Source organism: Erythrobacter sp. SG61-1L (assembly GCF_001305965.1).
In the GTDB taxonomy this organism is placed as follows: Bacteria; Pseudomonadota; Alphaproteobacteria; order Sphingomonadales; family Sphingomonadaceae; genus Andeanibacterium.
Map to the genome: position 1 here is coordinate 736,889 of NZ_JXQC01000003.1, position 56,548 is coordinate 793,436.

The 56,548-nt window shown below is 62.0% G+C and carries 55 protein-coding genes (1 of these 55 only partly in view); 28 read left to right on the forward strand and 27 right to left on the reverse strand.

Annotation, left to right across the window (positions count from 1 at the left end; all coding sequences use genetic code 11):
• Positions 1-79: 79 nt before the first annotated feature.
• The 8 genes from SZ64_RS03820 to SZ64_RS03855 form a co-directional block, all read right to left on the reverse strand.
• Positions 80-1,363, reverse strand: coding sequence for an APC family permease (locus SZ64_RS03820; protein ID WP_277813747.1), 1,284 nt, complete (start codon positions 1,361-1,363; stop codon positions 80-82).
• A 78-nt stretch (positions 1,364-1,441) separates the two neighbouring features.
• On the reverse strand, positions 1,442-2,086 hold the full coding sequence (locus SZ64_RS03825; protein ID WP_054529598.1) for an isoprenylcysteine carboxylmethyltransferase family protein: 645 nt from the start codon (positions 2,084-2,086) through the stop codon (positions 1,442-1,444).
• Entirely contained in the window at positions 2,083-2,322 is a 240-nt protein-coding gene (locus SZ64_RS03830) for a DUF2933 domain-containing protein (RefSeq protein WP_054529599.1), read from the reverse strand. The genes SZ64_RS03825 and SZ64_RS03830 overlap by 4 nt, the downstream gene beginning before the upstream one ends.
• Before the next feature lie 38 nt (positions 2,323-2,360).
• On the reverse strand, positions 2,361-4,730 hold the full coding sequence (locus SZ64_RS03835; protein ID WP_193391545.1) for a copper-translocating P-type ATPase: 2,370 nt from the start codon (positions 4,728-4,730) through the stop codon (positions 2,361-2,363).
• Positions 4,727-5,662 carry a ribose-phosphate diphosphokinase gene (locus tag SZ64_RS03840; protein ID WP_237233516.1) on the reverse strand — a complete coding sequence of 312 codons (936 nt, stop codon included), beginning with the start codon at positions 5,660-5,662 and terminating at the stop codon, positions 4,727-4,729. Before SZ64_RS03840 ends, SZ64_RS03835 begins: the two co-directional genes overlap by 4 nt.
• The gene (locus SZ64_RS03845; RefSeq protein ID WP_054529601.1) at positions 5,659-7,170 is read right to left on the reverse strand and encodes a thymidine phosphorylase family protein; all 1,512 of its coding nucleotides are present in this window, start codon (positions 7,168-7,170) and stop codon (positions 5,659-5,661) included. Before SZ64_RS03845 ends, SZ64_RS03840 begins: the two co-directional genes overlap by 4 nt.
• A complete protein-coding gene (locus tag SZ64_RS03850) occupies positions 7,167-8,549 on the reverse strand; it encodes an MBL fold metallo-hydrolase (RefSeq protein ID WP_054529602.1) in 1,383 nt (460 codons plus the stop codon). The genes SZ64_RS03845 and SZ64_RS03850 overlap by 4 nt, the downstream gene beginning before the upstream one ends.
• Positions 8,550-8,608: 59 nt before the next feature.
• Positions 8,609-8,875, reverse strand: a complete 267-nt coding sequence (locus tag SZ64_RS03855) for a hypothetical protein (RefSeq protein WP_054529603.1) — start codon at positions 8,873-8,875, stop codon at positions 8,609-8,611.
• Between the two features lie 121 nt (positions 8,876-8,996).
• Here SZ64_RS03855 and SZ64_RS03860 point away from each other — a divergent pair, with 121 nt between their 5' ends.
• Positions 8,997-9,269 (forward strand): metal-sensitive transcriptional regulator, encoded by a 273-nt coding sequence (locus SZ64_RS03860; RefSeq protein ID WP_039280293.1) that lies wholly within the window; start codon positions 8,997-8,999, stop codon positions 9,267-9,269.
• A gap of 45 nt (positions 9,270-9,314) precedes the next feature.
• Here the strand turns inward: SZ64_RS03860 and SZ64_RS18860 are convergent, their stop codons facing one another.
• The 3 genes from SZ64_RS18860 to SZ64_RS03880 form a co-directional block, all read right to left on the reverse strand.
• On the reverse strand, positions 9,315-9,698 hold the full coding sequence (locus SZ64_RS18860; RefSeq protein ID WP_054529604.1) for a hypothetical protein: 384 nt from the start codon (positions 9,696-9,698) through the stop codon (positions 9,315-9,317).
• 20 nt (positions 9,699-9,718) lie between these two features.
• A complete protein-coding gene (locus SZ64_RS03870; protein ID WP_054529605.1) occupies positions 9,719-10,186 on the reverse strand; it encodes a DUF411 domain-containing protein in 468 nt (155 codons plus the stop codon).
• A 397-nt stretch (positions 10,187-10,583) separates the two neighbouring features.
• On the reverse strand, positions 10,584-11,282 hold the full coding sequence (locus SZ64_RS03880; protein WP_054529607.1) for a DUF2231 domain-containing protein: 699 nt from the start codon (positions 11,280-11,282) through the stop codon (positions 10,584-10,586).
• A 99-nt stretch (positions 11,283-11,381) separates the two neighbouring features.
• On the opposite strand from SZ64_RS03880, the gene SZ64_RS03885 reads away from it, so the two are divergent.
• Genes SZ64_RS03885 through SZ64_RS18480 form a run of 5 tightly spaced genes read left to right on the forward strand, consistent with a single transcriptional unit; the run spans position 11,382 to position 15,575 of the window.
• Positions 11,382-11,666: a hypothetical protein gene (locus tag SZ64_RS03885; protein WP_054529608.1), complete on the forward strand. Its 285-nt coding sequence runs from the start codon at positions 11,382-11,384 to the stop codon at positions 11,664-11,666.
• Positions 11,663-12,103, forward strand: a complete 441-nt coding sequence (locus SZ64_RS03890) for a periplasmic heavy metal sensor (RefSeq protein ID WP_054529609.1) — start codon at positions 11,663-11,665, stop codon at positions 12,101-12,103. Before SZ64_RS03885 ends, SZ64_RS03890 begins: the two co-directional genes overlap by 4 nt.
• A gap of 6 nt (positions 12,104-12,109) precedes the next feature.
• Entirely contained in the window at positions 12,110-12,670 is a 561-nt protein-coding gene (locus tag SZ64_RS03895; RefSeq protein ID WP_054529610.1) for a sigma-70 family RNA polymerase sigma factor, read from the forward strand.
• A gap of 32 nt (positions 12,671-12,702) precedes the next feature.
• Entirely contained in the window at positions 12,703-14,520 is a 1,818-nt protein-coding gene (locus SZ64_RS03900) for a copper resistance system multicopper oxidase (RefSeq protein WP_054529611.1), read from the forward strand.
• On the forward strand, positions 14,520-15,575 hold the full coding sequence (locus SZ64_RS18480) for a copper resistance protein B (RefSeq protein ID WP_054529612.1): 1,056 nt from the start codon (positions 14,520-14,522) through the stop codon (positions 15,573-15,575). Before SZ64_RS03900 ends, SZ64_RS18480 begins: the two co-directional genes overlap by 1 nt.
• Positions 15,576-16,102: 527 nt before the next feature.
• Here the strand turns inward: SZ64_RS18480 and SZ64_RS03910 are convergent.
• Positions 16,103-17,611: a class I adenylate-forming enzyme family protein gene (locus tag SZ64_RS03910; RefSeq protein WP_054529613.1), complete on the reverse strand. Its 1,509-nt coding sequence runs from the start codon at positions 17,609-17,611 to the stop codon at positions 16,103-16,105.
• Positions 17,612-17,810: 199 nt separating this feature from the next.
• Between SZ64_RS03910 and trxB the strand changes: the two genes are divergently transcribed.
• The gene (trxB, locus tag SZ64_RS03915) at positions 17,811-18,776 is read left to right on the forward strand and encodes a thioredoxin-disulfide reductase (RefSeq protein WP_054529614.1); all 966 of its coding nucleotides are present in this window, start codon (positions 17,811-17,813) and stop codon (positions 18,774-18,776) included.
• 16 nt (positions 18,777-18,792) lie between these two features.
• Here the strand turns inward: trxB and SZ64_RS03920 are convergent, their stop codons facing one another.
• From SZ64_RS03920 to SZ64_RS03930, 3 genes are all read right to left on the reverse strand, one after another.
• Positions 18,793-19,221 carry an MAPEG family protein gene (locus SZ64_RS03920; protein ID WP_054529615.1) on the reverse strand — a complete coding sequence of 143 codons (429 nt, stop codon included), beginning with the start codon at positions 19,219-19,221 and terminating at the stop codon, positions 18,793-18,795.
• A 13-nt stretch (positions 19,222-19,234) separates the two neighbouring features.
• The gene (locus SZ64_RS03925) at positions 19,235-19,666 is read right to left on the reverse strand and encodes an MAPEG family protein (protein WP_054529616.1); all 432 of its coding nucleotides are present in this window, start codon (positions 19,664-19,666) and stop codon (positions 19,235-19,237) included.
• A gap of 67 nt (positions 19,667-19,733) precedes the next feature.
• On the reverse strand, positions 19,734-20,711 hold the full coding sequence (locus SZ64_RS03930) for a threonine/serine dehydratase (protein WP_054529617.1): 978 nt from the start codon (positions 20,709-20,711) through the stop codon (positions 19,734-19,736).
• A 47-nt stretch (positions 20,712-20,758) separates the two neighbouring features.
• Between SZ64_RS03930 and SZ64_RS03935 the strand changes: the two genes are divergently transcribed.
• The 5 genes from SZ64_RS03935 (at position 20,759) to SZ64_RS03955 (ending at position 26,602) form a co-directional block, all read left to right on the forward strand.
• On the forward strand, positions 20,759-21,970 hold the full coding sequence (locus SZ64_RS03935) for a saccharopine dehydrogenase family protein (protein WP_054529618.1): 1,212 nt from the start codon (positions 20,759-20,761) through the stop codon (positions 21,968-21,970).
• Positions 21,971-22,024: 54 nt separating this feature from the next.
• On the forward strand, positions 22,025-22,375 hold the full coding sequence (locus SZ64_RS03940; protein WP_054529619.1) for a DMT family protein: 351 nt from the start codon (positions 22,025-22,027) through the stop codon (positions 22,373-22,375).
• 9 nt (positions 22,376-22,384) lie between these two features.
• Positions 22,385-23,560, forward strand: a complete 1,176-nt coding sequence (locus SZ64_RS03945; RefSeq protein ID WP_054529620.1) for a carboxynorspermidine decarboxylase — start codon at positions 22,385-22,387, stop codon at positions 23,558-23,560.
• Between the two features lie 187 nt (positions 23,561-23,747).
• Complete coding sequence (locus tag SZ64_RS03950) at positions 23,748-24,950, forward strand: type III PLP-dependent enzyme (protein ID WP_054529621.1); 1,203 nt, start codon at positions 23,748-23,750, stop codon at positions 24,948-24,950.
• 68 nt (positions 24,951-25,018) lie between these two features.
• Positions 25,019-26,602: an EAL domain-containing protein gene (locus SZ64_RS03955; RefSeq protein WP_054529622.1), complete on the forward strand. Its 1,584-nt coding sequence runs from the start codon at positions 25,019-25,021 to the stop codon at positions 26,600-26,602.
• A gap of 75 nt (positions 26,603-26,677) precedes the next feature.
• Here the strand turns inward: SZ64_RS03955 and SZ64_RS03960 are convergent, their stop codons facing one another.
• The 4 genes from SZ64_RS03960 to murI form a co-directional block, all read right to left on the reverse strand.
• Positions 26,678-27,214, reverse strand: coding sequence for a cytochrome c (locus tag SZ64_RS03960; RefSeq protein WP_054529623.1), 537 nt, complete (start codon positions 27,212-27,214; stop codon positions 26,678-26,680).
• 130 nt (positions 27,215-27,344) lie between these two features.
• Positions 27,345-29,921 (reverse strand): cation-translocating P-type ATPase, encoded by a 2,577-nt coding sequence (locus SZ64_RS03965; protein WP_054529624.1) that lies wholly within the window; start codon positions 29,919-29,921, stop codon positions 27,345-27,347.
• A 52-nt stretch (positions 29,922-29,973) separates the two neighbouring features.
• A complete protein-coding gene (hemA, locus tag SZ64_RS03970) occupies positions 29,974-31,194 on the reverse strand; it encodes a 5-aminolevulinate synthase (RefSeq protein ID WP_054532077.1) in 1,221 nt (406 codons plus the stop codon).
• A gap of 128 nt (positions 31,195-31,322) precedes the next feature.
• Positions 31,323-32,117, reverse strand: coding sequence for a glutamate racemase (murI, locus tag SZ64_RS03975; RefSeq protein WP_054529625.1), 795 nt, complete (start codon positions 32,115-32,117; stop codon positions 31,323-31,325).
• Positions 32,118-32,270: 153 nt separating this feature from the next.
• Here murI and plsY point away from each other — a divergent pair, with 153 nt between their 5' ends.
• The 7 genes from plsY to SZ64_RS04010 all read left to right on the forward strand — a co-directional run bounded on the left by plsY (position 32,271) and on the right by SZ64_RS04010 (position 39,509).
• Complete coding sequence (gene plsY, locus SZ64_RS03980) at positions 32,271-32,864, forward strand: glycerol-3-phosphate 1-O-acyltransferase PlsY (protein WP_054529626.1); 594 nt, start codon at positions 32,271-32,273, stop codon at positions 32,862-32,864.
• Positions 32,861-33,991, forward strand: a complete 1,131-nt coding sequence (gene dprA, locus SZ64_RS03985; protein ID WP_054529627.1) for a DNA-processing protein DprA — start codon at positions 32,861-32,863, stop codon at positions 33,989-33,991. Before plsY ends, dprA begins: the two co-directional genes overlap by 4 nt.
• Before the next feature lies 1 nt (position 33,992).
• Positions 33,993-34,655 carry a hypothetical protein gene (locus SZ64_RS03990; protein WP_054529628.1) on the forward strand — a complete coding sequence of 221 codons (663 nt, stop codon included), beginning with the start codon at positions 33,993-33,995 and terminating at the stop codon, positions 34,653-34,655.
• Positions 34,656-34,724: 69 nt separating this feature from the next.
• Positions 34,725-35,411, forward strand: a complete 687-nt coding sequence (locus SZ64_RS03995; protein ID WP_156313460.1) for a hypothetical protein — start codon at positions 34,725-34,727, stop codon at positions 35,409-35,411.
• A gap of 106 nt (positions 35,412-35,517) precedes the next feature.
• Complete coding sequence (gene topA, locus SZ64_RS04000) at positions 35,518-38,112, forward strand: type I DNA topoisomerase (RefSeq protein WP_054529630.1); 2,595 nt, start codon at positions 35,518-35,520, stop codon at positions 38,110-38,112.
• A 115-nt stretch (positions 38,113-38,227) separates the two neighbouring features.
• Positions 38,228-38,818, forward strand: a complete 591-nt coding sequence (locus SZ64_RS04005) for a hypothetical protein (RefSeq protein WP_206742895.1) — start codon at positions 38,228-38,230, stop codon at positions 38,816-38,818.
• 61 nt (positions 38,819-38,879) lie between these two features.
• On the forward strand, positions 38,880-39,509 hold the full coding sequence (locus SZ64_RS04010) for a hypothetical protein (RefSeq protein WP_156313462.1): 630 nt from the start codon (positions 38,880-38,882) through the stop codon (positions 39,507-39,509).
• A gap of 3 nt (positions 39,510-39,512) precedes the next feature.
• Here the strand turns inward: SZ64_RS04010 and era are convergent, their stop codons facing one another.
• From era to lepB, 3 genes are read right to left on the reverse strand one after another with little or no spacing between them, the layout of a single operon-like run.
• The gene (gene era / locus SZ64_RS04015) at positions 39,513-40,415 is read right to left on the reverse strand and encodes a GTPase Era (RefSeq protein ID WP_054529633.1); all 903 of its coding nucleotides are present in this window, start codon (positions 40,413-40,415) and stop codon (positions 39,513-39,515) included.
• Complete coding sequence (gene rnc / locus SZ64_RS04020) at positions 40,412-41,095, reverse strand: ribonuclease III (RefSeq protein ID WP_241772977.1); 684 nt, start codon at positions 41,093-41,095, stop codon at positions 40,412-40,414. The genes era and rnc overlap by 4 nt, the downstream gene beginning before the upstream one ends.
• Positions 41,092-41,967 carry a signal peptidase I gene (gene lepB, locus SZ64_RS04025; RefSeq protein WP_054529635.1) on the reverse strand — a complete coding sequence of 292 codons (876 nt, stop codon included), beginning with the start codon at positions 41,965-41,967 and terminating at the stop codon, positions 41,092-41,094. Before lepB ends, rnc begins: the two co-directional genes overlap by 4 nt.
• Positions 41,968-42,172: 205 nt before the next feature.
• Between lepB and pgi the strand changes: the two genes are divergently transcribed.
• Together pgi and ybaK are read left to right on the forward strand one after the other, a co-directional pair.
• On the forward strand, positions 42,173-43,690 hold the full coding sequence (gene pgi / locus SZ64_RS04030) for a glucose-6-phosphate isomerase (protein ID WP_054529636.1): 1,518 nt from the start codon (positions 42,173-42,175) through the stop codon (positions 43,688-43,690).
• Positions 43,691-43,810: 120 nt separating this feature from the next.
• Positions 43,811-44,284: a Cys-tRNA(Pro) deacylase gene (gene ybaK, locus SZ64_RS04035; RefSeq protein ID WP_054529637.1), complete on the forward strand. Its 474-nt coding sequence runs from the start codon at positions 43,811-43,813 to the stop codon at positions 44,282-44,284.
• An 89-nt stretch (positions 44,285-44,373) separates the two neighbouring features.
• Here the strand turns inward: ybaK and SZ64_RS04040 are convergent, their stop codons facing one another.
• From SZ64_RS04040 to ygiD, 3 genes are all read right to left on the reverse strand, one after another.
• The gene (locus tag SZ64_RS04040) at positions 44,374-45,174 is read right to left on the reverse strand and encodes a hypothetical protein (protein ID WP_054529638.1); all 801 of its coding nucleotides are present in this window, start codon (positions 45,172-45,174) and stop codon (positions 44,374-44,376) included.
• Positions 45,175-45,288: 114 nt separating this feature from the next.
• Positions 45,289-45,711, reverse strand: coding sequence for a hypothetical protein (locus SZ64_RS04045; RefSeq protein ID WP_054529639.1), 423 nt, complete (start codon positions 45,709-45,711; stop codon positions 45,289-45,291).
• A 103-nt stretch (positions 45,712-45,814) separates the two neighbouring features.
• The gene (gene ygiD / locus SZ64_RS04050; protein WP_054532078.1) at positions 45,815-46,633 is read right to left on the reverse strand and encodes a 4,5-DOPA dioxygenase extradiol; all 819 of its coding nucleotides are present in this window, start codon (positions 46,631-46,633) and stop codon (positions 45,815-45,817) included.
• Positions 46,634-46,791: 158 nt separating this feature from the next.
• On the opposite strand from ygiD, the gene gorA reads away from it, so the two are divergent.
• The 7 genes from gorA (at position 46,792) to SZ64_RS04085 (ending at position 54,095) form a co-directional block, all read left to right on the forward strand.
• Complete coding sequence (gorA, locus tag SZ64_RS04055) at positions 46,792-48,135, forward strand: glutathione-disulfide reductase (RefSeq protein WP_054529640.1); 1,344 nt, start codon at positions 46,792-46,794, stop codon at positions 48,133-48,135.
• A 178-nt stretch (positions 48,136-48,313) separates the two neighbouring features.
• Complete coding sequence (locus SZ64_RS04060; protein WP_054529641.1) at positions 48,314-49,846, forward strand: acyl-CoA carboxylase subunit beta; 1,533 nt, start codon at positions 48,314-48,316, stop codon at positions 49,844-49,846.
• A gap of 10 nt (positions 49,847-49,856) precedes the next feature.
• The gene (locus SZ64_RS18160) at positions 49,857-50,450 is read left to right on the forward strand and encodes a DUF4274 domain-containing protein (protein ID WP_082384426.1); all 594 of its coding nucleotides are present in this window, start codon (positions 49,857-49,859) and stop codon (positions 50,448-50,450) included.
• An 8-nt stretch (positions 50,451-50,458) separates the two neighbouring features.
• A complete protein-coding gene (locus SZ64_RS04070; RefSeq protein ID WP_347230253.1) occupies positions 50,459-51,253 on the forward strand; it encodes an enoyl-CoA hydratase-related protein in 795 nt (264 codons plus the stop codon).
• Positions 51,254-51,409: 156 nt separating this feature from the next.
• A complete protein-coding gene (gene bioB, locus SZ64_RS04075; RefSeq protein WP_054529644.1) occupies positions 51,410-52,420 on the forward strand; it encodes a biotin synthase BioB in 1,011 nt (336 codons plus the stop codon).
• Positions 52,417-52,821, forward strand: a complete 405-nt coding sequence (locus SZ64_RS04080) for a lysozyme inhibitor LprI family protein (protein ID WP_054529645.1) — start codon at positions 52,417-52,419, stop codon at positions 52,819-52,821. Before bioB ends, SZ64_RS04080 begins: the two co-directional genes overlap by 4 nt.
• On the forward strand, positions 52,818-54,095 hold the full coding sequence (locus tag SZ64_RS04085; protein WP_054529646.1) for an O-acetylhomoserine aminocarboxypropyltransferase: 1,278 nt from the start codon (positions 52,818-52,820) through the stop codon (positions 54,093-54,095). Before SZ64_RS04080 ends, SZ64_RS04085 begins: the two co-directional genes overlap by 4 nt.
• 22 nt (positions 54,096-54,117) lie before the next feature.
• Here the strand turns inward: SZ64_RS04085 and SZ64_RS04090 are convergent, their stop codons facing one another.
• Together SZ64_RS04090 and aroB are read right to left on the reverse strand one after the other, a co-directional pair.
• Positions 54,118-55,518, reverse strand: coding sequence for a peptide MFS transporter (locus tag SZ64_RS04090; RefSeq protein WP_054529647.1), 1,401 nt, complete (start codon positions 55,516-55,518; stop codon positions 54,118-54,120).
• 216 nt (positions 55,519-55,734) lie between these two features.
• A protein-coding gene (gene aroB / locus SZ64_RS04095; protein WP_054529648.1) for a 3-dehydroquinate synthase crosses the window boundary here: on the reverse strand, positions 55,735-56,548 show its 3' portion. The gene runs 293 nt beyond the window's last position; 814 of the gene's 1,107 nt are visible here — the last part of the coding sequence; the start codon falls outside the window, past its right edge; its stop codon occupies positions 55,735-55,737.

The following is a 56,548-nucleotide window of genomic DNA, read 5'->3' on the forward strand; positions in this document are numbered from 1 at the left end:
ACAGAGCCGCTAGGAACAAGACAATACCTATGACTATCGCAAGCGATATAGTTCTATCTCCGGTTTGCAGGTTCCCTTTCTAACTCGGTTCGCCTTCGTTCTGTTCCCTTCGCTGCAGGAAGAGATGTTCACCTGCAAAGACCAGAACGATGCCGATCGCCGCGTAGATGACTATCATTGGATCGCTTTTCAGCTTTACCCAGGAGAAAGCGGCAAGGACGACGCCGTCAGCAGCTATGGCTGCCAACAGGATTGCCGCCTTTGCTCCCACGTCGCGGCGCAGATACCGGAAGACGCCCCAGTGCACCAGCATGTCCATGACGAGATAGAAGAACGCTCCCAGCGCCGCGATCCGCGTCAGGTCGAAGAGAACTGCGAGCGTGCCGGCCAACACGACCGTATAAACAAGCAGATGGCTTCGCAGGGGACCCGTCATGCCGAAATGACTATGCGGAATGAGCTTCATCTCGGTCAGCATCGTCAGCATACGCGAAACCGCGAAAACGCTTGCCACTACGCCTGAAGCCGTGGCCGTGATCGCGATCACCACCGTGAACCAGAACCCTGCAGGTCCGAGGGCAGGCTCTGCTGCTGCGGCCAGAGAATAGTCTCGGGCCTCAACAATTCCCTCGATACTGAGACTCGATCCTACCGCGACCGCCACCAGCAGATAGGTCACGACGCAAATGCCGATCGCGATCATGATCGTCCGACCGACATTGCGGTGTGGATCGACGATCTCCCCTCCACTGTTCGTGATGGTTGTGAACCCTTTGAATGCGAGGATCGAGAAGGCGATCGAGGCGACAAAGCCCATGCCTTCGAAGCCCGATTCCGCCTGGCCAAAGGCTCCGCCGCCGAAGCCGCTGACCCAAAGCGCAGCGATTGCGAAGATCGCGATGCCCCCGATCTTGATTCCGGACATGACGAGCGAAGCGGTGCTGACAGAACGGTTGCCCGCCGCGTTCACGACGTAGGCGAACACGATCAGGCAAAGCGCTAGTATGGACAGCAAAAGCCCGTTGGTTTCCTGCCCGAACGGTCGCAGCGCGTAGGTCGCGAAGGTCCGGGCCACCAAGCTTTCGTTGATGACCATCGAAAGCGCCATGAGCACCGAAGCTGATGCCGCGACTGTTCCCGGGCCATAGGCTTTCTGAAGGATCATCGCGATACCACCAGAGGACGGCCAGGCGTTTGACATCTTGATGTAGCTGTAGGCGGCCAGCGCCGTGACGAGCGCTCCGGCGATGAACGAGAGCGGAAAGAGTGGCCCGGCGAGTTCGGCAATCTGGCCGGTCAAAGCAAAGATACCAGCGCCGATCATGACACCGGTGCCCATCGCCACCGCACCGCTCAGGCTTATAGAGCCCTCTCGGTCGCCGCCTCCACCATCGCCATGACTGTGAATGTGCCCGTTCTGCAATTATAACTCCCGTGTGTCCTAGGCGGTCGCGGCTGAGCTCCGTGGAAAGAAAGCCGGCACCTTCGACCGGTACTCTTCAAATTCCACAGGAAATTTCTCGCGGGTTTCGGCTTCCTCTATCCGGGCCAGCCGCACATACATCGAGACCAGAACAGGGAACATCGCCAGGGTCAGGAGCGTAGGCCACTGGAACAGGAATCCCAGCATGACGAGGATGAAACCGAGATATTGCGGATGCCTGACGCGGACGTACGGACCGGTAACGGCCATTTGCCCTTCCTTCTGTGCCTTCCACAGCACGTGCCAGGACACAGAGATCAGCCAGAAGCCGCCACCGATCAATGCAAAACTGAGCAGGTGGAAAGGCCCCCAGTGTGGATTGGTTTTCCAACCGAACATCATTTCGAGAAGATGCCCGGCATCATGAGTGAACCAGTCGACGCCCGGATAATGAGACTGGAGCCAGCCGGACAGAAAATAGATCGTCAGGGGGAAACCATACATCTCCGCGAAAAGCGCAACGATGAAGGCGCTAAAAGCGCCGAAGCTGCGCCAATCCCGCTTGGTACGAGGCTTGAAGAAGCTAAATGCGAAGAAGATGAAGATCGCCGCATTAACGAAGGCGAGGAGCCACAGACCATAGCCAGACATATGCGCGCTCATTTCCCGTGCCCGCCATGGCCATGATGCATGAACAGATGCATCGCAGGGCAAAGCAGGAGCAGCACGAGCAACAGGCCATTGCCGGCAAATATGTGCGCTCGATGCTCGTAAGCCAGCAGGAAGGCAATCACGCCCAAGAAGACGAGGAACACCGCACCTGCGCGTGATTTCCAGAAACTTGTGCCGGAACGCCCGGGCGGCGTTTCACGATTTCTGTGTTCATCATGCTGATGCATCGCAGTCACCTTTCATTTGAGCGAGCGTCTTTCCTTCATCAGATCTTCGCACCTCGGAGACGCAGCGAGTTGGTAACGACCGATATCGACGATGCGCTCATGGCAAAAGCGGCAAACATCGGACTGATCAGGATGCCGAAGAACGGGAACAGCACGCCTGCTGCCACCGGCACGCCGGCAGCATTGTATATGAGGGCAAAGAACAGGTTCTGGCGGATGTTGCGCATGGTCGCGCGGGCCAGTCGGCGCGCGCGGACAATACCGTCGAGATTCCCTTTCACCAGCGTGATGCCGGCACTTTCGATGGCGACGTCCGCTCCCGTGCCCATGGCGATGCCGACATCGGCCTGCGCAAGCGCGGGGGCGTCGTTAACGCCATCACCGGCCATCGCGACCTTGCGCCCTTCGGCCTGAAGCTCCTGGATGATGCGCGCCTTGTCCTCGGGCAGCACGTCGGCGCGGATCTCGTCGATGCCGAGCCGGGCGGCCACCGCCCTGGCGGTGCGCTCATTGTCACCCGTTGCCATGATGATGCGAAAGCCCAGCTCATGGAGCGCCTTCAAGGCATCCGGCGTGGTTTCCTTCACTGGGTCAGCAACGCTGACAAGACCGGCTACGGCACCATCCAGCATCACGAACATTACCGTTTCGCCCTGGTCGCGGTAACTATTGGCCTTCTCCGTCAGTTCGGCCGCTTCGAGACCGAGGTCGGTGACGAGCTTGAGGTTGCCGAGCGCGACGCTCTTGCCATCGACTGTACCTTTGACACCTTTGCCTGTGACGGCTTCGAAGTCGGTAGCTTCACCGAGCGCCACGCCGCGTTCCTCCGCGCCCGCGACGATCGCTTCGGCGAGCGGATGTTCGGAACCCCTTTCAAGGGTTGCGGCAAGGCGCAGCACTTCGGCTTCATCGTGACCTGGTTCGGGCAAGACGGACACCAGTCGCGGCTTGCCTTCGGTCAGTGTTCCGGTTTTGTCGACCATCAGCGTGTCGATCTTCTCGAAGCGTTCGAGTGCTTCCGCGTTCTTGATCAGAACGCCTGCCTGCGCGCCGCGCCCGGTCGCCGTCATGATCGACATCGGCGTGGCGAGGCCAAGCGCACATGGGCAGGCGATGATGAGGACGGCAACGGCGGCGATCAGCGCGTAGGACAGCGCCGGAGCCGGACCCCAGAAGGCCCAGCCGATGAAGGACAGGATAGCAATGCCGATGACAACCGGCACGAACCATCCCGAAACCTTGTCGGCGTATTTCTGGATCGGCGCGCGCGAGCGCTGCGCATTGGCGACCATCTCGACGATCTGGGAGAGCATGGTGTCGGCGCCGACGCGGGTTGCTTCGATAACCAGACTGCCGGTTCCGTTGATCGTCGCGCCCGTCACGGGATCGCCCGCGACCTTTTCAACCGGGACAGGCTCGCCGGTGATCATGCTCTCATCAACCGACGAGCGCCCGTCCGTCACGACGCCATCAACCGGCACCTTGTCGCCCGGCCGCACGCGCACCCGGTCCCCGACCAGCACGTCTTCGAGCGGGATTTCCTCTTCGCTGCCATCCTCGCGGATCACTCGGGCGGTCTTGGCCGCAAGATCGAGCAGCGCGCGGATCGCCTTGCCCGTGCCTTCACGAGCACGCAGCTCCATCACCTGGCCCAGCAGCACCAGCGTGACGATGACAGCTGCCGCCTCGAAATAGACGCCGACATGGCCCTCGGCATCGCGGAAGCCGTCGGGGAATATGCCCGGCGCAAGCACAGCCACAATGCTGAAGGCCCAGGCGGCCATCACCCCCATCCCGATCAGCGAGAACATGTTAAGGTTCATCGTGCGGAAGGAATTCCATCCCCGCACGAGGAATGGCCAGCCACACCACAGGACGACGGGTGTGCCGAGTGCCAGCTCGATCCAGAGCGTGTTGCGTTCCCCGAAGATATCCCTGACGCCGCCAAGGCCGAGGAACGGCCCCATGGTCAAGACCAGCAGCGGGAGGGTGAGGACGGCGCCGATCCAGAAGCGCCGTGTGAAATCTACCAGTTCGGGGTTCGGTCCCTCTTCGGCCATTGTAGCAGATTCGAGTTCCAGCCCCATGCCGCAGATCGGGCAGGAACCGGGCTTCGTTTGCCGAACCTGCGGATGCATCGGGCAGGTGTAGACCGTTCCGGAATATCCGGCCGGCACCTTGTCGTAGCGCTTGTCGTCCGCTCCGATTTTGGCGTCTGCGGGGTGACCATGGTGGCCATGACAGCAAGCGTGGCCGTCCTTCGCCTGCTCGCTGCCTTCAGGCACGAGATGCATCCCGCACTTGGGGCAATCTCCCGGCCCCTCCTGCCGCACTTCGGGGTGCATCGGGCAAGTGTAGATCGTGTGATAGCTTGCCTCGTGGTGCTCGTGATGGGTGTGGTCGTTCATGGCGTCACCGTGTCGTTCTTGCTGTGGCTCGACTGATCGATTGATTCCTGGGCTTGCAGGTCGCGGCATGCGTCGGCCAGCGCCTGCGCGAGCGAGATTGCATTGCTGACATGCGGTATGGAGTCCGTCGTCACGACCCGTGATGCGCCCGCCGCAAGAATATCGTCGTGGGCATCGCCGGCAAACACCGCATGGATCACGACGCAGATGGGCGGCTTCGTTCCTGCTGCGAGTAGTCGCTCGATCGCCTCGATCAGTGTCCGTCCCGATGAGGCAATGTCATCGACGATCACGGGCGTTCCGTCGAGAAGCGCTTCGCTATGCGGCACGCTGACTTCGACACTGCGATCGCCGCTACGGTGCTTTTCGAGCACTTCATAGGGCCGGTCCGCCAGTCGGGCGACTTCAGCGACCCATTGCCGGCTCTCGCTGTCGGGACCGAGTAGCACCGCATCGGGTACGTTTGCGGCGATCCATTCGCCCAGCAGGGGTGCGGTTTCGATCCGGCGGACCGGAATGTCGAACAGGTCTTCGAGTGCATGGATCCGGTGCAGATGCGGATCTGCGGTCACCAGCCAGTCGAAGCTTTCCTCCAGGAAGCGGGCAAACAAGGGAGCGCTGACCGCCTGGCCTTCGGCAAATCGCCTGTCCTGCCGCATGTAGGCGAGATAGGGCGCGATCAGTCCGACGCGGCGAGCACCCATTTCTCTGGCTGTCTCTGCTGCAAAGCGCAGGGACAACGCAAGCGGATCGGGCTCACGCAAGGTGGCGAGAATTGCGACATCCTTGCCTGCAAGGTCGCCAGGCAAGGTCACGAGGCTCTCGCCATCCGGAAATCGGTGGACATCGACCTCCCCGCTCTGCGCTCCGACTAGCGCGGCGATGGCTTCGCCCAGGGGCAGCATGCCGGGAAAGGCAAGGATACGGTTCACGGCGCTTCTCCAACCACGAAGGGAGAAACGCCTGAGCGGGCATAGTCCTGCGCCCAAACAAGTTCACCCTGCGTTTCCGCGTGAATCTCGTAGAGCGGCTGGCCTGCATCGATCACATCGCCCGGCCTTGCGTGCAGACGTACACCGGCGTGCTTGCGGCCCGGAGCCCCGGCCAGTTTCGCGATTTTGGCGATGCGGCGGTTATCGATCTCCCTGATCGCGCCGCCAACATCAGCTGTTTCGATGGAGTGGTAAGGTGCGCTGCCCGGTTCGCGAAACCCGCCCTGTGCCTCGCAGATCGACAGAAATTTCGCTTCGGCCGCACCGCTATCGAGCAGGTTCCTCGCCGTCTCGCGGCCCTGTCCGCCGTTCGCTTCCGCCAGGTCAAGCAGGGCGCCCGCCAGGTCTAGTGCCCTCTCTCGCAGGTCCATCGGGGCATTGGGGGCACGCCTCAGGACCGCAAGCAGGTCGTGTGCCTCGAGCGCCGGGCCGATACCGCGTCCCACCGGGGCCAATCCGTCACTGACATGGATCCGCAGGGACAGGCCGATCGCCTTGCCGACGGCATGCAGACGCTCGGACAGGGTTCGCGCAGCCGCCTCCGTTCGGACCTTGGCCGTGGGTCCGACCGGCATGTCGATCAGCACATGGGTTGAACCCGCTGCCGCCTTCTTGGAGAGCACGCTGGCGACGAGCTGGCCGTCGCTGTCGAAATCGAGCGGCCGCTCGATCCGGATCAGCAAATCGTCGGCGGGGCTGAGATCGAGGCCACCGCCCCACACGACGCAACCACCCTCACTTTCGACCACGCGGCGCATGGCGGCGATGTCGAGCGCGACCGGCGCCAGGACTTCCATCGTGTCGGCGGTGCCCGCTGGCGAGGTAATCGCGCGGCTTGAGGTTTTGGGTATGCGAAATCCCGCGGCAGCAAGGATGGCCACGACAATGGGAGTGGTCCGGTTGCCCGGCAGTCCGCCTACGCAATGCTTGTCGAGGACCAGCCCCGCACCCCAATCAAGCGTCTTGCCCGCGCCGTGCATCGCCCGCGTGAGGGCGATCGTTTCGGCAATATCGAGGCGGTCACCAGCACAAGCCGTGATGAAGGCGGCAAGATCGAGATCGGACAGGCGGTGCGCCACCGTATCGCTGATGATGGCCTGGCATCCAGCCGCATCGAGGCGCTGGCCGTAGACCTTCGAACGGATCGCGGAAGCCGAGGCCGGCGGCTCCGGATGAGAGAAGGTGACAAACTCGCCGTCGTCGGCCTTGAGCGCGGTCCAGGCGGCTTCACTGAGGCCTGCAGTATCGGGCGGCAGCCAGTCCGCATCGGTAACAACATTGAGCGCGGCAACGATTGACCGCTGGCCGTGCGTTATCTCGACCTGGGTCAGAACCGAGAAGCCCTCCGCCCGGCACAGGTGGCAATCTTCGCGCATATAAACGACAGGCTGCCGGTACGTGTCGATGCCGGCGCGCATGACGGGTATTGAGTGAATATCACCGGTCATTTCGGACGTTCCAGACTAATCCGTTCGAGGTGTTCCGGAACGCGAACTCTCCAGCCAAGCTCGTGGTCGATCCGGTAGCGCAGGGCATCCGCGCTGTCGGGTTCGCCGTGAGTGACATAGGTCATTTCCGGCGGCTTGGCCTGTCCCATCCAAGCCAGCAGTTCGTCAGCGTCCGCATGGCCGGACATGCCTTCGAGTTGGATCACTTCGGCGCGGATGTCGATCTCGCGCCCGAAGAGCCGCAGATGCTGCTCGCCTCGGGCGAGGACGGCCCCCCTCGTGCCTCCTGCCTGGAAGCCGCTCAGCACGATCGCGTTCTTGGGATCGGGGCCAAAACTGACCAGGTGGTGCAGGACGCGGCCGCCTGCGAGCATGCCGCTTGCGGAAATGATGATCATAGGTCCGACACGACGGTTGAGCTCCTTCGATTCCTCGACCGTGCGCACGCGTTCGGCGAGATCGAACATGGCCTTGCAGTCGTCCCAGCTGACGTGATGCTCATCATGGTGATTGTGGTAGATTGCGGTCGCGTCCACGCCCATCGGACTGTTGAGGTAGACCGGCACGTAGGGAATGGCGCCCCGCTCCCGCAGTTGCGCGATCTGGAGCATCACGCCCTGGATCCGGCCAACGGCAAAAGCCGGAATGACAATCGCGCCACCGCGCCGTGTGACCCGGTTGATGACGTCGGCCAGCTCCTGCTCCGGATCGACATGGCCGTGCGTACGATTGCCGTAGGTGGATTCGGTCACGAGAATGTCGGCACCTTCGAACGGGCGAGGGCCACGCATCAACGGGTCGGCCTCACGACCGACATCGCCGCTGAAATGGACCGTCCGCCCATCGACGGTCACCTGGATCTGCGCCGCGCCGAGCAGGTGTCCCGCCGGAATGAAACGCGCTGTAATGCCCTCTCCGAGGTCGAGTATCTTGTCGAAAGGCGTTTGCCGGAAATGTTCCAGCGCCGCGCGGGCATCTTCAAGCGTGTAGAGCGGCTTCGGGTTTGCGTGCCTGGAATAGCCCTTGCGCTTCGCATAGCGGGCCTCTTCTTCCTGCAGATGCCCGCTGTCGGGGAGCAGCAGGCCGCAGAGTTCGGCCGTAGCCGGCGTGCAATGGATATGGCCCTGAAAGCCGTTTCGGACCAGCGCGGGCAGATAGCCGGAATGGTCAAGGTGAGCATGCGTAAGCAGCACGCAGTCGATGGATTTCGGCGGCACCGGGAACGGCTTCCAGTTTCGTTCGCGAAGCTGTTTATACCCCTGGAAGAGCCCGCAATCGATTAGGATCCGGCGACCCCTAGCCTCGATCAGGTAACGCGAACCCGTTACGGTTCCCGTCGCGCCAAGGAATCTGAGCGAAGGCTTCTCCGAGATGCTCATTTTATCTGCCCTTTCCTAGGCACTGGCCGATCAGAGTTGAGGTTGCCGCGCGTTCGCACTCACTTCGAGCTGAAGAAGCGATGCAGTGGCACCAGCAAAACCGCCGCGTACCAGCCGTAAAGGAAACTTCCGACAGCGCCCGCGATAAAGCCTGGCCACGTCAGCCATTCAAAGCCCGGCAGGAGCGGTGCCCACGCATCGAGCATATGAAATTTGGCCGGGACGAGCAGGCCATAGCCCACGCACAGGAGATACGTGATGAGCAGGAACAGACTGAGCGTCCAGCCCCAGATGCGAATCCCTTGCTTCAAGGTTGTATCGGTCATTACAGGCCTCCTGTTGCTCACAATACATAAGGGGAGTATAGTATATACGCTTTCCTGTTTCAAGAGTTGCTGATTTGGCGAATGATTGGCTCAACCTCGAAAAGCTGGCATGGGAGAGACGATGAGCGATAAATTCTCACGAGAAATCGCGCGCATGCGCAGGATCGAAGGCCAGGCGCGCGGCATTGCCAAAATGATGGAAGAGGACCGGTATTGCATCGATATCCTCCAGCAGTTCGCGGCAATGGAGGCTGCCTTGCGTTCGGCGCGCATGGAGGTGCTCAAGATCCATGCGAGCCATTGTCTCGAAGAGGCTATCGAACTGGGGTCGAAGGGCGACCAACGAGCTAAAATCGCTGAACTTATCGCCCTTCTGGAAAAGCAGGCGCGCTGATCCCGTCGCCCATCGGGGCGATCATTCATTGCCAGGTCTGGCGACCTAACCGGGGCCATGGCCAGGATGCGCCGCATGATCCTGTGCGGCGGGATCGGCAGGCGGAGCCTCGCTATCCGGTGCGCTATTGGATTCCGGCTTGCCCATTTGTCCGTGGCCCATTTGCGAGTGGTCCATCGTTCCGTGATCCATCTTAGAATGATCCATCATGCCGTGGTCCATTTGCGAGTGGTCCATCATCCGGCACATCATCTTGCCGTCTTCACCTTTGGCCATCATGCCCTGCATCATTTTGCCATTGTGCATCATTTCGCACTTCTGCGGCATTTCAGCTGGAGGCGAGGGCTGATCTGGCGCGGCCTGTTCAGACTGTGCCATCACCGGACCGGCAAGTAGTAGGCCTGCCAGGAAAATTGTCTGCTTTTTCATGTTGGTTCTCCTCGTCTTGTTCAGTTGTAGCTATTGAACACCGTGCGCCCCGTCTTGCCGAAGGCAATGACCTGGTATGGCTGGGTGCGCCCGCTCATTTCCATACCCGGTGAGCCGACCGGCATTCCGGCGACTGCCAGCCCCTCGACGCCTGCGGGGCGTTCACGCAGAAGGCGCGCAACATCGCCGGCTGGCACATGACCTTCGATGACATAGCCATCGACGATCATCGTGTGGCACGAGCGAAGCTCGTCGGGGACGCCTTCGCGGTCCTTTATCGCGCCCATGTCGGCGCTGTCCTGCACCGCAACGTCGGCGTGCAGGCCCTCGCGGATATGTGCGGCCCAGGCCTCACAGCAACCGCAGTTTGGATCGCGGAACATGGTATAGTTCGCCGCCTGTGCGGCACCGCTGCATGCGGTAAGGAACATGGTTCCAAGCAGCGCTATTAGCCCCGTACGGGACGTTCCCGGATCAAATACCTTCATTTGTGTTCCATTCCTTCCATCGCGTGATTGGACATGGTCGACATGTCGTGACCTGCGTGCGGATCGACTGGCTGTGCCTCCTGCGGCGCAGCTGACTGGGGTGCTTTTGACACTGAGCCTGCATCATCTTCCTGTGCACCGCTGTTTCGGCCAGGTCTGGGCTCAATCGGCGATCGCAAAGGGACGTCAGCCGCCGCCGTCTCGGACTGTTCAGGTTCGCCGGGCTCCAAACTCTCTGCGATCGTCTCATTCTTGGGCGCTGCAGATTCCGAGAGCGCCGGGACGCTGGCCTGCGATGCTTCCTCCGGCTTTCTATCACATCCCGCGAGCAAAAGGGCTGCTGTCAGCATCAGTCCGCAGAGAGCCGCGCGGGTCACAGTGAATTTTCGCATCGTGCTTACTCCAGACCAAGATGGTTGGGGCCGAAGACCATCTCACCGCCGAGATAACCCTGAATGACGAGGGCGACTGCAAGGATCGCGAGCGTGACGCGGAGGCCTGATCGCCGGTTCGAGCGGAATGCGAACCACGCAGCTAGGATTGCCACCCCCGCGACCGCCGATCCGTTCCAGCGATGAATCCCAAGCGTTTGCGACCTGTCCGAAAGCCGCCAGCCCGCAGCAAACCAGCCAAGCAATGCGGCGACCAAGGCACCTATCGCGCCACCGGCAACAAGGAACCGCACGGTCGTCTCGAGACCAAGCGCAGGCCGCAGCGCCAGAAGGAGCTCGGCAAGGGCGGCCATGAGCAGCAGAGCAACAGGGAAGTGCGCCGCGATGGGATGAAGCCGTCCAAGAAAGTCGCCTGTCGACGTCAGCCGGTTCTCTGCAATCGCTGCCTCGAGCGCCTGTTCAGGCGTCTGCCGCTCGACAACACCATCCGCGGATGGGTGCGACTGCGCCAAGATCTCGGGGTCGTGCATCGCGCCTGCCGCTTCTTCATGCTTGGCGGTTGCCTCGTGCATCTCCATCTGCACCATCTCGGCATCGCTCATATCGTCCTTGTGCCCTTCATGCGCATGGACGGCGATTGGCACCGCGAAGACCGTAACGGCCAGCAAGACCATGACTTGGCGAAAGACAGGAGTTTGCTTCATGCTCGTTTTACGCTCTCACTTGCCGCACCCCTCAGAATTATTTTGAGGGGCAATGACACCGGAGGCGTATAGAAAGCGAGCAGACAGGAACGAGACAGGATGCGAAACGAACAACGACTGGACAATGCTCTGGCACGCCTAAGATCCTCAGCTGATCCGGCGCTGCCGGACGGCTTCATGGACGGCGTCTGGATGCGAGCGGGCCAAATGGAGGCCCTATCCGCGCAGCGCACACGTTTTGTGCTCTTCGCGGCCATGGCTTTCATCGGGCTTGGCGCGGGATTCGGAACAACGCAGACGCCAGCCCATGCCGAGCCTGCAGGCTATCAGCTAGTAGAAGGCGCGAATATGTCACCTGCCGCCCTGCTTCACGTCGAACCATGAAAATCGGTGGTTTTCAGCTACTGCTGGCTATTTTGCTGGCGGTGGCAGCGGGGTGCATCGGTGCATTTGCGGCAAACGAATGGCGCCAATCGAGCCACCCGCAAACCCTTCATGATTTTGTCCATGATGAACTCGACCTCGATGCCGCGCAGAACAGCAGGCTCGAGCAACTCGAAACGCGTTTTGCTGTCGAGAGGAAGGAACTCGACCTGTCGCTGCGTGCGGCCAATGTCCGGCTGGCCGCGGCGATGGATGAGGAGCACGACTACGGCCCCAAGGTCGCCGCAGCGATCGACGATGTTCACGCGCGAATGGGGGATCTCCAGAAGGTGACGGTAAGGCATGTCTTTGCCATGCGTGCGCTGCTCGATCCGGAGCAGCAGAGGCGCTTCGATCACCAGGTGGCTTTGTCTCTCACCGGCGAACCCGGCGAATGACCGGCAGTGCGGGGGCCGGAAGACACGCTTGAGAGGGACCTGGTTGAGAAGGTCAGGGCCGGAAATAGAGCGGCCTTCGATCAACTCGCGGCAATCCACCTGCCGCGCCTGCTGAGCCTGTCCCGCCGTATGCTCGGGTCGGGCGATGAGGCTCAGGACGCCCTACAAAATGCACTCGCTTCGACCTGGATCGCGCGCGCCAAACTGGACCCATCCAAGCCGATTGCGGCCTACCTGACGACGGTGACTCTCAACAAATGTAGGGACCGGTTGCGGAGACGAAAGGCGGCAATGCTCCTGGGCCTTGGTGCGTTCGATCCGGACCTGCCGGTAGCATCGGACGCGCCGGACGCGGAATCCGAGATCGCCGATCGGCAGGCGCTGCGACAAGTCTCCCGCGAAATTGAGCACCTGCCGATACGGTTGCGCGAAGCGCTCGTCCTGGTTGCCATAGACGGACGCAGTCAGCGAGAAGCCGCCGAACTTCTCGGCGTAACCGAGAAAACAATCGAGACCCGCGTTTACCGCGCGCGGCAGCGGCTGCGCGAGAAAGTCGATTTTGTTTGAGGGGTAATCCCGCTCCCGGCGTAAGCGGTAATATGAGCACTACACCTCTAAGCGACAGGTTCGCGATCGATCGCCGGAAATTTCTTACGCGCAGCTCCTTGGCAGCGAGCCTGCTAGGGCTTGGTCATGCCCTGCCGGCCTGGGCACGCGGGAGCCACGGCGGGACGATGGCGCGCAAAGGCAGCGACGTTCTTTCGGGTGAGCATCTGACGATGACCGTTGCGGACTCAAGCTTCGCCACCGCCAGTCGCCACGGTCCGGCAGTGACAGTCAATGGAACGCTGCCCGGTCCCTTGCTGCGTCTTCGTGAGGGCCAGAATCTTGTGGTCGACCTCGAGAATAACAGCTCTATGGGAACCTCGATCCACTGGCACGGTCTGCTCGTCCCATTTCTGATGGACGGCGTCCCAGGCGTGACCATGGCCGCTGTCGAGCCGGGTGAACGGTTCCGCTACGAATTTCCGATCCGGCAGGCCGGGACCTACTGGTGGCACGCGCACACCTTGCAGGAGCCGATGGGTCATTATGGCCCGATCATTATCGACCCGGCGAACGGTGACCCCCACCAGGTCGATCGCGATTATGTCGTGATGCTCTCCGACTGGTCGCCGATGGACCCGCATGTGCTGATGAAGAAGCTGAAGGTCGGAGAAGCACCCTTCAACTTCCAGAAGACCACGGCGACTGACGACTATCCCCTCTCGGGCGCTGAACGCCGGATGTGGGCCCGCATGCGCATGATGCCGACCGATATCTCGGACGTTTCCGCGCCGCTCTACAGCTACCTCCTCAACGGTCATGGACCCGAAGACGGACTGGAATTTGCTTTCAATCCGGGTGAGCGGGTTCGCCTGCGTTTCATCAACGGCGCGGCGATGACGTTCTTCAATGTGCGCATTCCCGGCCTGCCGATGAAGGTCATCGCCGCCGACGGGCAGGACGTTCGTCCGATCGAAGTCGACGAGTTCCAGATCGGCAACGCCGAGACCTACGATGTCATCGTCGAGCCGACCGGCGCAGACGCTTTCGCGATCGTCGCCGAGGCGATGGACCGTTCAGGCATGGGTGTCGGCATGCTGGCGAGCCGCCCCGGCGCGCGTGCCGACGTTCCTCTGCTGCGCGATCCCCCTCTTCTGACTATGGCCGATATGGGCATGAATCACGGTTCGACTGCCGACAGCATGGACCACGGCGGGATGGATCATGGCGCAATGGAGGGAATGGATACCGGTTCATCCGGCGCCGCTTCGGGTACCATGGACAGATCGATGGACATGGACTCGATGTCGATGCGCGACACGTCACTGCTTCCGCCAAGCGTGAAGGTTGGACCCGGCGTCGACATGGTTTCCATGAACCCAGTCGACCGCATGGGCGATCCCGGTATCGGTCTTGCCGACGTTGGCCACCGCGTCCTCAACTACAGGCAGCTTGTCTCGGCAAATATGAACCCGGACATGCGCCGGCCGACGCGGCTGAAGGAAATCCACCTGACCGGTAATATGGAACGATACATGTGGTCGTTCGACGGCCAGAAGTTCTCCGCCGTCACCGACGATCCGATCCGTTTCGCCTTCAACGAACGGGTCCGGGTCAAGCTCGTCAACGACACGATGATGGCTCACCCGATCCACCTGCACGGGCATTTCTTCGAGCTGGTGAACGGTGCGCCGCATGGACATCAGCCATTGAAACACACGGTCATCGTCCAGCCGGGTGGCAGCGCGCAATTCGATCTGACGGCGAACGAGCCAGGCGACTGGGCGTTTCACTGCCATCTCATCTACCACATGCACAACGGGATGTTTCAGGTCGTGACGGTCCGCCCGTTGCAGGGGGGAGAAGGCTGATGCGAGCTGCAACTCTCCTCCTTTTCCCGCTCGCGGTGTTGCCCAGCATGGCAATCGCGCAAGACCACCAGCATGGCGCGCAAGCTCCCAAAGAAAGCGAGGCCACAGCTCCTTCGCACACGCCTACGGAGCCTTCCGCCGGAGACGGCAGCGGCATGGACCATGACACGATGGATCATGGGACCATGGACCATTCTGCAATGAACCACGGGACGATGGGCCACGGCACGCCAGATCGTGGGATGATGGAACATGGGCCGATGGGGCATTCCGGTATGGAGCACTCTGCGATGCCAGATGATACGCCGATACCGCAGGGGCCGCCTCCGCCGGATGCCTTCGAAGGCCCGGCCTTCGCCGCCGATGCTTTCGTCGGAGCTGAGAAAATGGCCGCGTCGCGCGCTTCGGTTGTCCGCGAAGTGAGTGGTCTGCCCGTATTCTGGTTCCAGGCCGATCGTGCCGAATATCGCGCGCGCGAAGGCAAGGACGGCTACCTCTGGGATGTTCAGGGCTATTACGGCGGTGATCTAGACAAGTTCTGGTTCAAGAGCGAAGGGGAAGGCAGCTTCGGCGAGAAGCCTGAAGCGGCTGAAGTACAGGGCCTTTGGAGCCATGCGATTGGCCCTTGGTGGGACCTTCAGGTAGGCGCCCGACAGGACCTGGCCGGCCCCGAACGCACCTATGCTGTTGTTGGCGTGCAGGGGCTCGCGCCTTACCTGTTCGAAGTCGATACCGCAGCGTTTCTCTCGACAAAGGGCGATCTCACCGCACGCATCGAGGCTGAGCTTGACCAGCGTATTACCCAGCGCCTGATCCTCCAGCCGCGTGTCGAACTGAATCTGTCGGCGCAGGATATTCCCGAACTCGGGATCGGGGCCGGACTCGACACTGCCGAGGTCGGCCTGCGTCTGCGCTACGAATTTGCTCGCGAGTTCGCGCCATACCTAGGCATCGAGCAGGAGTGGAAGCTGGGAGGAAGTGCGGACTATGCTCGTCTGCTTGGAGAAGGCACATCTGCGACCAATTTTGTCATTGGTGTCAGATTCTGGTTCTAGGTGCTCTGGCTCAAGGCGCAAGCAAGCCTGATGCTCCCATTCCTCGGTTTCGAAAATGACGACTTGCACAAGGTAGCTCCATTGACCGGTCCACCGTATTGGCTCTTCAACGGCCGGAGGTCCCGATAAATCTGAAGCTGGTCTGCGTCCGCGCACCGAGTTTTTCGGTGAATTTATCTCACATATCACTGGTGCATAGGGCCAGGCAAATATGCTGCGGTAGTTTCGCTGGTTGCCGATGAGCCTCTGGAGCCTGCGGAAAATGCTCGCGTTATCGTCGAGGCTCGTCGTTGCCGTGCCCAGCATCCTGAACTCCGTGCGGCTTGATGAAGCCTGGATAATCCTTCGATCAATTCCAGTTGTCGCGCGCATAGCGCATGCCATCGCATTTCCGAAATGGTGGGGGTATCAATGGGGGTATTTTGCTGCTTTCGATATAAAATACGTTGTAAAATCAGCGTCATAATGGAATTGTAAATATCCCTCCTCCGCTACCATCCCTTATCATTTTCAGTTTGCTGCCGTGTTCAGGCAGAGCGCATCTGCGCAGCCCGGCGGCGTTGCCGTTGCCGCAGGCGCTCGGTGAGTTCCTTCGCCACTGTCTGGCGCGGGATGCGACCCATGGCGTTGCGGGGGATGAAGCGCACGTTGAACAATGCGAACAGGAACTGCTGGGGGAGCATGGGGCGGATCTTCAGCCGGACTGCGGACATGTCCTTGCCCGGTTGCAGCACCGCAGCAACGCCGATGACATCGCCCTGATCAAGCTGCAGCGCCACCACGCACACGTCTTCGAGCTCTGGCAGGGCGCTCAGCCGTTCCTCCAGTGCAACCGGAGAGAGCTTGGCGCCCGCGATATTGATGGTTTCCGAGGTGCGCCCAGTGATGGCGAACAGGCCGTCTTCAAAAAGGATGCCGATGTCGCCGGGATAGAACCAGCCGTCGCGGAAGGGCGCGCGCGGGCCATTATTGACGGGAATGCCTAGATAACCGTCGCACATGTAGTTGGACTTGATGCGCACAGCACCCGGCTTGCCGGCGGGGCGAACCTCGCCCTCTGCATCCACGATCTCGACCGTAATGCCAGGTTCGACCATGCCGACCGCGCCTGGATTGCGGCTGACCAGGGAACTGTCGCCAGCGGCGATGCGGCCCACTTCGGTGGCGCCATAACTCATCCGCACGGGCGAGCCGCAGCGTGCCAGAACGCGCTGACGCAGCAATGGCGCGACTCTGCCGCCGAACAGTTCGACAACCCGCTTTTCGCGGTCCGGCCATTGGCCCGGAACGAATTTGAGGATTTCCTGCATGCGGAACGGCGAGGCGGCTATGAAGGTCGAGGGGGCTACGAAAGATGCGAAGTCGGGCTGTTCGTCGCCCATCGCGGCCAGCAGGACAGTCGCGCCGATTTGCCAGGCGGCAATAGGATAACGCAGCCCGGTAGTGGTAATGAGGCCCAGCAGAGTAAGCAGCACTGTATCGGGAGTGATGTCGCCGGTCTCACGCACCTGTGTCAGGCGGCCGGCAAACAGCTTTGCGTCCCACCTGACGACCTTTGGAGTGCCGGTGGTGCCCGAAGTGGAGAGCAGGCGCACCGATTGGGCTTCAAGGCCCGTCAGATCACGCAAGCTGGCAGGCAGTTCGACCTGCTCGGCCAGGGGCTGCGTGCCTTGGGGAGAGAAGGGCAGCTTGTGTGTCGGATGGGCGGAGGCAGGCAGTCCGTCTATCTTGCCGATGGCCGCCGCATAGGGTCCGATTGCGCCGCTCGCGGCAACCTGAGGGGGCATTCCGCCGGTGGAGCAGACAAGCCCGGCCCGGATCGCGCCGAGCTGCATGATCCAGTCCCAATAGCTGGTATTGGCGAGATGATTGGGATGCAAGGTCACCCGGTCCCCCGGTTCCAGCCCCTGGGCAAGCAGCCACTGCGCCATGGTGTCGATATCGGCGCACAGGCGGCCGTAAGTGATCAGGGCGCTGCCTGCGCGTACGGCAATACGCTCGCGGTCATGCGTGTAGATCGGTTCAAGAATTGGCATTGCCTGGCACTTTCCCTGTCATTCGCTTTCTTGCCCTGACCTGTGCGCAATCGCGCCAGCGGAGACAAGGGCAAGCAGCCGCCGCACTGCGGATAAGGACAGGTGAGCTTTCCCCAGCCCAAGCCTGCTTGCGATTGTCGTGGGCCGAGTGAAACACTACATGCCCGGCAGGAAACAGGCACACGGATTTACAGGCACCATGGCAACCCACACCACTCGCATGCTGATTATCGGTTCCGGCCCGGCAGGTCTTTCCGCGGCCATTTATGGCGCGCGTGCGGGGATGGAGCCGATCGTGGTGCAGGGCCTCCAGCCCGGCGGTCAGCTGACCATTACGACCGATGTGGAGAACTATCCGGGCTTCCGTGAAGTGATCCAGGGGCCGTGGCTGATGCAGGAAATGCAGGCTCAGGCCGAACATGTCGGCACGCGGATGCTGTGGGACACGATTGTGGACATCGACATTGCCGGCGGTTCGCCCTTCAAGGCCATTGGCGACAGCGGCGATGAATATGTCGGCGATGTGCTGGTGATCGCCACGGGCGCTCAGGCCAAGTGGCTGGGCGTGGAAGGCGAACAGGCGCTGTCGGGCAAGGGCGTGTCTGCCTGCGCGACTTGCGACGGGTTCTTCTATCGCGGCAAGAAGGTGGCTGTGATCGGTGGCGGCAACACCGCCGTGGAAGAGGCGCTGTACCTCACCAACCATTCCGATGACGTGACCCTGATCCATCGCCGTGACGAATTGCGCAGCGAAAAGATTCTGCAGGATCGCCTGTTTGCCAATCCGAAGATCTCCACCCTCTGGAACAAGGCCGTCACCCGCTTCGTCGCGGGCGACAACGGCACGCTGAATCATGTGGAACTGACCGACACCGTCACCGGCGAGACGAGCACGCTGGAAGTGGACGGGGCCTTCGTTGCCATCGGCCATGCGCCTGCCACGGAACTGTTCAAGGGCAAGCTGCCGATGGATGAAAGCGGCTATTTGCTGGTGGAACCGGGTACGCCCAAGACCTCCGTGCCCGGCGTGTTCGCCTGCGGTGACGTGATGGACCACACCTATCGTCAGGCAATCACGGCGGCGGGCACGGGCTGCATGGCCGCGCTGGATGCGGAACGCTTCCTTGCCCAGCGTGATTTCGAGGCGGCGAAGACGGAGGCCTGAGGCCTCCGCCACCCGGTCAGAATACGGCCATCGCTGCGTGCAGGATCAGCGCCGCCAGCGCGAGGCTGGAGGCGACGAACAGCGCAAAGCGCAGGATCACCCGGTTGATCGTCACCTGCACCAGCGAGTGGACGATTCTCAGGCCGACATAGACCCAGCCGAGATAGGCGTTCCAGCCGTCGCCCTGTCCAGTGATGGCAAGCACGATAGCAATCGCATAAAACACCGTAGGTGCTTCATGCAGGTGATTGTAATTATGCGCCTTCCACTGAACTTGCGGCGGCAGTAGCCGGTCAAGATCGGCTTCGGGATCGGTCGCAAGGCTGTTCGGATCGACCTTTGCCGCAGTCATGGCAGGGATGCGGGTGGCGTACATCCACACCCAGATCACCATGGTCCATGCGGCCAGCACCACTACGGGTTGAAGGATCGCTGCCCCTACCATCGCATCGTCTCCTTCAGGCGAACAGGGCGAGTTTAATCGCCCGCGCGGCCAGATAGATCAGCGGCAGGTTGGAGAGCGTGAACAGCAGCAGCCGCACCGGAATGCGGTTCACCATGGACTGCCACAGCGAATGGGCGATCCGCAGCGCCACATAGATCCACGCGGCCAGCACATCCGTGCCACTGGCGCCCAGCAGGGCGACGATCACCGCCACGGCGTAGAACAGCGTGGGGGTTTCCGTCAGATGCGTGTAATTATGGGCTTTCCAGTTGACCGGATCGGGCAGCACGCCGTTGAGATCCTGTCCGCGTGCGCCGGGCTTGGCCTCGCTCGCCTTCGATCCCAGCTTCGCCAGTGAGCGCAGCCTGACTGCGGTCATCCACAGCAGCATGAAGAGCGACCACGCCACCAGTACGGCAGCAGGCGCGAGCATCTTCGCTTCCATATCTCTCCCCCTCCTGTCTCCAGGAAGAGGTGAGACTGCCTGCCACCCGATAGATTGTCAAACGCAACTAATCCTGCGTTTCCAGCACTCTGGCAAAGCTTGCCGGATCGACATTGCCGCCGGTCAGCATGATCACCGTGCCCGGATCGAGCGCCACCTTGCCCGCCAGCGCGGCGGCAAGGGCGACCGAACCGCCCGGTTCCAGCACCAGCCGCAGATGGGAGAAGGCGAAGCGTTGCGCCGCACGCACTTCCGCCTCGCTCACGGCAAGGCCGGGGGAGGCGCGCTGTTGCAGCACGGCGAAGTTGATCGGCCACGTTGCCGGCGTCTGCAGCGCGTCGCAGGCCGTAGGGGGAGGGTTGGGGCCAACAGGCTGGATTTCGCCGGAAGCGAGGCTGCGCGCCACATCGTCCCACCCTTCCGGCTCCACAGGCACGATCGCGGCATCAGGGCAGGCGAGGGCGAGTCCTGCGGTCAGCCCGCCACCGCCACAGGGCGCAACGATCCGGCTCGGGCCGCCGATCCCGCGCTCGGCCATTTGCGCTGCGATCTCGATCCCGGCGCTGCCCTGTCCCTCGATTACCCAGGCATCGCCATAGGCGTGGACGTAAGTGGCGCCGCGCTCGTCGCACAGGGCGCGGGCGATGGCATCGCGGTCTTCGCCGCCGGGGCGGTCATAGAGAACGATTTCCGCACCCAGAGCGCGGACATTGGCGAGCTTAACCTTCGGCGCATCATTGGGCATCACGATGGTGGCGGGAATGCCCAGCCGCCGCGCCGCCCATGCCACGCCTTGGGCATGATTACCGCTGGATACGCCGACTACCCCGCGTGCGGCTTCCTCGGGCGTCAGCGTGCTCAGCCGGTTCCAGCCGCCGCGAATCTTGAATGCGCCGATGGGCTGGAGGCATTCGGCCTTCACCCACAGCGCAACGCCCCCGATTTCCACCGGAAGAAGCGGCGAAGGAGGCAGGATCGCGGCGATCCGGGCTGCTGCGGAGACGGTTCCTTCATGCGAAGGTGCGCGCATTGGTTGTGCTGTCATGCCAGCGATCTATATGCGCAATCACGCTTCGGCAAAGGAGATAGGTTTTGAGCAAGGTCCTGGTGATCGGCGCGGGCGGTGTCAGCTCGGTCGCGGTGCACAAGATGGCGATGAATCCCGGCATCTTTCCGGAAATCCATCTGGCCAGCCGCACGAAGTCCAAATGCGACGCCATCGCGCAAAGCGTGAAGGAACGAACGGGCGAGACGGTGGCCACTTACGCGATCGACGCGGAAGACGTTCCGGCGCTGGCGGCGCTGATCCGGCAGATCGGGCCCAGCCTGGTAGTGAACCTGGCGCTGCCCTATCAGGATCTGACCATCATGGACGCCTGCCTCGAAACCGGCGTCGATTATCTCGACACCGCCAATTACGAGCCGAAGGAAGAGGCGAAGTTCGAATATAGCTGGCAGTGGGCCTATCACGACCGCTTCAAGCAGGCCGGGATCATGGCGCTGCTGGGCAGCGGCTTCGATCCGGGCGTGACCAGCGTTTTCACCATGTGGCTCAAGAAGCACAAGCTGAAGACGATCCGCACGCTCGACATTCTGGACTGCAACGGCGGCGATCACGGCCAGGCCTTTGCCACCAATTTCAACCCGGAAATCAACATCCGCGAAGTGACTGCGCCTGCCCGCCACTGGGAAGGTGGCGAGTTCGTGGAAACGCCGGCCATGTCCAACAAGGTGCAGTTCGATTTCGAGGGCGTCGGCCCCAAGAACATGTATCTGATGTATCACGAGGAACTGGAAAGCCTCGCCAAGTTCGTTCCCGAGATGGAGCGTGCGCGCTTCTGGATGACCTTCGGCGACGAATACATCAAGCACCTGACCGTGTTGCAGAATGTCGGCATGACCCGGATCGATCCGGTGATCTATGAGGGCAAGGAGATCATTCCGCTCCAGTTCCTCAAGGCCGTGCTGCCCGAACCCGCCAGCCTTGGTTCCACCACCAAGGGCAAGACCAATATCGGCTGCATCGCCACTGGCGAAGCGCTGGACGGGTCGGGCGAGAAGACGTTCTACATCAAGAACATCTGCGACCATGAAGATGCCTTTGCCGAAACCGGCAATCAGGCCGTCAGCTACACAACCGGCGTCCCCGCCATGATCGGCAGCGCCATGGTGCTGCAGGGCATCTGGAAGGGAGATGGCGTGTTCAACATGGAAGAGATGGATCCCGATCCCTTCATGGATATGCTGAACAAGCACGGCCTTCCCTGGACCGTCGAGGAACTCGACGGGCCGGTGACCTTCTGACCGACTCCTTCACCCTCGCAACTGGCGGGGATGAAGGCCTTACCGGGCAAGCACATGAACTGGAATTTCCTTGCGCCCCTTGGGTTGCTGGCAGGCTCCAACATCATGATGAATCTTGCCTGGTATGGGCACCTCAAGTTCCCGAACAAGGCGCTGTGGGCCGTCGTTCTGGCAAGCTGGGGCATCGCCTTCTTCGAATATTGCCTCGCCGTTCCGGCCAACCGGATCGGCTCCAGGGTCTATTCGCTGGCCGAACTCAAGACGATGCAGGAAGTCATGTCGCTGACGGCCTTTGTGCTGGTGGCCTGGCTGTTGTTCGACCAGCGGCCGGGGCCGAGCCAGATCGTCGGCTTCCTGCTGATCGCGGGCGGTGCGTTCTTCGTGTTCAAATCCCCGCTGGGGTAAGGAAAGACTATGGAAACCAGAGCTGGTGATCCCGGAGCCTTCGCTCATTTCGACCTGACCCGCGTGGACAGCCCCGCTTTTGTGGTCGATCTGGCGCGGCTGCGGCAGAATCTGCAGGTGATCGCAGATATTCGCGACGCTTCGGGCGCCAAGGTGCTGGCGGCGCTGAAGGCCTTCAGCATGTGGTCTGTCGCGCCGGTAATCGGTGAATATCTGGACGGGGTCTGCACATCCGGCCTGTGGGAGGCCATGCTTGCCGCCGAGCATTACGATGGCGAGATCGCCACCTATTGCGCGGCATACAAGCCGGAAGACCTGAACGAGATATGCCGCCTGTCGGACCATGTGATCTTCAATTCGCCGATGCAGATCGAACGCTGTTCCGCCATCCTCGATGCGGCGCGGATGCGGGGCGATTCCTTCGACATCGGCCTGCGGATCAATCCGCTGCACCCTGAAGGCGAAGTGCCGCGCTACGATCCCTGTGCGCCCCATTCCCGGCTCGGCTTCCCGATCGACCAGCTGACGGACGAGCATATGGAGATGGTGGACGGCATCCATATGCACACTCTGTGCGAACAGGATCTCGCCCCGCTCAAGCGTACCTGGGACAAGGCCTTCGATTATCTCGAGCCCTATTTCGGCCAGTTCAAATGGATCAATTTCGGCGGAGGGCACCACATCACCCGCGCCGATTACCAGCGCGAGGAGCTGGTGGAATTCCTGAAGGACGTTCAGGAAGATACCGGCGCGGAAGTCTATCTGGAACCGGGCGAGGCTATCGCGCTTGATGCCGGAATTCTCGTCGGGACCATCCTCGATACGCATTGGAACGGGATGCAACTGGCCATCACCGATATTTCCGCCACCTGCCACATGCCCGATGTGCTGGAGGCGCCTTACCGCCCGGCCATGCTTGGCGAGGACGAAGGCTCGGAGGAAACGGTGCGCCTTGGCGGGCCGTCCTGCCTCGCGGGCGATGTGATCGGCGATTACCGCCTGCCGGTGCCCTGCAAGCCGGGTGAGCGAATCGCTTTCCTCGACCAGGCGCATTATTCGATGGTGAAGACCACCACCTTCAACGGCGTGCCGCTCCCCAGCATCTGGCTATGGGATTCCGAGACCGATTCCCTGGAGCAGGTGCGCAAGTTCGGCTACGAAGACTTCAGAGATCGTCTGTCTTGATGGTGTAATGGGCTGAAAAACAGAGGTTTTCAGTTTCATTGCATTTGTGTGACACGTGCTGGTCACATTGCGATTTTCACTTGCAGTTCAGCGAGGGGGTCCTATATCCGCCCCTCGCTGCCCCAAGGGGACTTCCTAACCGCAAGGCAGCCTTGTCTGAAACGAACCGTTTTGGGGGTCCCTTGAGTTGCACATCTATCCTTGCGCATCGGCTGTAGTCCGCGACCTCGCTCCGGACGAACCCGTTATCCTCAATCGCCCGCACGCTGCTGCGCGCGCTGCCCGCTTCTTTGCACAGAAGTTTCCGGGCACGTCGCTCTATGCGGTGAAGGCCAATCCTTCGCCTGAGCTGCTGCAGATCCTGTGGGATTCGGGGATTACCCATTTCGACGTCGCCTCGATTGCCGAGGTGCGGCTCGTGCGTTCGGTCCTGCCTGAAGCCAGCCTGTGCTTCATGCATCCGGTGAAGACCGGCAGTGCCATTCGCGAAGCCTATCACGTCCATGGCGTGCGGACCTTCAGCCTCGATACGATCGAGGAACTGGAAAAGATCGTTGCTGCCACCACCAGCGATGCTGGTGAAGCGGCTACCGATCTCTCCCTGCTGGTGCGCCTGCGCGTCTCGTCCGACTATTCGGAACTGAGCCTTGCGTCCAAGTTCGGTGTTGATCTGGCCGATGCCGCTCCGCTGCTGCAGGCCACTCGCCAACACTGCGACGCGCTGGGCATCTGCTTCCATGTCGGTAGCCAGGCGATGACGCCTTTTGCCTATGTGCAGGCGCTGGAACGCGTCCGCGCGGCGATTGCCGAAGCGGCCGTGACTGTCGACATCGTGGATGTCGGTGGTGGGTTTCCCAGCCAGTATCCGGGCATGGAACCGCCGCCGCTGGAAGATTTCTTCGCCATCATCGACCGCTATTTCGAGGCGCTGCCCATCTCCTACAATGCGGAGCTGTGGTGCGAACCGGGCCGTGCCCTGTGCGCGGAATACAGCTCGATGATCGTGAAGGTCGAAAAGCGCCGGGGCGACGAACTCTACATCAACGATGGCGCTTATGGCGCCCTGTTCGATGCCGCGCATATCGACTGGCGTTTCCCCGTCAGCGCGCTGGGTGAGAAGCTGCATGGCGGCGAAGTGGAATTCGCCTTCTACGGCCCCACTTGCGACGATGCCGATTACATGAAGGGGCCCTTCATGCTCCCGGCCGATATCGGCCCGGGCGACTATATCGAAATCGGCATGCTGGGTGCCTATGGCAGCGCGATGAAAACTGCTTTCAACGGCTTCGGCCAGGCGGTTGCCGTCAACGTCGCGGATGAACCGATGGCCAGCCTCTATCGCGGGGACCGTCCGGTTCTTTCCAGCGACAACGTCGTCAGCCTGCGCTGATCCCGCGTTAACTGGTCTTCTTCCTCTTTCGTGCTATCCTGAGCACGGAAGAGGATTGGAGGCGGTTAATGAAGCGCCTTATCGTAATTATCGCGCTGGGCGTATGCGTCACTGCGGCCCTCCCGATTTTTGCTGCAATCAAGCTCGCCGGTCAGCAGCAGACGGATAGCGAGCAACGCTATGCCCTCAGCCTCGCGCGCAATGCCCTCGTCCATTCGGAGATAAGCGGGGACCAGCTTTACACGGCTGCCGGGGCGATCAACGCCTTGCCGTCCGAAAAGGCCTGCACGCCCGAAGGGCTGGCGGTGATGCGCAAGATCGATCTTGAATCGAGCATGCTGCAGGCGGTGGGCTGGGTGGAAGGCAACGTGATGCGTTGTTCTTCCTTTGCTGGAAACCAGCCTTTCGATCTGGGGCCGCCCGATGCGGTTTCGCAATCGCACACGCGGTTCCGCAACAATGTGACCCTGATTGACCCCCAGCAGCCCTATATGGTCACGCAGATCGGCGCTGCGGCAGGAGTGCTGCACAAGAACCTTCTGTTGAGCTTCATTGACGAGATTCCCGGCCTTTCGGTTGGGGTGTTTTCATGGTCCAGCCGCGCGCCGGGCGCTTTGCGCGGGACGGTGCCGGACATCGTTCGGCGGCCGGACTTGATGGCCGATACCGTTTACAGAGTGGGCGATCTGCAAGTGGCGATCGTTCGTTCGGAGAAATACGATATCGGCGCATTCGCGGCGCTGCCAGTGGGCGGCAGCGCCAGCTATGCAAGCAGGATCGCGGGCATTCTCGTGCCGCTTGGCGTGATAGTCGGCCTGATCCTGTCGGCCTTGCTGATCCATATCGTCCGCATTCGCGCATCCATGCCCATGATGATCCGCACCGCGCTGAAGCAGGACAGGTTCCATTTGCTTTACCAGCCGGTGGTTGACCTTGCGAATGGCAGGCTCGTCGGTGCGGAGGCGTTGATCCGGTGGGACAGGGGAAGCGGCAACCCGATTCCTCCGGACAGGTTCATCGCTGCGGCCGAGGAAGCCGGAGTGATCCATCTGGTGACGTCACGCATGCTTGAACTGCTGGCGGCTGATGCACCCGATGTTCTGAACATCGCGCCCGATTTCCGGTTTGCGGTCAATTTTTCGGCGCTCGACATGCATCGGCCGGAAGTTCTGGAAGAAGTTACCGGTGTGCTGCAGCAGGCTGGCATTGCGGCCCATAATCTTGTGATCGAGGCTACCGAGCGAAGCCTCGTCGATGTGGATCGCGCGCGGGAAACGATGCGCCAGTTCCGCGCCGCCGGGATAGGGGTGGCAATTGACGATTTCGGCACGGGCTATTCAAGCCTCAGCTACCTCGCCCGGCTGGAGATCGATTATCTCAAGATCGACAAATTGTTCGTCCAGTCGCTCGGGACGGATTCAGCCACCAGCCAGGTGGCGGGCCGGATCATCGACATGGCGCAGGATCTCAATCTCATGATCGTGGCCGAGGGAATCGAAACAGCGGAGCAGGAACGGCTGCTCAAGGCGCTGAAGGTCGATTACGGGCAGGGTTATTATTACGGGCGGCCAATGCCTGTCGACGATCTGATGCAGTTGCTGCGGCGCCAGCGGGATGGAGAGAATGTGCGCCTGAAGCTCGTCGCGGCCTGAAGGCGGTGCGGGCTGAAAGGGGCGTAAAGCCGGCCCGCCCGGTTGCGCATCCGGGCGGGCCGTCCCCACATGAGATCAGTCGAAGATGCTTTCGCCCAGCGATTCACGCTTGGTCGCTTCATGGAGAATGCCCTGCGAGGGCGTCTCGGGCTTGAATTTCTCGTGGCAGGCAAGGCAGTTCTGAACCAGCTTGTCGCCCAGCGCCTGCCATTTGGCCTGATCGGTGGACTTCTCGGTCGCGAGGTTCACAGCCTCTTCGCCAAGGCCGGTCAGTTCTTGCGCCAGCGTTTTCCATTCCGGATTGGCGACCCATGCGGCGTCTTCTGCGCCCGTGCCTTCGATCTGCAGCACCGTGCCGGCCAATGCCATGTCATAGGCGGAACTGCGGACCAGATCCCAGTCGTGATCGTCACGCGGCATGTCGCCATTGCCGGGGGCGAAGAGGTAATCCGCGGAATGGTCGGTCAGCGCGACCATCGCAGCATTGATGCTGATCGGCAGCTTGAGCGTTTCTGCGGCAGGCGCAGTATCCTCGGCCTTGTTCTGGCATCCGGCCAGAGCAAGAATGGCAAAGCCAGCAATAGCTGCATGTGCAATTCCGGAACGAGACATCACGGCAGTTCTCCCCTTTGATTGGCTGTGACGAAGTTAGAACAGCTTAATTGGGCAGGGGAAATAAACTACTTCAATTATTAGTACCTATTTGGATTGACGGCCTGCCAGTCGAACGGCGGGCTAATGATTAATGGTGAATTTCCGGAAATAACCGCGTTCGCCACCAGGGCTTGACTGTTTCGAGCAGTAGCAGGGTGGCGAAGCTGGTGCCGGCGACCAGCGCCAGATCGCTCCAGCTCGCTTTGGCGAAGCGGAACAGCTCTGTCACGGGCGGCGCGAATTGTGACAGGGCCAGGATCGCGAACACCGCCAGCGCCACAGTGGCCAGTGGTCGATTGGGCCGGATCACGGCGCGGATCACCGACGCGCTGTAGGACCGGTTGACCAGAATCAGGCCCAGAATGCCCAGCACGAGGCTCAGGAAGGCGATGGTGCGCACCCGCTCCTCTCCAAGGCCGGCACTCCATGCGTAGAGCGTGACACCGCCAATAACGGCCATGGCGACGATGCCCTGCAGGGCGGCCCAGGCGACCATCCAGCGCGGGAATAGCGGCGCATCCGGTGCGCGGGGAGGGCGCTGCATCAGGCGACGTTCTTCCTTCTCTGCCTCGAAGGCGAGCGAGCAGACCGGGTCGATGATCATTTCGATAAAGGCGATGTGGATCGGGGCGAGCATCAGCGGCATGCCCGCGAACAGCGGCAGCAGTGCCAGCCCGGCGATGGGGATATGCACGGCCACGATGAAGGCCAGCGCCTTGCGCAGATTGTCGTTGATCTTGCGGCCGATGCGAATGCCAGTCACGATCGATCCGAAATCATCGTCCAACAGCACGATGGACGCCGCCTCCCGCGCGACATCGGTGCCGCGCTTGCCCATGGCGATGCCGATATGTGCGCTCTTGAGCGAAGGCGCGTCGTTCACGCCGTCGCCTGTCATGGCCACGATCTCGCCCCGCGCCTTGAGGGCATCGACCAGCCGGAGCTTCTGTTCCGGCATGATCCGGGCGAACACGTTCACCTTGCCGATGCGGGCGGCAAGTTCGGCATCGCTCATGGCGGCAAGCTCCTCGCCGCTCAGCACATCGCCGGTCTCGATCCCGGCCTGCTGGGCAATGGCACTGGCCGTGCTGGGATAATCGCCGGTGATCATCACCACACGGATGCCGGCTTCCCTGCACTGGCGAACCGCGCCCGGAACCGAGGCTCGCAGTGGATCGGCCAGGCCGGCAAGGCCGAGGAAACGGAATTCGAAGCGACGCTGGTCGGCGGGCAACTCGCTGCCGCTCCAGCTGGCTTCAGCCACGCCCAGTACGCGCAGGCCTTTTTCGGCCATGGCATCTGCCTGAGCGCGCATCTTTGCCTTGTCGTCATCCAGCATGCCGCAAAGCTCGGCAATCGCTTCAGGCGCGCCTTTGGAGGCAATGACGAGGCCATCGGAACCGTTGCCGCGCCATGCATGCGACATGGCGAGCAGTGACGGATCGAGCGGGTAATGGCGCTGGAGAGACCAGCCATTGTCGCGGTGGTCCATCAGGCCGTTGCCGCCATTTGTCCCGGCCAGCTCGTGGAAGGCGACTTCCATCGGATCGACCGGCTGTTCTGCGCTGGCGAGAATGCCGAAGCGGGCCAGCAGGGCGAAATCGCTTTCCATCAGCGGATCGCCGGGAAAATCGAGCGTGCGCCCGTCAGGCAGGCGCAATTCTGCCACCTGCATCCGATTTTCGGTGAGTGTGCCGGTCTTGTCCGTGCAGAGTGTGGTTGCAGAGCCAAGCGTTTCGATGGCAGCCGCGCGCCGGGTGAGCACATTGACGCGGGAAAGCCGCATGGCCCCCATCGCCATGAAGACCGTGAGCACCACCGGAAATTCTTCCGGCAACATCGACATGCCCAGAGCAATCCCGGCCAGCGCTGCGTCGAGCCAGCTTCCGCGCAGGAAGCCGTAGAGCAGGATGGCCAGCACACAGGCCGAAGCGCCCAGTGCGCCGAACCAGAAGACCAGCCTTTGCGTTTGCCGCCTGAGGCGCGGCACTTCCGGTTCCAGCGCGTGGAGCGCCATGCCGATGCGGCCCATCTCGCTGCGCGGGCCGGTCGCGGTGATCCGGGCGATGCCGCTGCCGCGCACCACAAGCGTTCCGGACCAGACGAAGGGCAACCCGTCACCGCCCGGACGCGGGGTTTCAGCGGTGTCGGTTGTTGCGCTTTTCGCGACTGGAACAGATTCGCCGGTCAGCAGGGATTCGTCGGCAGTCAGCCCGTCACAGCGCAACAAATGGCCATCGGCAGGAACACGGTCCCCTTCGTTGAGGACTACCAGATCGCCGCGCACCACATCGCGCCCGGCGATGCGAATACGTTCCCCATCGCGGATGACCAGCGCGCGGGGGCTACCCAGATCGCGCAGGGCGGCCAGCGCCTTTTCGGATCGTGCCTCCTGCAGGGTGGTGACGACGATGGAGAAGCCAGCAAAGGCGATCAGCAGCAATGCCTCTTGCAGATCGCCGAGCGCCAGATAGATCAGCCCGCCGGTCAGCAGCAGGGCGAGCATCGGCTCACGCAGCACTTCGCCAATGATCTGTCGCAGCCCGCGCTGGCGGTCCGCCGGGAGTTCGTTCGGGCCTTCTGTGGCCAGCGTAGCGGCGGCTTCTGTCGCGCTCAGGCCAAGTTGAGGGGCGTTCTCGCCGGAATAGGCTGCGCGGTCAGTCACCTGCGCATGCTAGCACGGATTGTGTGACGGGCGAGCGGAAGCTCGCCCAAAATCACGCAGCCTTGAGCAGTTCCAGTTCCAGACGGTCCCAGATTTCCACCAGCGCCTCGGTCAACTCACGCATCATTTCTTCGGTATGAGCGGGGCCGGGGGTGAAGCGCAGGCGTTCCGTACCGCGCGGCACGGTGGGGAAATTGATCGGCTGAACATAGACGCCATATTCGGCGAGCAGGATGTCGCTGATCTTCTTTGCACGCACCGGATCGCCCACCATCAGCGGAACGATATGGGTGGTGGAATCCATCACCGGCAGGCCTGCATCGCGGAAGGACTGCTTCAGGAAGGCAGCGGCGGCCTGCTGGCCATCGCGTTCCACACTGGAAGCCTTGAGGTGCTTCACGGCCGCCAGCACACCGGCGACCAGCACCGGGCTGAGCGAGGTGGTGAAGATGAAGCCGGGAGCATAGCTGCGGATGCAGTCGATGATCTTCTTGTCGGCCGCGATATAGCCGCCCATCACGCCGAATGCCTTGCCAAGCGTGCCTTCGATGATGTCGATGCGGTGGGCCGCTTCGTCACGATCGGTGATGCCGCCGCCGCGCGGGCCATACATGCCTACAGCATGGACCTCGTCGATATAGGTCAGCGCGTTATACTTTTCCGCAAGGTCGCAGATTGCGTGGATCGGCGCGATATCGCCATCCATCGAATAGACGCTTTCGAAGGCGATCAGCTTGGGTGTTTCCGGATCGGCTTCGGCCAGCAGTTCTTCCAGATGGGCCACGTCATTGTGGCGGAACACGCGCTTGTCGCAGCCCGAATTGCGGATACCCGCGATCATGCTGGCGTGGTTCAGCTCATCCGAGAAGATGATGCAGCCCGGCAGCAGGCGGGCAAGAGTGGAAAGCGTGGCGTCGTTCGAGACATAGCCCGAAGTAAACAGCAGTGCGGATTCCTTGCCGTGCAGGTCCGCCAGCTCGTTTTCCAGCTCGATATGATAATGGGTGTTGCCGCCGATATTGCGGGTGCCACCCGAACCGGCGCCGACATCGTGCAGCGCCTCTTCCATGGCTTCGATCACCTTGGGGTGCTGGCCCATGGCGAGATAGTCGTTGGAACACCAGACCGTGATCGGCTTCGGGCCGTTATGGCCGGCAAAGCAGCGCGCGTTGGGGTAGGCACCCTTGTTGCGCAGAATGTCGATGAAAACGCGATAGCGGCCTTCAGAATGAAGCCTGTCAATCGCCTGGTCGAAGATCTGGTCGTAATTCAACGGATCCACCCGTTCCTAGCGCTGCAATCGAACCCTCGTGCGGGACTCGCTGGGCAGCCAGAGCAATTCCGGGCGCCTTACGCCATGACCCATGTCAATAAAAGCACGGAGTTTGCGACGGGTTCGCATTAAAGGTGCTCAATGTGATCGAGCCCGTAACTCGCAAGGGCCGGCCGCAATTTTTCCAGTCCGCCATTCGTCCCGGTGAACACGGCAATGTCTGGCCCCTTGCGCTCGAAACTCTGGCCTTGGGTCAGATATGCGATGCGTCGCGCAATGCCCGCCGCGCCATCGACGAATTGCACTTCAGGGCCGAGCGCTTTGCCCAGTTCTTCTTCCAGCAGCGGAAAATGGGTGCAGGCCAGCACGACCGTGTCGATCTTCTCGCCGCCGGGCTGGCTGCGCAGGCCCTGTGCCGCGGCCTGATAGACCGCTGGATCGACAGGCTCCCCGCGCAATTTCGCTTCCGCAGCCTTCACCAGATCGGGCGCGGGATGGCGCAGCAGCAGCTTGTCCTGCGCGAATTCGCGTTCGAGATTATCGACATAGGCCTGGCGGATGGTGGCGGCAGTGCCCAGCAGGCCGATTGCGCCGGTCCTTGTCATGGCTGCGGCGGGTTTGATCGCGGGGACAGTGCCTACCACCGGCAGGTCCAGCGCCTCGCGCACGGCGGCAAGGGCAATCGTGCTGGCCGTATTGCAGGCAATGGTGACGAGACGTGGGCGATAGCGTTCTACAAGCCGCCCGAGCAGGGCAGGGACGCGCGCGGCAATCTGTGCCTCCGTCTTCTCGCCATAGGGAAGGGCGGCATAGTCCGCGACGTAGATCACCGGCGCCTGGGGCAGCAATTTGCGGACTTCCGCCAACACGGTCAGCCCGCCGACTCCGGAATCGAACAACAGGATCGGAGAACTGGGGTCCATCGGCGCGGGATGGCCAATGGCGTGACAGGCGTCAACTGGTCGGGGCGGACTACCCACTTCGCAGCAGGCCACTTTCGCAGCGGGAACGGATTGTTTTCATGCCGCTGAAGTGCAAGGCGTCGGCTATAGAGTGCGGACGGGAAGGGGCGATTCATGGGCAGTTGGCAGGCAATTCTGGCGGCGGCGGGGCTGGCTTATCTGCTTGGCTCGATCCCGTTCGGCCTGTTGCTGACGCGCCTCGCCGGGCTGGGCGATGTGCGTCAGATCGGCTCCGGCAATATCGGCGCCACCAATGTGCTGCGCACCGGTAACAAGGGGCTGGCGGCGCTTACCCTGTTGCTCGATCTGGCCAAGGGTGCGGCGGCCGTGTTGATCGTGGCGCGCCTGTTTCCGGGGCTGCAGGGCCTCGCCGCGCTGGGCGTAGTGCTGGGGCACTGTTTCCCGGTCTGGCTGAAGTTCAAGGGTGGCAAGGGCGTGGCGACTGCTGCGGGCGTGTGCTTCGGCATCGGTTGGCCGGTTGGGCTGGCCTATGCAGTGGTGTGGATCGGCATGCTGGCGCTCACGCGCATCAGTTCGCTGAGCGGGATGAGCGCTGCGATTGCCGCCCCGGTCGCGGCCTATGCGCTGGGCTATCAGGCCGAATTTCCCTGGCTGGTGGCGATCTCTGCGCTGGTGATCTGGCTGCATCGTGCGAACATCGCCCGGCTGAAGAACGGCACGGAACCCAGGGTCGGCTCGAAGAAGTGAGCGCATCGGCCCAGCCGCAGGCGGAGCTTTCGCAGCAGGAGGCCTTTGCCCGCATCCGCTTGCTGCGTTCGCCCAATGTCGGGCCGGTCAGCTTTCGCCAACTCATGCGCCGTTTCGGTACGGCGGCCGCCGCATTGGATGCCTTGCCTGATCTGGCGGCCAAGGGTGGCGGCAAATATCGCGCTGCACCGCGCGAGCGTGTGGAGGCGGAGATCGCGGCAGTGCGCCGCGCTGGCGCCCGGTATCTATTCCATGATTCCGCCGATTACCCCGCGTTGCTGGCCGAGATCGAAAGTGCGCCGCCCGTCCTGACCGTTCGGGGTGATGCGACGCTGGCGGCCCGGCCCTGCGTCGCCATGGTCGGCGCGCGCAACGCCTCTGCCGCCGCCATGCGCCTCGCACGGGATCTGGCTGCCGAGCTTGCGGGGGAGGGCTATACGATCGTCTCCGGCCTCGCCCGGGGGATCGACGGGGCAGCGCACCGGGGCGCCATACCTGCCACCATCGGCGTGATCGCCAGCGGGATCGACATCACCTATCCGCCCCAGCACGTGGAATTGCAGGAAGAGATCGCGCAGACCGGCCTGCTGCTTGCCGAACAGCCTGCCGGGACAGAACCGCGCGGCAGCCATTTCCCCAGCCGCAACCGCATCATCGCAGGGCTCTCGCTGGGAACCCTGGTGGTCGAGGCTGCGCCCAAGTCAGGCTCGCTCATCACCGCGCGGCTGGCGGGCGAATTCGGGCGCGAGGTGATGGCTATTCCCGGTTCCCCGCTCGATGCGCGCAGCCATGGCTGCAACCAGCTGATCCGCGAGGGAGCCGTGCTGGTCCAGTCGGCGGCGGACGTGATCGAACTGGTTTCCGGCTTTGGCGGAATGCCCCGCGCGCGTCTGCGTTCGGCCCCGCAGGATTTGTTCGAGGCGCCGTTGACTGGCGAGCCGGAAAACACGGAAGAAACGGCCGATATCGCGGGTCTGCTCACCACGGCGCCGGTGGCGGTCGACGAACTGATCCGGCAGTCGGGCACGAGTCCATCGGCCGTGCAGATGGCGTTGCTGGAACTGGAGCTGGCAGGCAGAATCGAACGGCACGCCGGGGGGCGGGTCAGCGCAATAATGGGGGGATAGGATGGGGTGGGGCGATCCGGCGGAATTGCGAACTCAAGATATCCATGCCGAAATGAAACGGCTGGCGCGGAACGCGCCGGTTGAGATCGCAATTGTCATTGCAGGCATGACTGCGATGGGGATCGCGACGGATTTCAGCAGCAATTCGGGTGGGATGACCTTCGGTCTCTCCATACTCAATCTCGCCGCAGGATATGGGCTGACAATCAGGCTCATGGAGAAGGGAGGCCTGTTGCCGGGCGGGAAAGACCGGGGCTTTGGTTCCTATTTCGGTCTCGGGTTGTTGTCAGGGTTGGGAATTATCATCGGGTTGCTCCTGCTGGTGATACCGGGCGTGATCCTTCTCGTACGCTGGTTACCCGCGTACGGCTTCATGTATGGAGAAAGGCTGAGCGCCACGCAGGCATTGGAGCGAAGCTGGCAGGCCACCGGCCCGCATTTCCCAGCATTGCTCGTGGCTGCTCTGCTGCCCATCGCGGTCGACGTCATTTCGATCGCGGTCTACGAATTTCCGCAATATCTGCCAAGCATGCCATTTCTTGCTCTCTCCCTGGTCGGCAATCTCACAGCTTTTCTGAACCTGGTGTTATGGAGTCTGCTCGGGCTGGCCAGTTATTCATTGCTGGGCGCGGATCAGGGCGAGGCAGCCGAAGTATTCGCCTGACCATCACCCCTTGACTGTGCCGCATTTTACACCAGCTTAAATTCGGGACTGGATGAAAGAGGGGAAAACATGGCTACTTTGCCAAGCCGGGATTTGAAGACCGGCCTCATTATCGACAAGACGATTGATGTGCTGGGCCGGAATGTCGGGCCGGCACTGGCCTTTGTCGCCGTGCTGGTCGTGCTGGGTACGGGTGTGGATTATCTCGCGGTGCAGGCGCAGCAGAACGTTTCTGCGTCTGCCATGCTGCAGGCTGCGGCATTGTCGCTGGCGCTTGTGGTGGTCAGCATCGTTGGTTCCTACCTGCTGATCGAAGCGATGCTGAAGCGCACCGGCCTGATGAGCTATCAGGGGGAACGTCGTTTCTTCGCCTATCTTGGCATGTCGCTTCTTATCGGATTGGCCGTCGTATGCGGGCTGGTGTTCCTGATCATTCCCGGTCTCGTCTTCATGGCTCGGTGGAGCGTCGCGCAGGCGCTGCTGATCGGGCGTGGCACGGGTGCCATGGATTCGATGGGGAAAAGCTGGGAGGCGACCAAGGGCAATGAGTTCGCCATCATTCTGGCTGCCTTGGCGATGATGGTGCTGTTCTATGCCCTGGCATTCCTGCCCGCCATCCTGTTCCCCGATCTGGGTATGGCGGCGGCGGTTATCGGGCGGGTGGGCAGCAGTGCCGCCAGCGTGATTTCCACTGCCATGGGCGTTGCGCTTTATGGCCTTATCAGCGCCCGCGACGTAGTGGGTGTGTTCGACTGAGCAAAAAGGGGGCAACTCCTTCGCGCTGCAAATGGCGGCTTGACGAAAGGGTCGGGCCGCCACCACCCTCGCGCGTACGTACGTGTAGAAGTCTTTCGGGATACCCATGCAGCTTGTGATCGTAGAGTCGCCCGCCAAGGCGAAGACCATCGAGAAATATCTCGGCAAGGACTTCAAGGTCCTGGCCTCCTACGGTCATATCCGCGACCTTCCGCCCAAGGACGGCTCGGTTCGTCCGGACGAGGATTTCGCGATGGATTGGGAAACCTATCGCGACAAGGTTTCGCGGGTGAAAGAAATTGCGGATGCAGCCAAGACTGCCGACCGCCTGATCCTCGCGACTGACCCTGATCGCGAGGGCGAGGCGATCTCGTGGCACGTCAGGGAACTGCTGGCCAAGCGCAAGGCGCTGCCCAAGGAGGTTGAACGCGTTACCTTTAACGCCATCACCAAGCAGGCCGTGACGGAAGCGATGAAGCATCCGCGCGAACTGGATGCCGACCTGATCGACGCCTATCTGGCCCGCCGCGCGCTGGATTATCTGTTCGGCTTCACGCTCTCCCCGGTGTTGTGGCGCAAGCTGCCCGGCGCCAAGAGCGCGGGCCGCGTGCAGTCGGTCGCCCTGCGCCTGATCTGCCAGCGCGAGCATGAGATCGAGATATTCAAGCCGCAGGAATATTGGCAAGTTCTTGCCCGGATGGAGCAGGACGGGACGGAATTCGAAGCGCGCCTCGTGCGTTTCGATGGCGAGAAGCTGGAACGCCTTTCGCTGGGCGATCAGGGAATTGCGTTGAAGGCCAAGGCCGCGGTCGAAGCCGGGCGCTTCACCGTGGAAGATGTGGAGACGAAGCCGCTGCGCCGCAATCCGGCGCCGCCGTTCACCACCTCCACCCTGCAGCAGGAAGCCGCGCGCAAGCTGGGCTTTTCCGCCAGCCACACCATGCGTTGCGCTCAGCATCTCTACGAGCAGGGCGCGATCACCTATATGCGTACCGACGGCGTGCAGATGGACCCGAGCGCCATTGCTGCGGCACGCCGGGCCATTGCCGATCGCTACGATGGGCATTTCCTGCCGGAAAAGCCGCGTCATTACGAAACCAAGGCCAAGAACGCGCAGGAAGCCCACGAGGCGATCCGCCCGACCGATTTCACGCGCGACCATGCCGGTTCGGCTGATGAGGCGCGCCTCTACGAGTTGATCTTCAAGCGCGCCATGGCGAGCCAGATGGCCTCCGCCAGCCTTGAACGCACCACCGTCACCATGCGCGACCCCACCGGCCGTCACGAATTGCGCGCCACCGGGCAGGTGGTGAAGTTCCCCGGCTTCCTTGCCGTCTACGAGGAAGGCCGCGACCAGAAGGGTGACGATGAAGAGGGCGAAGGCCTGCTGCCCGTGATGCACAAGGGCGATAGCCCGGCCAAGAAGGCCGTGGACGCCACGCAGCACTTCACCCAGCCGCCGCCGCGCTATTCCGAAGCCAGCCTGGTCAAGCGGCTGGAGGAACTCGGCATCGGCCGTCCTTCCACCTATGCCTCGATCATTCAGGTGCTGAAGGACCGCAATTACGTCCGCACCGAGCGGAACCGCTTCTTCGCCGAGGAAAGCGGACGCCTGCTGACGGCCTTCCTCGAACGCTTCTTCCCGCGTTATGTCGGCTATGATTTCACCGCCGAGATGGAGGATGAACTCGACGACGTTTCGGGCGGCCGCGCAGAGTGGAAGAAGGTGCTGGAAGAGTTCTGGCGCGACTTCAAGCCGAAGAGCGACGAAGTCATGGAGCGCAAGCCGAGCGAGGTGACGCAGGAACTGGACGCGTTCCTTTCCGACTACCTCTTCCCGCCGAAGGATGACGGCAGCGATCCCCGCCTGTGCCCCAAGTGCGGCGAGGGCAAGCTCGCTCTGCGCGGCGGTCGTTTTGGCGCTTTCGTGGCCTGCTCGAACTATCCCGAGTGCAAATATACCCGCCGCTTCGCCCAGCCGGGTGGGGAAGGCAGCGAGGGCGGTGAGGATGGCACTCTGGGCACCGATCCGGTGACCGGGCTGGAAGTTCTGCGCAAGGTTGGCCGCTTCGGCCCCTATATCCAGCTGGGCGAGGAGAAGGACGCGAAGCGCGCCTCCATCCCCAAGGACATCCCGGAACTCGATCTGGAATGGGCGCTCAAGCTGCTCAGCCTGCCGCGTGAAGTGGGCACCCATCCGGAAAGCGGGGAGCCGATCACGGCCAGCATCGGGCGCTATGGCCCCTATCTGGCGCATAATGGCAAATATGCGAAGCTCTCCTCCACTCGCGACGTGTTCGAAACGGGCATGAATGCGGCCGTCTCGCTGTTGGCCGAAGCGGCCAACCGCGGGCCGGGGCGTTCCTCCGGCGCCAAGGCGGAGCCGATCAAGATGCTGGGCGCACACCCCACCAGCGGCAGCGAGATGAAGGTGATGCCCGGCCGCTATGGCCCCTATGTTACCGATGGCACGACCAATGCGACCATCCCCAAGGATGTGAAGCCGGAAGACCTGACCGAAGAACAGGCGATTGCCCTGATCGACGCGCGAGTGGCCAAGGGGCCTGCCAAGAAAAAGGGCGGGGCGAAGAAAGCTCCGGCGAAGAAGGCCCCCGCGAAAAAGGCTGCCGCCAAGAAGGCTCCAGCAAAGAAGAAGGCTCCGGCAAAGAAGAAGGCGGCGGCCGACAGCGAGGCAGAGTAACAGTCATTCCGGCATGAACGATCCGGCGGTTGAATATTATCGCCGCCGGGTTAGTCTTCTCCTTGGGTAAAGGAGAGGATTTGTCATGCTGGAATTGATCGCAGCCGCCGTTGCCATGACGCTTCCCGTCGCAGACGGCAGGCTGGAACGCTCCATCCAGAGCGACCTGCCACGCGAAGTGATCGAGAGCGATATAGCAGGTGTCGTTTACGAGGCCTATGTCGACCCGAAGGGCAGGATCACCCAATGCAAGGTTGCCGGCGTGCTTGGCAATGAGCGTGAGGAGGGCCTGGCGAAGGGCATTTGCGCGGCGGTAAAGGGCAAGTCAGTCAAGTCCCCGGCACGCGATGCGGATGGCATGCGGATGCCTGCCGTGTTCCGGGGCGTTGTATCGCTCGCCAATAATTCCATCGCGCTGGACCGTTTCCCGATTGAACCCGATGTCCGCTATCAGGTGGATCAGCTTCCCGATGGCGCGAAAAGCGCGGTCAGGCGCAATCTGGTGGTGCAGGTTGACGGGCAAGGGCAGATCACGGCCTGCGGGGCAGCAGGCGGCAAGGAGACGCCCGATACGGCAACGGCCTGCGACATTGTCCAATCCGTCACCCTGCCGATCCGCAAGGGGGCTGACGGGCAGGGCGAGAGCTACCTCTATCCGCTGCTGTTTGAATTTACGGACAAGCCGTTAGTGGCGCTGGCCGACTGAGCGATCTGAGTTGCTGGGCCCCGTGAACAGGACGGGGTGTGAACAGGCCGGGGGAAGGTAAGTGCTTGCATTGATTATGGCTGCGGCCGCTACGATTGTTGTGCCCATGCCGACAGGCAAAGATGCACAACACGTTATGTGGCACGCAGGAAAAGGTGTCGACACTCATAACCGCTGGGCTGCGGCGGTGCTCGACATGTGGGTAGGGCCGGATGGCAAAGTGGTATCATGTGGCATTTCCCGCTTCCTAGGCAGCGAAGGCGTAGCCGACGGCATGTGTGCAGCCATGATAGGCAGAAAGCTTGGCGGCCCGAAAGATATCGACGGAAACAAGAGCTATGCCCTGGTGAGGTCCAGCTTCGCCATTTTTCCTGATTCGCAGAGGCACAAACTGTCTGAATTCAATGCGAAGGTGGTCGACCTGATGGCTGAGGGTAACCGTAAAGCCGTTTCGCCAGGGCAACACTCGCCGGGCCCGGTCTACCTCAGGCTGATGATCGGCAAGGACGGTAAACTCGCGGCATGTCAGGCGGACAAGGACGTGGCCACGGATGCGGCGGGCGACGCATGCGCGGCGATCTCGTCTATTGAGTTCGAGCCAAGGGTCGATGAGGCTGGAAACCCGGTTTCATACGTCGGGAGTGAGACTGTTGAATTCGTGACCAACGCCGATCCGGCCCCGGCCAACTAGCGCTCACTTCACCCAGTCCAGCCCCATTTCCTCGAAGATTTCGCGGCTTTCGGCCCAGTTTTCTTCCACCTTCACGTGGAGGAACAGGTGGACTTTCACGCCCAGCAATTCGGCCAGTTCCTTGCGCGCGGCCTCGCCGATGGCCTTGATCTTCGCGCCGCGCTTGCCCAGCACGATGGGCTTCTGGCTTTCACGGCCGATCACGATCTGCTGGTGAATTTCCAGGCTGCCATCGCCAAGGGTCTTGTAGCTTTCCGGGCGGACAGCCGAGTCATAGGGCAATTCGTCATGCAGCTGGCGATAGAGCTGTTCGCGCGTGATCTCGCAGGCCAGCAGCCTTTCGGAGGCGTCGCTTACCTGATCTTCGGGATAGTGCCATTCGCCTTCGGGCATCAGCCCGGCCAGATGGGCCTTGAGTTCCGGCACGCCATCGCCGCTCATGGCGGAAACGAAGAACACTTCCGAGAATTCCGCCTTGACCGAAAGCTCCTGCGCCAGCACCAGCAGCGGTTCCTTGGCGCTGGCATCGACCTTGTTGAGCACCAGCAGCTTGCGTTCCGGCCGGTCTTTCAGGGATTCCAGCAGCGGTTCCAGCTCGTGTCGGCGCTGCTTGATGGGGTCCACCACCAGCAGGATCGCATCGGCCTCCTGCGCGCCTTCCCACGCGGCGCTGACCATTGCGCGGTCCAGCCGGCGCTTGGGGGCGAAGATGCCGGGCGTATCGGCCAGGATGATCTGCGTATCGCCTTCAAGCGCAATGCCCAGCAGGCGGGCGCGAGTGGTCTGTGCCTTGGCGCTGACGATGGCGACCTTCTGGCCGACCAGCGCATTGACCAGTGTGGACTTGCCCGCATTGGGGGCGCCGATCACGGCCACTACGCCGCAATGAGTCGCTTTTTCGCTCATGCGAACTTCTCCATGAATTCCTTGGCGGCCTGCTTTTCGGCTTCGCCCTTGCTCGATGCGGTGGCCTGCGCGGCGCCCACGCCTTTGACGCTCACCTCCACGGTGAAGCGCGCGGCATGGTCCGGCCCCTGCCGGTCCACCAGTGTATATTCCGGCATGCGCCGCCCGCTGCCCGCCGCCCATTCCTGCAGCGCGCTCTTGGGATGCTTGGACTGGCCGACTTCGCCCTTCACCGCGTGTGACCACAGCTTGCGAACCAGAACGCGCATTGCATCGAAGCCGTGTTCGACGAAACCGGCGCCCAGCAGGGCCTCCATCACGTCGCCCAGAATGTTATCGCTGTCGGCGCCGCCATCGGCGCGCGCCTGCGATCCCAGCCGGATATGGTCGGGCAGGCCGATCCGGCGCGCGACGGAGGCGCACATCTGGCGGCTGACCAGCGCGTTGAGCCGCTGGGACAGCTTGCCTTCGGCATGGCTTTCCCGCTCGTGCAGCCAGTCCGCGATGACGAGGCCCAGAACGCGGTCGCCCAGGAATTCAAGTCGCTGATAATCGCGCGGATCGCCGGTGCTGCCATGGGTCAGCGCCTCAACCCACACATCGTCCTTCTTGACCGGCCCGAAACCCAGCTCCTCAAGGAAAGTTCGGGCTTCGGCGGTCAGCGTCAGCTTGCCGCTCAAAACGTGCCCCCCAGGCGATCCCATCGGGCGGCCGTGAACCAGGTCCACGGCAGCGGCCAGGAAGAGGAACCGTCGGTAGACCACATCATGATGGAAGCCTTGCCCACCAGATTATCCTGCGGGACAAGGCCCACGCCCTGTCCGGGCACGGCGGGGAAGCGGCTGTCCAGCGAATTGTCGCGATTGTCGCCCATCATGAACAGCATGCCGTCCGGCACCACCACGGCGGGCGTATTGTCCTGCGGGGTCTGGCCGTAATCCAGCACGTTGTAGCTTACCCCGTTGGGCAGCGTTTCGCGGAACTGGGGATAGCGGCAGACGGACTGGCCATCCTCGCTGGTGGCCGCGAATTGCGCGGAATAGCAGCGCGTGTTGGGCGAAATGGCGATTTCGAAATCTTCGATGCGCTGCTTCTTCACAGGAATGCCGTTGATGTGCAGCACGCCGCCGATCATCTGGATCTGGTCGCCCGGCAGGCCGATCACGCGCTTGATGTAATCCTCGCGGTTCAGCGGCGGGGCCTTGAAGATCGCGATGTCTCCCCGTTCCGGCTGGCTCGCCAGAATGCGACCGTTGGGGAAGGGGTGGATGCCGAAGGGCAGCGAATTGTTCGAGAACCCGTAATTCCATTTGGAAGCAAGCAGATAGTCGCCATTCTGCAGACGCGGCAACATGCTCTCGCTCGGGATGCTGAACGGCGCAAAGGCCAGCGTGCGGAAGGCCAGCATGATGACGATCAGCTTCAGCAGGAAGATGAAGAAGTTGCCTTCCTCTTTCTTCTTTTCCTGCTCTGCTGGCATCGTGCCGGGTGCCTCGATGGAGGCAGGCTGGGCGGCGGACTGTCCGGCCGCTGGAGTTGCGTTTTCTGTCATTGGGCCTGCACTTGTGGGCCGCGCTGCCTGCCGTCAAGTGGGCAGCGGATTTCCGCCGAAGTTGACAATGTTGACACTGTGCTGAAGCCAAAACTCCGCACCGGTCCATCTGCCCGGAAATCGGGCGCCTTCAGAGGGGTTTGGGCCTTTCCAATCATCGCTGCAGGCCTTACCCCTAAAGGCCTGTTGTAGGAAAGGGGCAGCTATGAGCGAGAACAACTCAGCGATCTGGGAGAGGCTGTCCGCATATCAGGTTGGCAGCCTGAAGGATCTGTTTGCCGATGAAGGCCGTGTTGCGGCGCTTTCGGCACGGCTGGAACTGCCTGCGGGCGGCGGCATCCTGTTCGACTGGTCGAAGACCCATCTGGACGAAGGGCTGATTGCCCTGTTCGGCGAACTGGCAGAGGCTGCCGGCTTTGCCGAAATGCGCGCGAAGATGTTCGCGGGCGAAGTGGTGAACCCCACGGAGAATCGCGCGGCGGAACATACCGCCCTGCGCGGCGTGGGCGATCCGGCCAGCGTTGAGGAAGCGCAGGCCCTGCTGGCGCGCATGGGCATGCTGGTGGGCGCCATCCATGAAGGCGCGATGGGCGATGTGAAGCATCTGATCCATGTCGGCATCGGCGGCTCGGCGCTCGGCCCTGCGCTGGCGGTGGACGCGCTGGCACGCGAAATGCCGCTGGTGGACGTCCATGTCGTCTCCAATATCGATGGCTGCGCATTGGAAGAGGCCTTTGCCGCCTGCGATCCGCAGACCACGATCCTGGCGATCGCTTCAAAGACTTTCACCACGATCGAAACCATGACCAACGCGGTCAGCGTGCTGGAATGGATGACGCAGAATGGCGTGGGCGATCCATCCGGCCGGGTCGTGGCACTGACTGCCTATCCCGAGAAGGCGGTCGAGTGGGGTGTGGACGAAACCCGCATCCTGCCTTTCCCGGAAAGCGTGGGCGGGCGCTATTCGCTGTGGTCATCCATCGGCTTTCCCATCGCCATGGCTGTGGGAATGGACGAATTCCTGGAGATGCTGGATGGCGCCGCGGCAATGGACCGGCATTTCGCGGAGACGGACGGCGCAGCCAACCTGCCTTTGCGCGCGGCCTTTGCCGATCTTTATTACACCCGCATTCGCGGCTGCCAGACGCGGGCGTGCTTCGCCTATGACGAGCGGTTGCGCCTGCTGCCCTCCTACCTCCAGCAGCTGGAAATGGAGAGCAACGGCAAGAGCGTGACCGCCGATGGCCAGCCCGTTTCCGGCCCGACCGCGCCGATCACCTGGGGCGGAGTGGGCACCGATGCCCAGCATGCGGTGTTCCAGCTGCTCCATCAGGGCACCAATCTGGTGCCGGTGGACTTCATCGCCAGCATCGCGGCGGGCGACGTGCTGGACCCGGCGCATCACCGCATCCTGCTGATGAACTGCTTCGCGCAAGGGGCGGCGCTGATGGCCGGCAGGGCGAGCAGCGATCCCGCGCGCTCCTATCCGGGCGACCGGCCGAGCGCGACGATCCTGTGCGACGATTTCGATGCGGGCACTTTGGGCGCGCTGATCGCGTTCCACGAACACCGCACTTTCGCCAATGCCGTGCTGATGGGGATCAATCCCTTCGACCAGTTCGGCGTGGAACTGGGCAAGGAAATTGCCCGGCAGATCGAAGCGGGCGGGGCTAAGTTCGATGCCAGCACCACGGCGCTGCTGCAGGCTGCGGGGCTGGGGTGATGTTGGGTCATTTTCGTCATTGCGAGCGGCAAGGCCGCGACGCAATCCAAGGCTCCAAGCGCGAAGCCCTGGATTGCCGCGCAGCCTCCGGCTGCTCGCAATGACGCGAATGAGCTAGCCATGTCCAAAGCCACACCTGCCACCCGCGCGCTGGAGCAATCCGGCGCTGTCTTTACTGTCCACACTTATGATTACGATCCCGATGCGGATCGCATAGGCTTGCAGGCGGCGGAAGCCTTGGGGGAAGACCCGGCGCGCGTGCTCAAGACGCTGCTGGCGCTGGTGGACGGCAAGCCCGCCTGCGTGATCCTGCCTTCGGACAGGGAAGTGGCAATGAAGAAGCTTGCCGCCGCTTTGGGCGGCAAGTCCGCCCAGATGATGAAGCCCGCCGATGCAGAGCGGGCGACCGGTTACAAGGTCGGCGGGATCAGCCCCTTCGGGCAGCGGCGCAAGGTGCCCGTCGCCATCGAGGAGGCCGCGCTGGTGCACGATCTGGTGTTTATCAATGGCGGCCAGCGTGGATTGCAGGTGCGGCTGGACCCGAAGGATGCCCAGCGCGTGCTGGGAGCCGTTGCGGCCAGCGTGGTGGCCTAGATTGCCTCGACAAATTCCAGCCTGAGTGGCCGTCCGCTTTTAGTGAGCCGTATTCCGGACGGCGCGACTGGAATCGGGGAACGCGGACGTCAGACCAATTGGGTAAAAGTTTTTAGCACAATATCGACCTGTTCCTTCGAAGAGATGCCATGGTCAACGGCTATGAACGCAATCAGAGTAAGTTCTCGATCAGCTCGGGCGGCTGCGGCGACCTTATGGTGACCGTCAATCACATAATGAGCGAGGCACCAATGCTCCGTCCCAGAACAGGCCGGTCCTTTCACATCAAGTAGCGACAAAGCGACCGCTGTTGGGGCAAAATCATCATTCAGTGATCGCTCGTAAAAGCCGATACGTTCACGGTCGAGCATCGATTCAGGAATCATCGGGACGATGAAGTCAAAAGCTTCTCCCTGCGGCACTTTGACGCTCGAGCGACTGACTACGCGGTAGTAAGGAACCTTCGGATTGTGAGGCAATCCCCAAAAGGGGTCCACACCATCCTCGTTTTCAACCTGCTCGACCGCAAAATAATCGCTCTCCCCACCAAGTTGAACAACTTTTGGCTTCAGACGCAGGAGCGCAACAATATAGTTTGACGCGGGGACGAGTTGAGCAAGCTTATCGACGACCTCCTCCGTTAGGTTATTCACACCCGCTGCAAGTAGCGCCGTAAGCTCGTCAACTTCGATGCCCGTGTTGGCACCCTCCATTCGTTCAAACAAAAACCGGCATGTGCCGCAGACGTTTCCCAAGTGATACGCCTGTTTGCCGTTTACGGTGAGGTATCTATCCCAGATCTTCCAGTCACCGCCTCCCGAGGTGGAGAATTCCAGTGGGGATTGAGACAGCGCTATGTTGCGCGTCGTAACGTCTAAAAGGTCCGGCATGGCGCACTGGTAACAGGCATAAGACGGCATCGCCAATGTCAGCTTGGTCGTCGTGTCCGGAATGGCAGCTTCCGGTCGAATTCTGCGATCAGCTGCCGAATTTTCCCACGAACCCTAGAACACTGCTTGGCGGGCGTAACGCAGGAGCATCAAGGCGAGCGCTACACCCAGCATCAGCAGCAGGCGCAATAATCCGGAAACCAAATCGCCATCTTCGATCGAATGGCCTTCGGAATGCGCCACATCGTCGTCGATCCAGCGGCTGCGCAGGCCTCTGCGGATGAACCAGAAGACCCCCAGCGCACCGGGCAGCGGCACCAGCGGGGCGTAGATCCAATAACCTTCGGGCGCTCCGAAGATCAGGGCGCCGGCTGAAATCAGATATGCGATGCCGACCGTCCAGCCCGCCCTGTTCGTCGGCGTGGCCTTCAGCGCGACGAAGAAGCCAAGTATCTTGCTGAGGATCATCACCATGACGAGCCCGACGCCGAACACGGCTACAGCAAAGAGTGCGATTTCCTTGAAAGATTCACCCATCCCGGCCCCCAGTTCCCCGCCACGAAATCTAGCGGCGGGGAACTGGGTGGGCCAGCGGAAATAGCTCTATATCGGTTTTGTGAGCCCAGGGGCCTCAGGCCTCTCAGGCCGCTTCCAGCGCCGCAGCCTCGCGCACGGCGGCAAGGGCATCATTGTCCATGCCCATGGCGTAGGACGTCATGGACACGGCGCCCAGCGCGTGGCCTTCGTTCCACACCTTGAGCGGCTCGTTCTCCGCGGCGGCAAGCCCGGCGATGTAGAGCATCGGGATGTAGTGATCGGGCGCGGGCACGGCCATCGCATAGTCCGGGTGATCGGCCAGCGAGAGAATGTCGCCCGGATCGCTTTCCAGCTTCTCGATCGCGGCCTTGTCGAAGCGGATGCCCCAGTCATGGCCGAAATCCGGCTCGTTGCGGCACATGGTCGAAAGATTGTGCACCACATTGCCGCTGGCCATGATCAGCACGCCTTCATCGCGCAGCGAAGCGAACTGCGCGCCGAGTTGCATGTGGTAATCCAGCGGGCGCACGCCGTTGAGCGAAAGCTGCATCACCGGCACATCGGCATCGGGATACATATGGGCCAGGACGGACCATGTGCCGTGGTCGATCCCCCACTGGTCCCGATCCAGCCCAACCCAGATCGGCTTGGCCGCTTCGGCCACCATCGCCGCCACATCCGGCGCGCCGGGGGCGGGATATTGGAAATCGAAATAGCTCTGCGGGAAGCCGTAGAAATCGTGGATCGTGCGCGGATGTTCCATCGCCGTCACGGCCGAGGTGCTGAAATACCAGTGGGCCGAGATGGACAGGATCGCGCGCGGGCGGGGCAGCACTTCGCCCATCTTTCGCCATGCGCGGGCATAGCGGCTATCTTCGAAAGTATTGGCCGGGCTGCCGTGGCCGACGAACAATGCGGGCATCTTGCTCAAAGGGAATCTCCATCGCGGGCGCCGGCTGGGCGTTTGATCCTATGTCGGTATGATAGTGCCCGATTGCCAGAGCGCACGCTTGTCCGCAGCCGAAGATTGATTTGCATGGCCGCGCTCTCCATATCGCTCGGCCCAGAGGAGCCCTGCGAATGTCTGATTTCGACTATGATCTGTTCATCATCGGTGCCGGTTCGGGCGGGGTGCGCGCCAGCCGCATTGCCTCCAGCCACGGCGCCCGCGTTGCCGTGGCCGAGGAATATCGCGTGGGCGGCACCTGCGTGATCCGCGGGTGCGTGCCCAAGAAGATGCTGGTCTATGGATCGATGTTCGCGGAAGAACTTTCCCACGCCGGGAATTACGGCTTCACGATCGAAGGCAAGAGCTTCGACTGGAAGGTGCTGCGCGATTTCGTGAATGCCGATGTGGACCGGCTGGAAGGGCTTTACGGAAAGACGCTGGAGAACAACAAGGTCGAGAAATATCTCGAACGCGCCACCGTGACCGGGCCGAACAGCGTGAAGCTGGCTTCGGGCAAGGAAATCACCGCGAAATATATCCTCGTCGCCGTGGGCGGCTGGCCCGCCATGCCGGAAATTCCGGGCGTGGAACATTGCATCAGTTCCAACGAAGTGTTCCATCTGGACGAACAGCCCAAACGCCTACTGGTGGTGGGCGGCGGTTATATCGCCATGGAATTTGCGGGCGTATTCAATGCACTGGGCAGTGAAGTTACAGTAATTAATCGCTCCGACACGATCCTGCGCGGTTATGACCGGGTGATCGTGGAACGCCTGACCGAGATCGTCCAGGCGCGCGGCATCCAGTTCAAGCTCAACGCCAATATCCGCTCGGTCACGAAGCAGGCAGGCGGTTCTCTGCTGGCCGATCTGGGCGGTGAGACGATCGAGGCGGACCAGATCCTGATCGCCACGGGGCGCAAGCCCAATACGGCGGGGCTGGGCCTTGAAACGGCCGGCATCAAGCTGGGCGTGAAGGGCGAGGTTCCGGTGGACGAGTATAACCGCACCTCCTGCACCAGCATCTATGCCGTGGGCGACGTGACGGATCGCGTGCAGCTGACCCCGGTGGCGATCCGCGAAGGCCATGCCTTTGCCGATACGGTGTTCGGCAACAATCCGCGCACCATCCAGTACGATCACATTCCCAGCGCCGTGTTCAGCCAGCCGCCCATTGCGGGCGTGGGGCTGACCGAGGAACAGGCCCGGCGGGAATATCCCGATGTGAGGGTCTACAAGTCCGATTTCCGGCCGATGAAGAACATCTTCTCGCCCAAGGCCGAGCGCGGACTCTATCGGATGATCGTGGACGAGCAGACGGGCAAGGTGCTGGGCCTGCACATGATCGGCCCGGAAGCGCCGGAAATCCTGCAGGCGGCGGCGATTGCGGTGAAGGCCGGCCTGACCAAGGCCGATTTCGACGCAACCGTGGCGCTGCACCCCTCCATGGCGGAAGAGCTGGTTCTGCTGAACTGACATCGTCATTGCGAGCATAGCGAAGCAATCCAGGGAGCTTGAGCACCGTGCCTTGGATTGCTTCGGGGCTCTGCCCCTCGCAATGACGAAAATCTCAGTGCCCCTCCAGCCACTTGCCCCTGTCTCCCCCGCACGTTAGGCCTCTGGTCAACAAAACGCGGGGGAGCCGAAGGCACGCATGTCCGCCAATATTGCCGAAATGGAACGCCGCCGCGCCGCTGCCTCTCTGGGTGGCGGGCAGGATAGGATCGATGCACAGCACAAGCGCGGCAAGCTGACCGCGCGCGAGCGGGTGGATGTGCTGCTGGATGCCGGATCGTTCGAAGAACTCGACATGTATGTCGAGCATAATTGCACCGATTTCGGGATGCAGGCGCAGACCGTTCCCGGCGACGGGGTGGTGACCGGCAGCGGCACGATCAACGGCCGGCTGGTTTTCGTCTATGCGCAGGATTTCACTGTGTTCGGTGGTTCCCTGTCGGAACGGCATGCGCAGAAGATCTGCAAGATCATGGATATGGCGCTGAAGGTCGGCGCGCCGGTGATCGGCCTCAGCGATTCAGGCGGTGCGCGCATTCAGGAAGGCGTTGCCAGCCTTGGCGGCTATGCCGAAGTGTTCCAGCGCAATGTGCTGGCCAGCGGCGTGGTGCCGCAGCTTTCGCTCATCATGGGGCCATGCGCGGGCGGGGCGGTCTATTCTCCGGCGATGACGGACTTCATCTTCATGGTGAAGGGCACCAGCTACATGTTCGTCACCGGGCCGGATGTGGTGAAGACGGTTACCAACGAAGTCGTGACGCAGGAAGAACTGGGCGGGGCGACCACGCATACCACCAGAACCGGCGTTGCCGATCTGGCGCTGGAGAATGATCTGGAAGCGCTGGTCGCGGCGCGCAATTTCTTCGATTTCCTGCCGCTTTCCAACCGGTCCGACCTGCCCGAGCGGCCGACTGCCGATCCGTGGGACAGGATCGAGGACAGCCTCGACACTCTGGTGCCGGACAATCCCAACCATCCCTATGACATGCACGAACTGGTGCGGAAGGTGGTGGATGAGGGGGACTTCTTCGAAATCCAGCCCGATCACGCGGCCAATATCATCATCGGCTTCGGAAGGGTGGAAGGGCGCACGGTGGGCGTGGTGGCGAACCAGCCGATGGTGCTGGCTGGCTGCCTCGACATCAACAGTTCGAAGAAGGCCGCGCGTTTCGTGCGCTTCTGCGACTGTTTCAATATCCCCATCCTCACGTTCGTGGATGTGCCGGGCTTCCTGCCGGGCACCGCGCAGGAGCATAACGGGATCATCAAGCATGGCGCCAAGCTGCTCTATGCCTATGCTGAGGCGACCGTGCCCAAGATCACTGTCATCACCCGCAAGGCCTATGGCGGCGCCTATGACGTGATGGCATCAAAGCATTTGCGCGGCGATCTCAACTATGCCTGGCCCACGGCGGAAATCGCGGTGATGGGGGCAAAGGGCGCGGTGGAGATCATCTTCCGCAAGGATGCTGGCGATCCGGAAAAGCTGGCCCAGCGCACGAAGGAATATGAAGACCGTTTCGCCAATCCCTTCGTGGCGGCGAGCAAAGGTTTCATCGACGAGGTGATCCATCCGCATTCGACAAGAAAGAGGGTTGCTCTGGGGTTAAGGAAGCTTCGCAACAAGCAGTTGGAGAACCCGTGGAAGAAGCACGGGAACCCACCGCTCTGAGGACCAATCGATGGAAGCGAGCGCTCCGCCAGTTTGCGGCGATTATGACAAGAAGCTGGTAGAGAAGGTCGAATGGATCCGCTCACTGCCCAGAGAGGGCAATGAGGAAAGTGAGGGTGCAACATTTCTCACTTGGTTGAGGGAGGAGTCTACACCGGCGGATTGGCACCACATCGCGCATTGCGCGAATTGGGATTTTGTCGAGCCGGTTGCCTTTCAGTGGATTGCCTCCCGAGAAGACTGTGACCTTTCGACTGCACTCATCCTGTTTTGGAAAGCGTCTCCGGAATATTTCCTGAAGGCCGGTCGTGATCGGATGGTGCTTAATGGATCAGGTGATCCCAACAGTCGCAGTGATACTCTCGAGCATTTCGATATGATCGAATATATTCGCGAACGCTGGGAGAACGGCGGCTATAAGCGGAGCGAGTTCTCCTTTGATTATGACGACGACATTTGGGCCAATCAGTTTGCCGAAATCGATGCCAAATATGGCGATGATGCCAGGAAATATCTTCCTCAGGGCATGCGCACCAGAATCGACGGCAAGCAGCTCAGCGAAATCGCGCCAAGCGAAGGGTACGATCAGACCCAGATCGATTGAGGAAGCCATTGGCCAAACCTGATATGAACTACACCTCCATCAAATTCGACGCTTCCGGCCCCGTCGCTGTGCTCAGCATGGCCCGCCCGGGCAAGCTCAATGCTCTGACGCCCGACATGGCCGACGAGATGCGCCATGCGCTGGCCCATACGGAAGAGGCGCGTTCCGTGCTGATCCGGGGGGAAGGGCGCGCATTCTGTTCCGGCGCGGATCTGGCCGCCATTGTGGGCGAAGGCGATCCGGGCGAGGGCGCCTATCGCTCACTGGTGGATCACTACAATCCGCTGGTGATGGATATAGCCGATCACCGCCTGCCCATCGTGGCGGAAGTGATGGGCGCGGCGGCGGGAATCGGGTGCAGCATCGCGCTGGCCTGCGATTTCTGCGTCGCGGGGCAGAGCGCCTATTTCCTGCAGGCCTTCGTCAATATCGGGCTGGTGCCTGATGGCGGGGCAAGCTGGATATTGCCTCGTCTGATCGGCAAGGCCCGCGCGGCGGAAATGCTGATGCTGGGCGAGAAGGTCCATGGCAGGCGCGCTGCCGAATGGGGCCTGATCCATCGCTGCGTGGAAGATCATATCGTCGCCAATGAAGCGCGGGCGCTGGCATCGCGGCTGGCTGCGGGGCCTACCGTCGCGCTGGGGTTGATGAAGGCGAATCTCTCCTCTGCGCTCCACCATTCCTATGGCACGGCCATGGACCGCGAAGCGCAGGCCCAGCGGGAGGCCGCCGGAACGGACGACGCGCAGGAAGGGATCGGCGCGTTTCTCTCCAAGCGTGCGCCGCACTTCAAGGGGAAGTAGGCCGCGCTAATTCGTCCTTGCGAGGAGGCTATGCCGACGAAACAATCCAGTGCGGCTTTGCGCAAAGCCCTTGGATTGCTTCGCCTTTCAGGCTCGCAACGACGATAGGACAGGTTCGCACTTGAACCCGGCCGCCGAGAGGAGGATAGCCGCGCCATGACCCCTATCCGCACTGACTGGACGCGCGAGGAAATCGCCGCCCTCTTCGATCTTCCCTTCACCGAACTGGTGTTCCGCGCGGCCGAAGTGCATCGCGCGCATCATCGGCCGGACGAGGTGCAACTCTGCACGCTGCTTTCGATCAAGACCGGCGGCTGCCCGGAGGATTGCGGCTATTGCTCGCAAAGCGTGAAGGCCGACAGCGGGGTTGAGGCGTCCAAGCTGATGGATGTGCGCGAAGTGCTGCAATCGGCGGCCCGCGCGAAGGATGCCGGAAGCCAGCGTTTCTGCATGGGTGCCGCCTGGCGCAATCCCAAGGATCGGGACATGCCCGCGATCGTGGAAATCGTGCAGGGCGTGCGTGCCATGGGGCTGGAAACCTGCATGACTCTGGGCATGCTCAGCCCGAAACAGGCCGCAATGCTGGCCGAGGCGGGCCTCGATTATTACAACCACAATATCGACAGCAGCCCCGAATATTACGAGCGGGTCATCACCACGCGCACCATGCAGGACCGGCTGAATACGCTGGACAATGTCCGCTCTGCCGGGATCAATGTCTGTTCCGGCGGGATCGTGGGCATGGGCGAAACGCGCGAGGATCGCGTGGGCTTCATCCACACGCTCAGCACTCTGCCGCAGCATCCCGAAAGTGTGCCCGTAAACGCGCTGGTGCCGGTGAAGGGCACGGTGCTGGGCGACATGCTGGCCGATACGCCGCTGGCGAAGATCGACGACATCGAATTCGTCCGCACCGTGGCCGCCGCGCGTATCACCATGCCGTTGAGCATGGTGCGCCTTTCCGCCGGGCGCGAGAGCATGAGCGAGGCGACTCAGGCCCTGTGCTTCATGGCCGGGGCGAATTCGATCTTCACCGGCGACAAGCTGCTGACCGCGCCCAATTCCGGCGACGATGCCGATGCCGCGCTCTTCTCCCGGCTGGGGATGAAGCCGCTGGTGGGCGAGGAGCCGATGCGGGCCTGCAAGCAGGTGGAACCGGCGGAATGATCGCGCTGCTTCCCCTGCTGATGATGGCCGCGCAGCCGGTGGAAGCGGAAGAACCGCAGATCGATTGCACCAGCGATTCCCTTCCGCAGCAGCATTTGAATTACTGCGCGGCGCAGGATTTCCATGCGGCCGATGCCGCGCTGAACGCACAGTGGAAGATCATTGCCGATAGGCTGAAGCGGCAGGATGCCGATTATCCGCCGGACGATGGCCGGCCCGGCTATTTCGACAGCCTGCTGAAGGCCCAGCGCGCCTGGCTCGATTATCGTGATGCCCAGTGCCAGAGCGAGGGCTTCACCTTTCGCGGCGGCTCCATGGAACCCTTCATGGTCGCCACTTGCCGCACCCGTTTGACGAAACAGCGCACTGAGGAACTGCGCGAACTGGAGAGTGCAGAATGAGCGAACCCAAACTCGATACGCTGGCCGTCCATGCAGGGACAGAGCCGGATCCCACCACCAAGGCGCGGATCACCCCGATTTATCAGACCGCATCCTATGTGTTCGAGGATGCTGGCCACGCCCAGCGCCTGTTCGCGCTGCAGGAATTCGGGAACATCTACACTCGCATCATGAACCCCACCAACGGGGCGCTAGAAGGCAAGATCGCGGCGCTGGAAGGCGGCGCGGCGGCGCTGGCAGTGGCTTCGGGCCATGCGGCGCAGTTCCTAGCGTTCCACACCCTGATGGAACCGGGTTGCAACATCGTGGCGGCGAACAAGCTTTATGGCGGATCGCTCAACCAACTGGGCGAAAGCTTCAAGAAGTTCGGATGGGAAGCCCGCTTCGTGGATGCTGACGATCCGGCGAATATCGCCGCCGCCATCGACGAGAAGACCCGCGTGGTCTTCATCGAGAGCCTCGCGAACCCCGGCGGCGTGGTGCAGGACATCGCCGCCATCGCCAAGGTTGCCCATGATGCGGGCGTTCCGCTGATGGTGGACAATACGCTGGCCAGCCCGGTGCTGTGCCGCCCGATTGAACACGGCGCGGACATCGTGGTTCACTCCACCACCAAGTTCCTGAACGGCCACGGCAATTCCATCGGCGGCGTGATCGTGGATGCGGGCAAGTTCGACTGGGCCGCTTCAGGCAAGTTCCCGACGCTGTCGCAGCCCAACGGTTCCTATCACGGTGCGGTGTTGACCGATGCAGTGGGGCCGATTGCCTTCATCATCGGCTGCCGCGTGCTGGGCCTGCGCGATCTCGGCCCGGCCATGGCGCCTTTCAACGCCTTCCTGGCGCTGACCGGCATGGAAACGCTGACCCTGCGCATGGAACGCCATTGTTCCAACGCATTGGCGCTGGCCGAATGGCTCAAGGCCCATCCCAAGGTGGGCTGGGTTTCCTATGCGGGCCTGCCGGATGATAAATATCACGCGCTCGCCAAGACCTATCTCGGCGGCAAGGGCGGGGCGGTATTCACTTTCGGGCTGAAGGACGGTTACGATGCGGGTGTGAAGCTGGTCGGATCGCTCAAGCTGTTCAGCCACCTCGCCAATATCGGCGACACGCGCTCGCTGGTGATCCACCCGGCATCCACCACGCATAGCCAGCTGGAAGGCGATGCGCTGGTCCGGGCAGGCGCCGGGCCGGACGTGGTCCGCGTATCCGTGGGTATCGAGCATATCGACGATATCATCGCCGATATGGCCCAGGCGCTGGACCAGATCTGATCCGAATTGGGGGACGTCGCGCTCAGGCGAGTGCGACGTCTTCCACTTCCGCCCGGTGCATCAGGCGCGGGGCGAGCAGCAGCTTGAACAGGATGAACACCACGCCCGCTGCCGCTGCAAACATCAGGTGCATCAGCCAGAAGGCAGGCACGCTCATCGTTTCGAACTTCGTGCCGAGATAGCCCACCAGCGAATTGCCGCCGAAAAAGGCGAGGTAATAGAGCCCGATCACCGTTGCGTTGATCTGTTTGGGCGCCAGCCGCGCAAATAGCGCAAGGCTGACCGGCAGCATGTGGGCAAAGCCGATCGAGTTCACGATGTGGAACATCACCGGCCAGAACAGCCCGATCTTCCCGCCTTCGGGAACGGAAATCGCCGCCATGTAGAGGCAGGCCATTCCGCCCATGGAAAATGCCGAGCCGATGATCATCTTGGCCAGTTCATCGGGTTCCTGCCAGCGGGTGCCATACCAGCGATAGAACAGCGCAACGCCCGCAAGGAACGTGACCGAGACGATGGCGTCCAGCGTGACGAGCCATGTGGTGGGCAGCACCGTATCGCCCCAGCGCAGCGCAAAATCATGGTCCGCCCAGACCAGATAGGCGTTGAAGATCTGGTTGTTGGGCACGATGGCAACGGCCATCACCGGGATCAGCAGCAGCAAGGCAAGCGTTGCCAGCCAGTCTCGCCGGGTCATTGGCGCGCGCGGTTCGGCGGCCTTTCCGGGCACGTCGAAATGTTCTTTCGGCAAGTATTTCTGGCCTGCCACATAGATGGCCAGGCCGATGAGCATGCCGATGCCAGCCGCGCCGAAGCCGTAATGCCAGCCGACCTTTTCACCCAATGTGCCCACGACCAGAGGCGAAGCGATCACGCCTGCATTGATGCCCAGATAGAAGATCTGGAATGCATCGGCCCGGCGCAGATCCTCCGGCTTGTAAAGCGCGCCCACCTGACTGGCGATGTTGCCCTTGAACATGCCCGAGCCGAGAATGAGGCAGAGCAGGGCGAGCAGGAAAGTGATGTTGAAGGCCATCAGGAAATGGCCCAGCGCCATGGTTATCGCGCCCAGCAATACGGTCCGGCGCTTGCCAAGAACCCTGTCTGCGAGCCAGCCGCCGAGGATCGGAGTCAGATAGACAGTGGCCGCATAGGTGCCGAAAATGGCGGAAGCGAAGGCCTGCCCGTCCAGCCCGCCATAAAGCCCGCGCAATTGCTCGATCCCGGCGACCTGCTCCACCTGTCCGGGCAAAAGCAGGTGCTTGACCATGTAGAGCACCAGCAGCGCCTGCATGCCGTAATAGGAAAACCGCTCCCACGCCTCGGTAAAGGCGAGATAGCCAAGCCCCTTGGGATGGCCGAGAAAGGCGCGGTCGGCGCGGGTTTCGATGTCCAGCTTGGGCGTGGCTTCGGCGGTGGTCATGGGGCTCCCGTTCGTTGCAGGCGTAACGGGTAGCGGGGAGCGATGCGCTTGTCTCGCCCCAAAAATGATCCTCCCCAGAATGGGGAGGGGGACCATCCGCAGGATGGTGGAGGGGCAGGCGCTCTGGGCGATACGGTCAGATGGAAGGGCTACTCGCGGGTGCCCCTCCACCCCGCCGCTTTGCGGCGCGGTCCCCCTCCCCGTGCCGGGGAGGAGCTAGCCTTGCAGCTGCCCGTCCAGAAACTCCGCCACGTCGTCCAGCGGCACGGTCTTGTCCAGAAACGCCTCGCCAATGCCGCGCAGGAGGACGAAGGGCAGGGTGCCTGCGTCCATCTTCTTGTCATGCAGCATATGGGCGGCGAGCATCTTGCCGCTGACGTTGAGGCCCAAAGTGGATAGTTCGGACGGCAGGCCGGCACCGGCAATCGCCTTTGCCACCCGTTCCGCATCGGCGCCGGAAATCAGCCCGCGCCGCGCGGAATAGCGGGCGGCGAGCACCATGCCCATTGCCACGCCTTCGCCATGCAGCAGCCGGTCGGAAAAGCCGGTCTCAGCCTCCAGCGCGTGGCCGAATGTGTGGCCCAGATTGAGCAGGGCGCGCGTGCCGGTCGTTTCACGTTCGTCCTCGGCCACGATGCGGGCCTTGGCCTTCACGCTTTCGGTCACGGCATATTCCTGCGCGACTTTGTCGCCCGCGATCACGCTGGCGCCGTTGATTTCGCACCATTCAAAGAAGGGCGCGTCGCCCAGAATGCCGTATTTGATGACTTCCGCGTAGCCCGCGCCCATTTCGCGTACCGGCAGAGTGTCCAGCGCATCGAGATCGGCCAGCACAAGGGCGGGCTGGTGGAAGGCGCCGACCAGATTCTTGCCTGCAGGCGTGTTGATCGCCGTCTTGCCGCCGACCGAACTGTCCACCTGTGCCAGCAGGCTGGTGGGAAGCTGGATGAAACCGCAGCCGCGCTTCAGGATCGAGGCGGCAAAGCCTGTCAGATCGCCGATCACCCCGCCGCCAAGGGCAAGGATATGG

Coding starts and splice junctions, on each gene's coding strand:
- SZ64_RS03825 (WP_054529598.1), bottom strand. CDS start 2,086: ATGAGCGCGCATATGTCTGGCTATGGTCTGTGGCTCCTCGCCTTCGTT.
- SZ64_RS03830 (WP_054529599.1), bottom strand. CDS start 2,322: ATGCATCAGCATGATGAACACAGAAATCGTGAAACGCCGCCCGGGCGT.
- SZ64_RS03835 (WP_193391545.1), bottom strand. CDS start 4,730: ATGAACGACCACACCCATCACGAGCACCACGAGGCAAGCTATCACACG.
- SZ64_RS03845 (WP_054529601.1), bottom strand. CDS start 7,170: ATGACCGGTGATATTCACTCAATACCCGTCATGCGCGCCGGCATCGAC.
- SZ64_RS03850 (WP_054529602.1), bottom strand. CDS start 8,549: ATGAGCATCTCGGAGAAGCCTTCGCTCAGATTCCTTGGCGCGACGGGA.
- SZ64_RS03855 (WP_054529603.1), bottom strand. CDS start 8,875: ATGACCGATACAACCTTGAAGCAAGGGATTCGCATCTGGGGCTGGACG.
- SZ64_RS03860 (WP_039280293.1), top strand. CDS start 8,997: ATGAGCGATAAATTCTCACGAGAAATCGCGCGCATGCGCAGGATCGAA.
- SZ64_RS18860 (WP_054529604.1), bottom strand. CDS start 9,698: ATGAAAAAGCAGACAATTTTCCTGGCAGGCCTACTACTTGCCGGTCCG.
- SZ64_RS03870 (WP_054529605.1), bottom strand. CDS start 10,186: ATGAAGGTATTTGATCCGGGAACGTCCCGTACGGGGCTAATAGCGCTG.
- SZ64_RS03880 (WP_054529607.1), bottom strand. CDS start 11,282: ATGAAGCAAACTCCTGTCTTTCGCCAAGTCATGGTCTTGCTGGCCGTT.
- SZ64_RS03885 (WP_054529608.1), top strand. CDS start 11,382: ATGCGAAACGAACAACGACTGGACAATGCTCTGGCACGCCTAAGATCC.
- SZ64_RS03890 (WP_054529609.1), top strand. CDS start 11,663: ATGAAAATCGGTGGTTTTCAGCTACTGCTGGCTATTTTGCTGGCGGTG.
- SZ64_RS03900 (WP_054529611.1), top strand. CDS start 12,703: ATGAGCACTACACCTCTAAGCGACAGGTTCGCGATCGATCGCCGGAAA.
- SZ64_RS18480 (WP_054529612.1), top strand. CDS start 14,520: ATGCGAGCTGCAACTCTCCTCCTTTTCCCGCTCGCGGTGTTGCCCAGC.
- SZ64_RS03910 (WP_054529613.1), bottom strand. CDS start 17,611: ATGCCAATTCTTGAACCGATCTACACGCATGACCGCGAGCGTATTGCC.
- trxB (WP_054529614.1), top strand. CDS start 17,811: ATGGCAACCCACACCACTCGCATGCTGATTATCGGTTCCGGCCCGGCA.
- SZ64_RS03920 (WP_054529615.1), bottom strand. CDS start 19,221: ATGGTAGGGGCAGCGATCCTTCAACCCGTAGTGGTGCTGGCCGCATGG.
- SZ64_RS03925 (WP_054529616.1), bottom strand. CDS start 19,666: ATGGAAGCGAAGATGCTCGCGCCTGCTGCCGTACTGGTGGCGTGGTCG.
- SZ64_RS03930 (WP_054529617.1), bottom strand. CDS start 20,711: ATGACAGCACAACCAATGCGCGCACCTTCGCATGAAGGAACCGTCTCC.
- SZ64_RS03940 (WP_054529619.1), top strand. CDS start 22,025: ATGAACTGGAATTTCCTTGCGCCCCTTGGGTTGCTGGCAGGCTCCAAC.
- SZ64_RS03945 (WP_054529620.1), top strand. CDS start 22,385: ATGGAAACCAGAGCTGGTGATCCCGGAGCCTTCGCTCATTTCGACCTG.
- SZ64_RS03955 (WP_054529622.1), top strand. CDS start 25,019: ATGAAGCGCCTTATCGTAATTATCGCGCTGGGCGTATGCGTCACTGCG.
- SZ64_RS03960 (WP_054529623.1), bottom strand. CDS start 27,214: ATGTCTCGTTCCGGAATTGCACATGCAGCTATTGCTGGCTTTGCCATT.
- murI (WP_054529625.1), bottom strand. CDS start 32,117: ATGGACCCCAGTTCTCCGATCCTGTTGTTCGATTCCGGAGTCGGCGGG.
- plsY (WP_054529626.1), top strand. CDS start 32,271: ATGGGCAGTTGGCAGGCAATTCTGGCGGCGGCGGGGCTGGCTTATCTG.
- SZ64_RS03990 (WP_054529628.1), top strand. CDS start 33,993: ATGGGGTGGGGCGATCCGGCGGAATTGCGAACTCAAGATATCCATGCC.
- SZ64_RS03995 (WP_156313460.1), top strand. CDS start 34,725: ATGGCTACTTTGCCAAGCCGGGATTTGAAGACCGGCCTCATTATCGAC.
- topA (WP_054529630.1), top strand. CDS start 35,518: ATGCAGCTTGTGATCGTAGAGTCGCCCGCCAAGGCGAAGACCATCGAG.
- SZ64_RS04005 (WP_206742895.1), top strand. CDS start 38,228: ATGACGCTTCCCGTCGCAGACGGCAGGCTGGAACGCTCCATCCAGAGC.
- era (WP_054529633.1), bottom strand. CDS start 40,415: ATGAGCGAAAAAGCGACTCATTGCGGCGTAGTGGCCGTGATCGGCGCC.
- lepB (WP_054529635.1), bottom strand. CDS start 41,967: ATGACAGAAAACGCAACTCCAGCGGCCGGACAGTCCGCCGCCCAGCCT.
- pgi (WP_054529636.1), top strand. CDS start 42,173: ATGAGCGAGAACAACTCAGCGATCTGGGAGAGGCTGTCCGCATATCAG.
- ybaK (WP_054529637.1), top strand. CDS start 43,811: ATGTCCAAAGCCACACCTGCCACCCGCGCGCTGGAGCAATCCGGCGCT.
- SZ64_RS04040 (WP_054529638.1), bottom strand. CDS start 45,174: ATGCCGGACCTTTTAGACGTTACGACGCGCAACATAGCGCTGTCTCAA.
- SZ64_RS04045 (WP_054529639.1), bottom strand. CDS start 45,711: ATGGGTGAATCTTTCAAGGAAATCGCACTCTTTGCTGTAGCCGTGTTC.
- ygiD (WP_054532078.1), bottom strand. CDS start 46,633: ATGCCCGCATTGTTCGTCGGCCACGGCAGCCCGGCCAATACTTTCGAA.
- gorA (WP_054529640.1), top strand. CDS start 46,792: ATGTCTGATTTCGACTATGATCTGTTCATCATCGGTGCCGGTTCGGGC.
- SZ64_RS04060 (WP_054529641.1), top strand. CDS start 48,314: ATGTCCGCCAATATTGCCGAAATGGAACGCCGCCGCGCCGCTGCCTCT.
- SZ64_RS18160 (WP_082384426.1), top strand. CDS start 49,857: ATGGAAGCGAGCGCTCCGCCAGTTTGCGGCGATTATGACAAGAAGCTG.
- bioB (WP_054529644.1), top strand. CDS start 51,410: ATGACCCCTATCCGCACTGACTGGACGCGCGAGGAAATCGCCGCCCTC.
- SZ64_RS04080 (WP_054529645.1), top strand. CDS start 52,417: ATGATCGCGCTGCTTCCCCTGCTGATGATGGCCGCGCAGCCGGTGGAA.
- SZ64_RS04085 (WP_054529646.1), top strand. CDS start 52,818: ATGAGCGAACCCAAACTCGATACGCTGGCCGTCCATGCAGGGACAGAG.
- SZ64_RS04090 (WP_054529647.1), bottom strand. CDS start 55,518: ATGACCACCGCCGAAGCCACGCCCAAGCTGGACATCGAAACCCGCGCC.